Origin of the sequence: Streptococcus sp. M334 (genome assembly GCF_000187745.1) — a bacterium.
Classification (GTDB): Bacteria; Bacillota; Bacilli; order Lactobacillales; family Streptococcaceae; genus Streptococcus.
Window position 1 is genome coordinate 1 of record NZ_GL732492.1, and the last position, 57,671, is coordinate 57,671.

Consider the following 57,671-nt stretch of genomic DNA (forward strand, 5'->3'; position numbering starts at 1 on the left):
TATCGTTTCCAATACGTTATCCCCCGCTACCAGGCAGGTTACCTACGCGTTACTCACCCGTTCGCAACTCATCCAGAGAAGCAAGCTCCTCCTTCAGCGTTCTACTTGCATGTATTAGGCACGCCGCCAGCGTTCGTCCTGAGCCAGGATCAAACTCTCATTAAAAGTTTGAGTTCTCACTCATTTCTGTCACTGACAGATTTATTGTTTTTTCATTGTTCAGTACTACAACAGTTGTTGTAGTGCCCTGCACATTGGTTCGTCTTGTTCAGTTTTCAAAGGTCTTTGTCACTCGCTTCTCTCAAGCGACAACTATATTAGTATATCACAGTCGCTTTCGCTTGTCAACACTTTTTTGAAACTTTTTTAATTTTTTCAATCAGTATTTCATCTGCAACATACCATAGTCCGTACGGGATTCGAACCCGTGTTACCGCCGTGAAAAGGCGGTGTCTTAACCCCTTGACCAACGGACCTGAGTTGGTGTTTTCAACTCTTACTATTATACCGACTTTTTAAACTTTGTCAACTACTTTTTCTAATTTTTTTCATTTTTTTTACATGCGGTAACTTCTCAAAGTAACTTCCACCATAGCGGAACTTGATTTGAAACGCTTTCAGATGAGGGGATTTTGTGCGCTCTTTTTTCCGATTCATTTTAGTTACAAAAGCGATGAAATCAAGCAGTATTAAAACCAGTGGAACTTACCCTGACACGGAATTCTACTGGTTTTTATGATTTTTATCAGACTAACTTCCACTTGGATTAGCGGTGGAACTTAGTTTGGGAATTTACCTTTTTTCATTTTTTTACCAAGTAAAAAGAGCCAGAATTGTACTGACCCTTCTATTGCTCTTTAAACTTAGAAGCACGTTCTTCTCCCCACCAATAGGGCATTAGTTCTGCGATTTTCACTGTCTTTCTTCTATCGTAGTCCATCATGAATTCTGCATCCTTATTTTCAGCGTTCAACTCTAAGAGGAACTCTCTGCAAGCTCCACAGGGCATTCCTGAGCTTCCACCATAAGGTGGCTTGTCTCGAAAGGCTAATACTTTTTTAACCTTAGTTTGTCCTGAGAATTGATACATATTAAAGAGAGCTGCCCGTTCTGCACAGAGGTGGAAAACACCACAGGTTCCCTCCATACAGAAACCTGTAAATATTTGCCCATCTTCTGCTTCTACTGCGGCTACAACATGATTGGCATAAACAAAAGCGGATACTTCATGTGGATTGTATAGTTTCTGTGCTTCTTCGTACATCTTTTCCCAGATGTCCATTATTACATCCTTCTTATTTAGAGATTTCTTTTAAGCAGTTTTCGATATGCTGAATTGATTTTTCACGTCCAAGCAAGAAAATTGTATCTGGCAATTCTGGTCCATGCATTTCACCTGAAACTGCGATACGAATAGGCATGAAAAGATTTTTCCCTTTAATACCTGTTTCTTTTTGAACAGCTTTTATTTGCGGGAAGATATTTTCTGTTATAAATTCATCATCTATCATCGCTTCAAGTTTTGCTTTGAAGGCTTCAAGAACTGTTGGGACTGTTTCACCAGCCATGACTTCGCGCTCTGCTTCAGTCAATTCTGGGAAATCTGAGAAGAAGAGATCTGTCAATGGGATAATCTCATCTACTGATTTCATTTGTGGTTTATAGAGCTCAACTAATTTTTCAGCCTTGTCAGTCAATCGACCTGCTTCTTCTAGGAATGGTTTTGCCATTTCAAAGATAGTTTCTAGATCTGCATTCTTGATATAATCATTGCTCATCCAGTCTAGTTTTTTCTGGTCAAAGGCTGCTGGAGACTTGCTGAGGCGGTTTTCATCGAAAAGTTTAATCAATTCTTCACGAGAGAAAATCTCATCTTCGCCACCTGGGTTCCAACCAAGAAGAGCAATAAAGTTAAAGACTGCTTCTGGAAGGTAACCTTTCTTTCGGTAATCTTCGATAAATTGAAGCGTATTAGTATCACGTTTAGATAACTTCTTACCAGTCTCAGAGTTGATGATTAAGGTCATGTGACCGAACTCTGGAGCTTCCCAACCAAGTGCTTCATAAACCATGAGCTGTTTTGGTGTATTAGCAATGTGGTCGTCTCCACGGATTACGTGAGAAATTTGCATATCATGGTCATCGATGACAACGGCAAAGTTGTATGTTGGGTAACCGTCTTTCTTTTGTATAACCCAGTCACCACCGATATTGCCACCTTCGAATTCGATATCACCTTTGACTATATCATGCCACTTGTAGATACCTGACTCATTGACAGCCAAACGAACAGTGGGGATAATTCCTGCTGCTTCACGTTCTGCGATGTAAGCTACTTTTTCTTCTTCACTCATACCAAGGTATTCATTGATGTAGCGAGGCGTTTCACCAGCTGCTTCTTGGCGTTCGCGTTCAGCTGCCAACTCTTCTTCTGTAACATAAGATTTATAGGCTTTTCCTTCAGCTAGCAATTGGTCGATATATTTTTGATACAATTCCAAGCGTTCAGACTGGCGGTAATTTTTATGTGTTTCTGGACTTTCATCCCAATCCATTCCTAACCAACGAAGGTTTTCAAGCTGTGAACGCTCACCATCTTCGACATGTCGTTTACGGTCAGTATCTTCAATACGAATGATAAAAGTTCCACCGTGATGACGGGCGTAAAGGTAGTTAAACAATGCTGTACGGGCATTCCCGATGTGTAGTAGTCCTGTTGGACTTGGTGCGTAACGTACGCGGATATCTTTTGACATAGTTTCTCCTATAAAGTCTCTAGGCGTCTGCCTTTTTGCTCTCTATATTATATCACAAGTCTTGGCTGAGTCCAATTTCTATGGATAAAGAGAGTAAAAAGAGTGGACAAACCACTCTTTTCTTCTATTATAGACGTGCGTTAAGTTCTTTGCTCAATTCTTCAAATCCTGGTTTTCCAAGAAGGGCAAACATGTTACGTTTATAAGCTTCAACACCTGGTTGGTCAAATGGGTTGATGGCATTCAAGTAACCTGAAAGGGCGATAGCCAATTCGAAGAAGTAGATAGTGTATCCAAGAGTGAAAGCATCTTGCTCAGGAAGAGTCACGTACATGTTTGGTACATCACCATCTGTGTGGGCAAGAAGAACACCGTCAGTCGCTTTTTTATTTACAAAGTCAACGTCTTTTCCTTGAAGGTAACCAAGTCCGTCAAGGTCTTCTTCCAAGCTAGGGATAATCACGTTCTTACGAGGTTTGTCAACACGGACAACTGTTTCAAACATGATGCGAGTTCCTTCTTGGATAAATTGACCCAATGAGTGCAAGTCAGTTGAGAAGTTAGCTGAAGTTGGGTAGATACCTTTTTGGTCTTTTCCTTCTGATTCACCAGCCAATTGTTTCCACCATTCTGAGAAGTATTGAAGTGATGGCTCATAGTTTACCAAGATTTCAGTTGCATAGCCTTTACGGTAAAGGATGTTACGAACAGCTGCATATTGGTAAGCTTCGTTTTCAGAGATTTTATCTGAAGTGTAGTCTTTGCGGGCTGCGTTAGCACCTTCCATAAGGGCTTTGATGTCAGCTCCTGATGCTGCGATTGGAAGCAAACCAACAGCTGTCAATACTGAGAAGCGTCCACCGATATCATCTGGAACAACAAATGTTTCCCAACCGTTAGCGTCTGCTTCAACCTTAACAGCACCTTTTTGGCGGTCAGTCGTTGCATAGATACGTTTGTTTGCTTCTTCTTGTCCGTATTTCTTAACCAAGAGTTCTTTGAAGACACGGAAAGCGATAGCTGGTTCAGTTGTTGTACCTGATTTAGAAATCACGTTTACTGAGAAGTCTTTGTCTGCAACATACTCTACCAAGTCAGCAAGGTAAGTAGATGAGATTGAGTTTCCTGCGTAAAGGATTTGTGGAGCTTTGCGCTCTTCTTTTGTTTGCAAGTTTGCAAAGTGGTGATTCAAGAAGTCGATTGCTGCTTTAGCACCAAGGTAAGATCCTCCGATACCGATAACAACCAAAACATCGCTGTCTGACTTGATTTGCTCAGCAGCTTTCAAGATGCGGTCAAATTCTTCGCGGTCGTAGTTTTCAGGAAGGTCCAACCATCCCAAAAAGTCGCTACCAGCACCAGTTCCTTTACGGATCAATTCATCTGCTGCTGTTACTTGTGATTGCATGTATTCCACTTCATGTGGGGCAACAAATTTGTCTAAAACTTTTGAATAATCAAATTTAATATGTGACATGTTATTCCTCCAATATTTCTTCTTTTATATCATAACGCTTACCTTCGTTTTTTTCAAGTTTTTTTGTCGAATTTCTCCAATTTTTATCAGAATTCAAACGTTTGCGTAAAAATGCCGCATTCCAAAAATTTTGAAAAAATAAAAGAAAGAACGACTAGATGTTCCAGTCGTTACAGTTCATTCAATAAATACTCAAATAGTTCTAAATTGCCATCTTCTTCATTAACCAGAAACTCTGGATGCCACTGCAAACCGATAATGCGGTGCTCGTCGATAGACTCAATCGCTTCGATGGTCTGGTCTCTTGGATCAATAGCAGTTACACGGAAATTAGGTGCCAAATCTTTAATACTTTGACGATGGACGGAATTGACCTGGCTTTCTTTTCCAAACAGCTTGGCCACCACGCTTCCTTCTACTGTCTCAATAGAGTGAGATGTCCCGAAAGGTAGTCCTTGCCAGTGACCTTCGATTTCTTGATTGAGGGTTCCCCCAAAGGCAACATTGACAAGTTGGACACCACGGCAGATTGCCATAATTGGTTTGTTCTGACGGAGAGCTTCCTTCAAGAGTGCCAATTCAAATTCATCACGGACTAGATTGTAATCATCGCTCTCGATGGTCTTTTTCTCTCCATAAAACTGAGGATGGACATTTTGACCGCCTGTCAAAATAAGCTTGTCAATCATTTCCACATAATCGCGTACAACTGACTCATCACCAACAGGAATGACTAAAGGGAGACCACCGACTTGACGAATACTCTCTGCGAATCTACAAGATACAGATGAGTGAATGTTTTTGCCTTCTGCGTCTACTGGACATAGATTTGCAGCAACTCCTACAACCGTTCTAGGCATGATGTCTCTCCTTTCGAATGTTAATACTCTTCGAAAATCTCTTCAAACCACGTCAGCGTCGCCTTACCGTAGCTATGGTTACTGACTTCGTCAGTTCTATCCACAACCTCAAAGCAGTGCTTTGAGCAACCTGCGGCTAGTTTCCTAGTTCACTCTTTGATTTTCATTGAGTATAACGATAGTCCTATCATATCACTCAAAACGTCTTTCGTCTAATATGTTTTTTTTTAAGACTGTGATAAGTATTTTTTATGGACAAGAAAAAGCTGCCCAAGAGGACAACTTCTTTCTTATTCAAAAACAAATTGATTGTGATAGAGTTCTGAATAAAATCCACCTAGTTTCAGGAGTTCATGGTGATTACCACGTTCAATGACTTCTCCATCTTTAAGGACAATAATCTGATCTGCATTGAGGATGGTCTTCAAGCGATGGGCAATGACGAAACTGGTTCTACCTGCTACAACCGCCTCCATGGCATGCTGAATCTTGCTTTCTGTCACCGTATCTACGTTTGAAGTGGCTTCATCTAAAATGAGAACTTCTGGATCCGTCATCAGCGTTCGAGCGATGGAAATCAATTGTTTCTGCCCTGTTGAGAAGATGCTCTGATCATCATCGATAAGCGTATCGTATTTATCAGGTAAGCTTTCGATATAGTCATGAATATGGGTTGCTTTGGCTGCTGCCTCAACCATTTCCTGACTTGCATCTGGCACACCAAAACGGATATTGTCTCGAATGGTTCCGCTAAATAAGACCGAATCTTGCAAGACAATCCCCACCTTGCTTCTGAGACTATCTAAATCATAGTCACGAATGTCTTTTCCGTCAAAATAAATACCGCCAGCATCAACATCATAAAAGCGATTGATGAGATTCATAATAGTGGTTTTTCCTGAACCCGTCGGACCAACAACTGCTGTCATCTGGCCTTTCGGGGCAGAAATGCTGACATCTTTCAAAATAGGTTTATCAGGCAGATATGAGAAATCAATATGACGAATTTCAACACCTTCTTGCAAGTGAGTGAAGGTTGGAGCCTTTTCAGGTCGGATTTCCTCCTCCGCATCAAACATTTCCTGAATCCGTTCAGCCCCTGTAAAGGCTAACTGGAGGCTTCCCCAACTAGCTGCAACTTGGATAATAGGCTGGTAGTACTGCTGTGAAAATTGGGCAAACATAACAATCAAACCTAAAGCTGTACTTGTTTCAATAGTCTTATCATTTAGTAGAACAGCTGAACCCGCAAAGATGACGATGGCTGTGTTAACCAGACTCATCCCATTCATGACAGGGAAAAGAATTCCTGAGAACATTCTTCCTTTAAAGGTCGCCTTGCGCACGCGCTCATTTTGTTCAAGAAAGCCTACCATCATATCCTCTTGAATTCCTTGGACAATGACAGCTTTTTGACCTGAGATACTCTCATCCATATAGGCATTGAGTTTCCCTACTTCTTTTTGCTGGAGGTTGGTGTATTTACGTGCCATTTTCACGATAAAAATCAGCATGAGGAAGGCCACTGGTGTGCTGGCAATGGTGATGAGGGCCAGCGTCACATTTCTCGAAAACATGACAAAAATCAGAGCAATGTATAAAACAATATTGCTCATGACCTGAACCAGACTTTCATTAAAGGCTTGGAGGATATTATCCAAATCACTAGTAAAACGAGACAGGATATCCCCATCTTGTCGGCGGTCAAAGAAAGAAACCGTTAACCGAGCAAGCTTACCGAAGAGGCCTTTGCGCATCTCGTTGGTCGACTCTGCAATCACGCGCGTCATGAGACACATGTATATGACACTGGAGATAAAGAGAACCAAAACTAGCAGGCCAAGATTGACCATGATTCTCGATAGGCTTTGCCAAACAAGTTCTGGATTGCCATCTTGATAAGCTTGAACTAAATTAGCTAGCTGCGTCACCGCTTGTCCAGAAAAGACCGGAAAGAGAGCTTGGGCAAGAGTCGCCAGAACAATCATCAGGATGACGACTACAAATGATAGCTTATAGACTTTAAAATAATTCCAAAAAAATTGAACAGTCTTCATTTTACTCCTCCTTTCCTTTCTGTGTTTCATAGATTTCACGGTAAACAGCATTATCGGCAACCAAGTCTGCATGCGTACCTTGACCAATCAATCGCCCTTGATCTAGAACCAAGATTTTATCTGCATGAACAACCGAGCTAATCTTTTGCGCGATGATAATGGTTGTTGTCCCCTTCAAGTCCTTATTCAAGGCTTCCTGAACCAGACGCTCTGACTTGGCATCCAAGGCCGAGGTCGAATCGTCAAAAATCAGAATACGTGGATTGCTGACAATCCCACGCGCAATCGACATCCTTTGTTTTTGCCCACCTGAGAAATTAGTCCCCCGTTCCTCAACTGGACTTTCAAAGGTTTTCTCCATACGATGAATGAATTCACTAGCCTGAGCAATATTAGCTGCGCGTTCCATTTCAAATAGAGTAGCATCTCCTTTGCCCTGTCTCAGGTTATCTGCAATCGTTCCACTAAAGAGAATGGCACGTTGGAGAACGATAGAGACAGCTTTACGCAGGGTCCCTTCACTCACTTCTCGAATATCCTTGCCTCCGATTTTGATAGAGCCTTCCTGTGGGTCAAAGAGACGTGGAATCAATTGAGCCAAGGTTGATTTTCCTGCACCAGTCGCTCCAACGACACCAACCATTTGACCAGGCTCGATGGTAAAGCTCACGTCTTTCAGCATTGGTTCCTTGTCCATTGGATAGGTAAAGGTTACATTTTCAAAGCTAAGGCTTCCAACCAACTCTTCATCTGGGACATCTTTGAAGGTCATGGCTGGCTCTGCGTCCAGAATTTCTCGAATACGACGCATAGAAATCATGGCACGACTGACAGAATTTCCCAAAAATCCAACCATAACAATGGTAAAGATAATCTGGCTTAGGTAATTGACAAAGGAAGCAATGGAGCCAACAACTGACGGATCCGACTGAACCATCCCCGCAACTAGCCAAATAGAGAGGAAAACCGCCCCGTAGCCGACTAACATCATAAAGGGTTCCACTACTGAAAAGGCATAACCGATGTAAAGATTTTGACCGAGTAACTCGTCTGAAACCTCCGTAAACTTAGCAAATTGCTCTTTTTCTTGGACAAAGGACTTGACCACACGAACGCCACGCAAATTTTCCTTGGCAATGGCATTGATGCGTTCAAGAAGGGTTTGAAACTTGGCAAAACGAGGCCCCATCATCCCCATCATGACAGCAGTCAAACCAAAAATCAAGACTACCATGAGAACAATTACCCACCACAGAGAAGGTAAGATTTGAATCGCCAGGATAAAGGAACCGATGAACAAGAGGGGAAGTCTGAAAAGAATTTGGAAGGTCATCATGACCACGTTCTGAATCTGGTTGATATCATTTGTCATGCGAACGACTAGATTTCCCGCATTAAATTGTTCAATATTGGCATAAGAAAAGGTTTGGATTTTACGGAAGGCATCCTCTCGAAGGTCGGATGAAACCCCTTGAGCAATATAGGCTGCGAGGACAACATTGAGCCCACCAGCAACCAGACCGACCAGGGCCACACCAATCAACCAAGCCCCGATACTATAAATGGCTTCATATTTCCCAGCAAGGAGGGCGTCTAACACTTCCTGCAGGTAACGCGGTTGCAGAAGTGAACTAGCAACCATCAAGCCTGTCATCAGGAGCGAAGCCAGGGCCTGCCACTTGTAGGTTTTTATTTTCTGAATCAGCATACTTTCTCCTTAAAAAATAGACAAAAGGGAGCGACAATGTGTCAGCTCCTTCTCATTCTGTTTGTGTGATGTTATTCTAGCAAAAAAGTGGGGGATTGTCAAAGAAGTCTCCTTGATATAGCTAGAATGACAAGTAATTCATTCTTTATAATTTTTGTTTTAACTCCACCAAGACATTCATAGCCTGCATAGGTGTCATATTGTAAACATCCAGCTTAGCTAATTCTGCTAGGATAGGATGTTCTTCTGCCGTATCAAAGAGTGAAATCTGTTCAGTGACAGCACTTGTTTGCCTCATTGGAGCGGGACTTTCTGTACCCTGACTCTCTAACTGAGTCAAAATCTTATCCGCCCTTGCTAAAAGGTCTGCTGGCAAGCCAGCAATCTTGGCAACATGGATACCGTAGGATTTGTCAGCTGGTCCTGGTTCAATCTTGTGAAGGAAGGTGACCTGCCCATCCTGCTCCAAGGTTGCCACGTGGACATTGACCAAGTGTTCCAAGCTGGACTCCAGACTAGTCAATTCATGGTAGTGGGTCGCAAAAAGAGTCTTGGCTCCGATGTGCTCATGGATGTATTCGATGATAGATTGAGCAAGAGCCATCCCGTCATAAGTTGCCGTTCCACGACCTAACTCATCAAAGAGAATCAAGGAATTCTTTGTTGCATGTGAAATGGCATTATTGGCCTCCATCATCTCCACCATAAAGGTTGATTGACCTGAAACCAAATCATCTGCTGCTCCAATACGAGTAAAGATTGCATCAAAAATCGGCAAATGGGCACTTTCTGCTGGCACATAAGAACCCAGCTGGGCCATAACCGCCGTCATGGCTAACTGACGCATGTAGGTAGACTTCCCGCTCATGTTGGGTCCTGTAATCAGTTGAATACTGGTATCTTCTGCCATCTGAATCGTATTGGGAATATAGGTCTGAGCCCCCATAACCTTTTCAACGACAGCATGGCGCCCTTTTTGGATATCAATTCGCGAATCCTCTCCGAACTCTGGCCGAATCAAATGCTGGGTTTCAGCCACAACCGCCAGACTCTGTAAGACATCAACTGTCGCAATGCCTTGAGCTAGAGCCTGCAAACGCTGGATGTACTTGCTGACCTCTTCACGAATACGCATAAAAATTTCGTACTCTAGGTTAGCTGACTTTTCACGCGCCTCCAGCATATCTCCCTCGATACGAGCTAATTCTTCGGTTCCAAAACGTTCTGAGTTTTTCAGCGTTGCCTTGCGGAAAAAGTGAGCTGGAACATTTCCCAGTTGCGAATTGGTCACATGGAAATAGTAGCCATCCTTTTTATTGTAGTCAATCTTGAGCGTACTAATACCAGAGTTTTCTCGCTCCTTGGCCTCAATCTCAGCAATCCAACCAGTCCCTTCTCTGAGCACACGACGGTACTTGTCTAAAGTCTCATCAAATCCAGTCCGGATAATGCCACCTTCTGTAATCACATGGGGAGCTTCAGGAGCAATCGCTGCGCTAATCAAACTCTCTAACTCAGGGATTCCATCCAATTGTTCGATAAGATAGGCTAGAGCAGGTTGCTCCATTCCTTCTAAAATCGCACGAATCCGTGGCACACTGGACAAGGTGGTCACCAACTGCAAGAGATCCTTGGGATTGGTTTTGCCAAAAGAAACACGACTAGCCAAGCGCTCAATGTCATAGACACCTTTGAGACTATCCGTTAAATCACTGCGCTCAAAGAAGTGGTCAAGAAAGACCTGCACCACCTCTTGACGTTGGACGATTCGCTCCTTGTCAATCAAGGGACGATGAATCCAAGAACGCAAGAGACGCATACCCATAGCCGTTTTGGTTTCATCCAAAAGCCAGAAAAGACTGCCTTGCTTCTTGCCTGAACGGGCATTTTCAACCAAATCCAGACTAGCCTTGGTCGCATAATCCATCTGCAAGAAATCCTTGATTTCATAGCGGATAACAGGTTTGAGGTGGTTCAACTCCCGCATCTGAGTCCGATGAACATACTGGAGGAGCTTGCTAGATGCTGCTTGCTCCACAGTCGCCAATCGTGAATCCAGTAAATGAAGGTCTTCAAAGCTTTCTTTTTCATAAGAGAGTACCAGATTCATCTGGCGACTGAGGATTTGTTCTTCTTCCTCAGACAAGCCATAACCCAACACCACTTCTCGCGCCTTGAGATTACGGATTTCTCCACAAACCAGCGTGAAATCCAATAAACCTGTCACATAAAAGTCACCGGTCACCAGGTCCATATAAGCTAGACCAAATTGATTGCCATCACGATCTATGGCAACCAAGAAATTGTTTTGGCTGTCTGGCTTACTGCTATCGACCACTGTCCCTGGCGTAATAACCTGAACAACTTCTCGTTTCACAACCCCAACTGCTTGTTTAGGATCTTCCATCTGCTCTGCGATAGCCACCTTATACCCCTGCTCAATCAAAACATCAATGTACTGTTGGGCAGAATGATAGGGGACACCCGCCATAGGAATCGGATTGTCGGCATTCTTGTTGCGACTCGTTAAGGAAATTTCCAGAATCTGCGCAGCATTGACCGCATCCTCATAAAATAATTCATAAAAATCACCCATACGAAAGAGCAAAAAAGCATCTGGATATTGCTTTTTAATATCCACATACTGTTGCATGCCGGGTGATAGCTTTTCTGTCGCCATTTTCCGTCTCTCCTTGTCAAAAATAAGTCTTGAGAGCAACTCCCAAGACCTTACTTATCTTTCATCAAATCTAGCAAACGATCTTCCATGAGTTTGGCAACGTGCTGGTCTCGACAAATGACCAATAAGGTATTGGCACCAGCAACTGTTCCTAAAATCCATTCATCCTTGTTTGCATCTACAATATTTGCCAAAACAGAGGCTTCTCCCAATTTGGTATGAAGCACCAAGGTAAACTCTGCTCTTGCAACACCTTCTAAATGATGAGACAAAAATTCCACCAAATCAATCTTTTCTGTCTCATTTGCTAGTACATAATACACCATATCATTTTTCTTGACCTTGGTCAAGCCGATTTCGCGCAAATCACGAGACAGGGTTGTCTGCGTCACAAAGACATTATGCGCCTCCAACCGATCTTGAATTTCTTTTTGTGTACTTAATTTCTCCTCAGTAATCATTTTTTTTATTAACTGATGACGATCTCTTTTTCTCATAAAATCCTCTTATGTGAATATTTATAACTAATTTTATAACTATATTATACCAAAAAAATAGGAGATTTCAAAAATTTTTTCTTCTTTCTTTAAAATTGTGATAAAATAGTAGAAAAGTCCAAAAAGGAGCTCTTAATGAATACAAAAGAATTGATTGCTAGCGAATTGGCTAGCGTCATTGATAGCCTAGACCAAGAGGCTATTTTAAATTTACTGGAAACCCCTAAAAACTCAGAAATGGGAGACATCGCTTTCCCTGCTTTTTCTCTTGCAAAAGTCGAACGTAAAGCACCTCAAATGATTGCGGCTGAACTGGCTGAAAAGATTAACAGCCAAGCCTTTGAAAAGATTGTTGCAACGGGACCTTACGTTAACTTTTTCCTTGATAAATCTGCCATTTCTGCTCAAGTATTGCAAGCTGTCATCACTCAAAAAGAACACTATGCTGACCAAACTATTGGCAAACAAGAAAATGTTGTTATCGACATGTCTAGTCCCAATATCGCTAAACCATTTTCTATTGGTCACCTACGCTCAACTGTTATCGGAGATAGCTTGTCACATATTTTCCAAAAAATCGGTTATCAAACGGTCAAGGTCAATCATTTAGGAGACTGGGGTAAGCAGTTTGGGATGTTGATTGTTGCCTACAAAAAATGGGGCGACGAAGAAGCTGTAAAAGCTCATCCAATTGATGAACTTCTTAAACTATATGTCCGTATCAATGCTGAAGCTGAAAACGACCCTAGCTTGGATGAAGAAGCACGCGAATGGTTCCGCAAACTGGAAAATGGAGACGAGGAAGCTCTCGCTCTTTGGCAATGGTTCCGTGATGAAAGTTTGGTGGAATTTAACCGCCTTTACAATGAATTGCAAGTCGAATTTGACAGCTACAACGGAGAAGCATTCTATAACGATAAGATGGATGCAGTTGTAGACATTCTTTCTGAAAAAGGCCTTCTTGTTGAGTCAGAAGGTGCCCAAGTTGTGAATCTTGAGAAATATGGAATTGAACATCCAGCGCTTATCAAGAAATCTGATGGAGCAACTCTCTATATCACACGTGACTTGGCTGCAGCCCTTTACCGTAAAAACGAATACCAATTTGCTAAATCTATCTATGTCGTTGGTCAAGAGCAATCTGCCCACTTTAAACAACTCAAAGCTGTCTTGCAAGAAATGGGCTATGACTGGAGTGACGATATTACTCACGTTCCTTTTGGTTTGGTGACAAAAGAAGGGAAAAAACTCTCTACGCGTAAAGGGAATGTCATCTTGCTAGAGCCTACAGTTGCAGAGGCTGTTAGTCGTGCCCAAGCCCAAATCGAGGCTAAAAATCCTGAACTTGAAAACAAAGACCAAGTAGCACATGCTGTTGGGGTTGGAGCCATTAAATTCTATGACCTCAAGACCGACCGTACAAATGGGTATGACTTCGACCTAGAAGCTATGGTATCCTTCGAGGGTGAAACTGGACCTTATGTTCAATACGCCTACGCTCGTATCCAATCTATCTTGCGCAAAGCGGATTTCAAACCAGAAACAGCTGGCAACTATAGCTTGAATGATGCCGAAAGTTGGGAAATCATCAAACTCATCCAAGACTTCCCACGTATTATCAACCGTGCGGCGGATAACTTTGAACCTTCTATCATTGCTAAATTTGCAATTAGCCTGGCTCAAGCCTTTAACAAATACTATGCACATACACGTATCTTGGATGAAAGCCCAGAACGCGACAGCCGTCTAGCCCTCAGCTACGCAACCGCAGTCGTTCTCAAAGAAGCCCTTCGCTTGCTTGGAGTAGAAGCGCCAGAGAAGATGTAAATCGTTACAAGAGACTGGAACTAAAGTTCCTAGTCTCTTGACGGCAATCACTATATGGCGAATTGCCTAAACGCTTCACTGATTCACCTAACCAAATAATATCGATTTGGTTAGGCTCATGTCGTAATCTTCAAGTTACTTGATTGTAAAGCAGTCTAAGTAACTAACGCCCAATCCTATTCGGATTTTGGCTAGGCGCTTCACTAGTTTTAGGACATAAATATGATCGATTTATTCACTACTATTTTTTATCATTCAGGGAGATTTCCTATGAGCCAATATGCTTATATCCTCGTTGTGATTAGCTTGGTTTTCCTTTTTCTGCTCAATAAGTACGAGAAAGAACGGCTTCAAAGGCTCTACCAAGAACAACTTTTAAAGGATGAAACATTTAGAGCTGACATCAGAGAGAAAATTCAAACGACTGAAAATATCAATGATGTCATTGCTTACATCAATAAAACTTACCATCTGGGAATGTTGCTATCAAAAGACATTACAGATCAATTGAAATAAACCTAACTATTCTTTAAGGAATATCAAAACCGAGACTAAGAGTTTAATACTGAGTCTCGGTTTTTGTATATTTTTCAAGTAACAAAGCTACCACTCCCCAGCAATGCAAGTGCAAAATCCCCTAGAATGTGATAAAATAAAAAGAGAACTCTATCAAGGAGGAAAACATGGAAAAACAAACCGTCGCCGTCTTGGGGCCTGGTTCTTGGGGAACTGCCCTTTCACAAGTCTTAAATGACAATGGACACGAGGTACGTATTTGGGGAAATCTTCCCGAGCAAATCAATGAAATTAATACCTATCATACTAACAAGCACTACTTTAAAGATGTCGTTCTAGATGAAAATATCATTGCCTACACCGACTTAGCAGAGGCATTAAAAGATGTAGATGCGATTTTGTTTGTTGTCCCAACAAAAGTGACACGACTTGTTGCCCAACAAGTTGCAAAAACCTTGGACCATAAGGCTATCATCATGCACGCTTCAAAGGGATTAGAGCCTGATAGTCATAAACGATTATCAACCATCCTTGAAGAAGAGATTCCTGAACAGCTCCGCAGTGATATTGTCGTTGTTTCAGGCCCTAGTCATGCAGAAGAGACCATTGTGCGTGACCTGACTTTAATCACAGCTGCTTCTAAAGATTTACAAACAGCTCAATACGTTCAGGAGCTCTTTAGTAATCACTACTTCCGACTGTATACCAATACGGACGTTATTGGAGTCGAAACTGCCGGTGCTCTTAAAAATATTATTGCTGTCGGTGCTGGAGCTTTACATGGTTTAGGATTTGGTGACAATGCCAAGGCAGCCATCATCGCTCGAGGCTTGGCAGAAATTACCCGCCTAGGGGTAGCACTTGGTGCTAGTCCATTGACCTATAGTGGCTTATCTGGTGTGGGAGATTTGATTGTAACGGGAACCTCCATCCACTCTCGTAACTGGAGAGCCGGAGATGCTCTTGGTCGTGGAGAATCCCTAGCTGATATCGAAGCCAACATGGGCATGGTGATTGAAGGAATTTCAACGACCCGAGCAGCCTATGAGCTAGCACAAGAACTTGGAGTTTATATGCCAATTACACAGGCTATTTACCAAGTTATCTATCACGGAACTAATATTAAAGATGCCATTTATGACATCATGAACAATGAATTTAAAGCAGAAAATGAGTGGTCTTAACCCTCTAGAGAAAGGATTCTTATGACATCAAAAGTTAGAAAAGCAGTCATCCCTGCCGCTGGACTCGGGACTCGATTTTTACCGGCAACCAAGGCCCTTGCCAAAGAAATGTTGCCAATTGTAGACAAACCAACTATCCAGTTTATCGTAGAAGAAGCTCTTAAATCAGGTATTGAAGATATTCTGGTTGTCACTGGTAAATCAAAACGTTCTATTGAAGACCACTTTGACTCAAACTTCGAGCTTGAATATAACCTCAAAGAAAAAGGCAAAACAGATCTGTTAAAATTAGTAGATGAAGCAACTGGTATGCGCCTCCATTTCATTCGCCAAACTCACCCTCGCGGTCTTGGAGACGCTGTCCTACAAGCCAAAGCTTTTGTAGGGAATGAGCCCTTCGTTGTTATGCTGGGTGATGACCTTATGGACATCACAAATGAGAATGCCGTTCCTTTGACAAAACAACTGATGAATGATTACGAAAAGACACACGCATCAACTATTGCTGTCATGCCTGTACCACACGAAGACGTTTCATCATACGGGGTTATCGCTCCTCAGGGTGAAGGAAGTAATGGACTCTATAGCGTTGAAACTTTCGTAGAAAAACCAGCTCCCGAAGATGCACCAAGTGATTTGGCAATCATCGGTCGCTATCTTCTGACACCAGAAATTTTTGATATCCTCGAAAAGCAAGCTCCCGGTGCTGGAAATGAAATTCAGCTTACTGATGCTATTGATACGCTCAATAAAACTCAACGTGTTTTCGCCCGCGAATTTACAGGAGCTCGTTACGACGTTGGGGATAAGTTTGGCTTTATGAAAACATCTATTGACTATGCCCTCAAACACCCACAAGTCAAAGATGACTTGAAAGATTACATCATCCAACTAGGGAAAGAGTTATCTGAGGGGGAATAGAAGAATATTCTATATAAAAATAAGAACTAGGATAGTTAATTATCCCAGTTCTTTTTATTTTATATTGCTATTCTTTAGAACATCCATAATCTAAAAAAATCTGTATTTCTTACTTACTCTACTTATATTTTATGAAAGTACAACGATATTATTTGTTTTTTAACAAAAATGCGGGCACAATAAGTTTGTATAATAAAATAAAAGGCACCGAATCGGTGCGCACTTTTTCAAGTTGTGTACGGACAAAGCCTTATTTTAACTTGCTGTGTTGTTTCGAATAGTTCCAACACTTTTATTGTATACTTTTCTATTAAAAATTGCAAGAATAAATTGTTATAAAATAGAATAACACTTCATTTTATAAGATTAAAAACTTACATATTGAAAGCGTTTTACAATTTCTTGATTTTAATAGTCAAAAGATATATAATTTAGCTAAAGTTAATATATTAGAATTTACTAATAAGAACTTAAAGAGTATAACCCAAAGGAGAAACCTAAATGAGCAACAAATCTTACTCTATCGGACTTGATATCGGAACAAACAGCGTCGGATGGGCCGTCATTACGGATGACTATAAGGTGCCATCGAAAAAGATGAAAGTTCTAGGCAATACTGATAAACACTTTATCAAGAAAAATCTAATTGGAGCTTTATTATTTGATGAAGGAACTACTGCTGAAGATAGACGTCTCAAACGAACAGCACGCCGTCGCTATACTCGTCGAAAAAATCGTCTTCGCTATCTTCAAGAAATCTTTTCTCAGGAAATAAGCAAGGTGGATAGTAGTTTCTTTCATCGATTAGATGACTTCTTTTTAGTTCCTGAGGATAAAAGAGGAAGTAAATACCCTATTTTTGCTACCTTAGTAGAAGAAAAAGAATATCACAAGAAATTTCCAACTATCTATCATTTGAGAAAACACCTGGCGGACTCAAAAGAAAAAACTGACTTGCGCTTGATCTACCTAGCATTAGCGCATATGATTAAATACCGCGGACATTTTTTGTATGAAGAATCTTTCGATATTAAAAACAATGATATCCAAAAAATCTTTAGCGAGTTTATAAGCATTTACGACAACACCTTTGAAGGAAAATCCCTTAGTGGACAAAATGCACAAGTAGAAGCAATTTTTACTGATAAAATTAGTAAATCTACCAAGAGAGAACGCGTTCTAAAACTATTTCCTGATGAAAAATCCACTGGTCTCTTTTCAGAATTTCTCAAGTTAATTGTAGGAAATCAGGCTGATTTTAAAAAACATTTTGACTTGGAAGAAAAAGCCCCACTACAATTTTCTAAAGATACCTATGATGAGGATTTGGAAAACTTACTCGGACAAATTGGAGATGACTTTGCAGACCTTTTCCTAGTTGCTAAAAAACTCTATGACGCCATTCTTCTATCAGGTATCTTAACTGTTAAAGATCTTTCAACCAAGGCTCCACTATCAGCATCTATGATTGAGCGCTATGAAAACCACCAAAAAGACTTAGCCGCTCTAAAACAATTCATCCAAAACAATCTTCAAGAAAAATATGATGAAGTTTTCTCTGACCAATCTAAAGATGGGTATGCTGGGTATATAGATGGCAAAACCACTCAAGAAGCATTTTACAAATACATCAAAAATCTTCTTTCTAAATTCGAAGGAGCAGATTATTTCCTTGATAAAATTGAACGTGAAGATTTCTTGAAAAAACAACGCACCTTTGATAACGGTTCTATTCCTCATCAAATTCATCTTCAAGAAATGAATGCCATTATCCGTCGGCAAGGAGAACACTATCCATTTCTGCAAGAAAATAAAGAAAAGATTGAGAAAATCTTAACTTTCCGTATTCCTTACTACGTTGGCCCATTGGCTCGTGGCAATGGTGATTTTGCTTGGCTTACTCGAAACTCTGACCAAGCAATCCGACCTTGGAATTTTGAAGAAATTGTTGACCAAGCAAGCTCTGCAGAAGACTTCATCAATAAGATGACTAACTATGACTTGTATCTCCCAGAAGAAAAAGTTTTACCCAAGCATAGTCTATTGTATGAAACATTTGCTGTCTACAATGAATTAACAAAAGTAAAATTTATTGCAGAAGGTTTAACAAGGTATCAGTTTTTAGACAAAAAGCAAAAGAAAGATATTTTTGATACATTTTTTAAAGCCGAGAATAAAAGAAAAGTTACTGAAAAAGACATCATCCATTATCTACACAATGTTGATGGCTACGATGGAATCGAACTAAAAGGAATTGAAAAACAATTTAACGCTAGTCTTTCTACTTATCATGATTTACTCAAAATAATCAAAGATAAAGCGTTTATGGATGATTCTAAAAATGAAGAGATTCTTGAAAATATCATCCACACGCTCACTATCTTTGAAGATCGTGAGATGATTAAGCAACGTCTTGCTCAATATGACTCTCTCTTTGATGAAAAAGTCATCAAAGCACTAACTCGTCGACACTATACTGGTTGGGGAAAACTCTCTGCCAAGCTGATTAACGGTATCCGTGATAAAAAAAGCGGCAAAACGATTCTTGACTACTTGATTGATGACGGTGAGATTAATCGTAACTTTATGCAGTTAATCCATGATGACGGGCTTTCTTTCAAAGAAATTATCCAAAAAGCACAAGTGTTTGGGAAGACAAATGATGTGAAGCAAGTCGTCCAAGAACTTCCAGGAAGCCCTGCCATTAAAAAGGGAATTTTGCAAAGTATCAAGATCGTTGATGAACTTGTCAAGGTTATGGGCCATGCTCCCGAGTCCATTGTGATTGAAATGGCACGAGAAAATCAGACTACTGCCAGAGGAAAAAAGAATTCCCAACAGAGATATAAGCGCATTGAAGATTCATTAAAAAATTTAGCTTCTGGACTTGATTCAAACATACTAAAAGAAAATCCAACAGATAATATTCAACTCCAAAATGACCGTCTCTTTCTCTACTATCTCCAAAATGGGAGGGATATGTATACTGGGAAACCTCTTGAAATCAACCAACTAAGTAACTATGACATCGACCACATCATCCCACAGGCCTTTATCAAGGATGATTCTCTCGATAACCGTGTCTTGACTAGTTCAAAGGATAATCGTGGGAAATCCGATAATGTTCCTAGTCTTGAAGTAGTTGAAAAGATGAAAGCTTTTTGGCAACAGTTATTGGATTCTAAATTGATTTCAGAACGTAAATTTAATAATCTAACCAAAGCAGAGCGAGAGCGAGGCGGGCTAAATGAGCTTGATAAAGTTGGCTTTATCAAACGTCAGTTAGTTGAAACACGACAGATCACAAAACATGTTGCTCAGTTCTTGGATGCTCGGTTCAATAAAGAAGTGACTGAGAAGGATAAGAAGAACCGTAATGTCAAAATCATCACTTTGAAATCCAACCTAGTTTCCAACTTCCGTAAAGAATTTGGGTTATACAAGGTGCGGGAAATCAATGACTACCACCACGCGCATGATGCCTACTTAAATGCAGTGTTGGCTAAGGCTATTCTTAAGAAATATCCTAAACTAGAGCCCGAATTCGTCTATGGTGACTATCAAAAGTACGATCTTCAGAGATACATCTCCAAATCCAGAGAGCCTAAAGAAGTCGAAAAAGCAACTCAAAAGTATTTCTTCTACTCAAACCTGTTGAACTTCTTTAAAGAAGAGGTACATTACGCAGACGGAACCATTGTAAAACGAGAGAATATCGAATACTCTAAGGATACTGGAGAAATCGCTTGGAATAAGGAAAAAGATTTCGCAACAGTTAAAAAAGTTCTTTCACTTCCGCAGGTGAATATTGTGAAGAAGACAGAGGTGCAAACAGGCGGCTTCTCTAAAGAGTCCATTCTTCCTAAAGGAAATTCTGATAAGCTAATCCCTCGAAAAACAAAGGAGATTCTTTGGGACACTACTAAATATGGAGGATTTGATAGCCCTGTTATCGCCTACTCAATCTTGCTTATTGCCGATATCGAAAAAGGGAAAGCGAAAAAACTGAAGACCGTTAAGACTCTAGTTGGTATTACAATCATGGAAAAAGCCACCTTTGAGAAGAATCCAATTACTTTCCTTGAAAATAAAGGCTATCATAATGTCCGTAAAGAAAACATCCTCTGCCTACCTAAGTATAGTTTGTTTGAACTGGAAAGCGGTCGCAGACGGATGCTAGCAAGTGCGAAAGAACTTCAAAAAGGCAATGAAATAGTGCTTCCAGTATATTTAACAACCTTGCTCTACCATTCTAAAAACGTCCATAAACTAGACGAGCCAGAACATTTGGAATACATCCAGAAACACCGATATGAATTTAAAGATTTATTAAATCTTGTATCTGAGTTCTCTCAAAAATATGTCCTCGCAGATGCAAATCTAGAGAAAATCAAGAACTTATATGCAGACAATGAGCAAGCAGATATAGAAATTCTAGCAAATTCGTTTATCAATTTGTTGACTTTTACTGCTTTGGGTGCTCCTGCTGCCTTTAAATTTTTGGGCAAAGATGTTGATCGAAAACGATACACAACTGTATCCGAAATCCTTAACGCCACCCTCATCCACCAATCCATCACTGGTCTCTACGAGACTCGGATTGACTTAAGCAAACTGGGAGAAGACTGATGGGATGGAGAACCGTTATAGTCAATACACACTCTAAACTCTCCTACAAGAACAAGCACTTGATTTTTAAAGATGCCTCTCGGACAGAGTTGATTCACCTGTCCGAGGTGGACATCCTACTTTTGGAGACGACAGATATTGTTCTCTCTACCATGTTGATTAAACGCTTGGTAGATGAAAATATTCTAGTCATCTTTTGTGATGATAAACGCTTGCCAACGGCATACTTAATGCCCTATTATGGTCGACACGATTCCAGTTTACAACTCTCTCGTCAAATTGCTTGGAATGAAGATGTAAAGGCGGAAATCTGGACAACCATCATTGCACAAAAGATTCTCAATCAGGCTTTTTATCTGGGGAGTTGTGGTTTTCTGGAAAAGAGCCAGTCCGTCATCGATCTCTATCATGGGTTGGATTTCTTTGATCCTAGTAACCGTGAGGGACACGCAGCTCGTATTTATTTCAACACCTTGTTTGGAAATGATTTTAGTCGTGAGCAAGATAGTGATGTCAATGCTGCCTTGGACTATGGCTACACCTTAATTTTGAGTATGTTTGCGCGTGAGATTGTTTTGTCTGGTTGCATGACTCAGTTTGGCTTGAAACATACCAATCAGTTTAATCAATTCAACCTAGCTAGTGATATTATGGAGCCTTTCCGTCCGATTATTGACAGAATTGTCTATGAAAATCGAAACAGTTCTTTTGTCAAAATCAAACGAGAACTTTTTACTATTTTCTCAAATACCTTTCACTACAATGGTAAAGATATGTACCTGTCCAATATCATCAGTGACTATACTAAGAAAGTCATCCAAGCTCTCAATCAACCTGAGAAAGGAGTTCCTGAGTTTAGGATATGAGTTATCGATATATGCGTATGATTTTAATGTTTGATATGCCAGTTGATACCGTAGAGGAACGCAAGGCCTATCGGAGATTTCGGAAGTTCCTCATAGATGAGGGATTTATCATGCACCAATTCTCCATCTATAGCAAGCTCTTGCTCAATAACTCTGCTAATAACGCCATGATTGAGCGACTCAAGACTCATAACCCTAAAAAAGGGAATATTACTCTCTTAACCGTTACAGAAAAGCAGTTTTCTCGCATGATTTACTTAAATGGCGAGCGAAATACCAGCGTAGCAAACTCCGACGCACGCTTGGTCTTTCTGGGAGAGGAGCCTAGAGATGAAGATTAATTTCCCACTATTGGATGAACCATTAACTATTGAAAATGCAACTTTTTTAGTGTTGGAAGACCAGTTTACCTTTTCAACTATAGTCAAGCAATTCTACCAGTACACTGATGATGGAGAGTTGAAGTTGTTTGATAGAAATCTAAAAGCTCTGAAAGAATCCGAGTTACTAGTGATAACGGATGTCTTAGGATACAATCTCAACTCACCTGCCATGCTCAAGCTGATACATGCTGATTTAGAAAATCAACTCAATGACAAGCCCGAAGTCAAGTCCATGATTGAAAAGTTGGTTGCTACGATTACAGAATTGCTGGCATTTGAGTGTTTGGAAAACGAGTTAGACCTAGAGTATGATGAAATTACCATTCTAGAGTTAATAGATGCACTTGGTGTCAAAGTCGAAACCCTTAGTGATACACCTTTTGAAAAGATGCTAGAAATTGTCCAGATTTTTAAATATCTTTCTAAAAAGAAACTCCTTGTTTTCATCAATGCATCCGCCTATCTATCAAAGGATGAGTTAGTAAATTTGATAGAGTATGTCCAACTCAATCAACTGTCCGTCTTGTTTGTTGAGCCTCGGAAAATCTATGATTTTCCGCAGTATGTATTGGATCAAGACTATTTCTTGAACCCCGAAAATATGGTATAATAAAAGTAACAATTGGGACCTAGCGAACTGAAGTCTAGCTGGGACGAATGGCGCGATTACGAAATTTCGTGAGTAAAATTTTTCTACGAGGTTTTAGAGCTGTGTTGTTTCGAATGGTTCCAAAACGCAGGAAGCATATTTTAGAGGCATGCATGAGTTTTAGAGCTGTGTTGTTTCGAATGGTTCCAAAACGTAACACCTAATTACCAGATGAACATCACAGTTTTAGAGCTGTGTTGTTTCGAATGGTTCCAAAACGGGTAAAAGGGCAAGTAAACAGATTAAAGGGTTTTAGAGCTGTGTTGTTTCGAATGGTTCCAAATCACATTAAAAGCTACTCATTTTTTAAGTAGCTTTTTTCTTATTCAAGTTTATATATTAGTCGTCACAATCCCATTCCCTTGTAGAGAAGCAAGACTGCAAGTCCTACGAACAACACTGCCGCTACCAGTCTCTGACTAGCACTATACATCCGTCTTTCTCCTCGAACTGGAAAGATAATTGCTAGCAATGCTCCACCAACTGCACCACCGATATGGCCTGCTAGGCTGATGCCAGGAATCAGAACACTTCCAATAATGTTAACCACAAAAAGTGTCAAATAGGATTGCCCCAACTGCTGGATATAAGGATTACGCGTAGCATAGCGAAGAACAATAATCGCAGCAAATACCCCATAGAGAGAAGTCGAGGCTCCTGCTGCTAAGGATTTGGGACTAAATACAAAAACAAAGAGATTGCCCATCATTCCAGATAATAGATAGAGAAAGAAAAACTTCTTGGATCCGAAAATCTCCTCTACTTGCCTACCAAGATAATAGAGGGAAAGCATATTGACAATGAAATGTTCCCACCCAATATGAACAAAAATGGCAGAGAAGAGACGCCAAGTCTGCTCAGGAAAGAGCCGAATAGCAGGGCCATACATGGCTCCAAATCGAAATAGGGTGTCTGCCCTGTCAAAGTTTCCGCCTGTAGTGACCAGCATTAGTAGAAACACCAAGGCCGTCACTAAGAGGAAAAAACTCGTCACAGGGTAACGTCTATCAAAGATTTCCTTCATCAATCAGAACCTCCTGAACAGAAATATCATGATTTTCAGGGATAAAGTCCTGAACTTGACTAGAATAAACCGCACTCAATGTATGACCAGTAAAATGTTCCAGATAGCGGTCATAGTAACCTCCACCGTAGCCAATACGATATCCTTCCGTCGTAAAAACCAGCCCAGGAACATGAATCAAATCAATCTGAGAGGCATCTACTACTTCCAAATCTCCTTGTGGCTCCAGTAAACCAAAGGAAGTTTTCACCAATTGCTGCGGATCATAGACCACAAAGTCCATGCGACCTTTGGGATAGGTTTTAGGTATCAGAACCTTCTTGCCGTCCTTCAGCGCCTGCTCAATCAATCCCTGCGTTTGAAATTCGTGCGGAAAAGAGAGATAGGTTGCGATGATTTTAGCTTCTTGGTAAAAGGGGTGTTGTAACAATCGCTCGGTTAAAGCTTGGTCTATAGCCTGTTTTTGTTCTTGAGATAAAGCCTTCATTTCTTGCAAGACTTGCTTGCGTAATTCCGATTTCATAGACAAACCCTCTACTCTGTTGCCTTCTTTTTCAGGAAACTAGAGACCGCATCCACCCCAATATCTAAGGCTTCTTCCTTAGGACTCATCTGAGGGTGATGAAGAGCGTAGGGACTATCTATCCCTAGCCAAAACATAACGCCATCAACTTTTGAAAGGAGATAACCAAAGTCCTCGCCTGTCATAGCAGGTTCGATATCAATCAACTCAATTCCCTCTTTTTCTTCAAAGAAGTCCATCAGTTCACGCGCCAAGGCTGGATTATTCTCAACAGGTAGGTAGCCACCTTGTTTGAGTTCGACTTCAACTTCCATATCAAAGGCAGCTGCAACTCCTTCTGCAACTGTCTTGACCCTCTTTTGTACCAAGAGGCTCATGTCTTGAGTCAAGGCGCGAATAGTTCCATGTAAAAAGGCTGTGTCTGTGATGACATTGTTGGTTGTTCCAGCCTGAAAAACGCCAAAGGTCACCACTGCTCCCTCGATTGGGTTAACATTGCGGCTGACAACTGACTGCACCTGGGTCACAAAGTAACTAGCGGCCACCAAGGCGTCATTGGCTTCATGCGGAAAGGCTGCGTGCCCACCTTTACCTTTAAAACGAATCTTCACCTCACAAGTCCCTGCAAAGAGTGTATGAGTATTAGTCGCAATCTGACCGACTTTCAGATCTGGTCGAACATGGAGACCATAAAACTGGTCTGGTAACCAGTCCCCAAAAGCACCATCTTCATACATGAGCATGCCACCAGCTTCATTCTCCTCAGCGGGCTGAAATAAGAAAAGCAGATTATTCTTGGGTTGTTCCTCAAGGGCGCGCTCGAGGCAGCCCAAAGCAATAGTCATATGAAAATCATGGCCACAAGCATGCATACGACCTTGGTGCTGAGAAGCGAAAGGAAATCCTGTTTGTTCAACGATAGGCAGACCATCAATATCTGTCCGCCAACCAATGGTCTGCTCTGGCTGACTTCCCTGCAAATAGACCAAAATACCTGTCCGCCAAGTACGAACTTGAACAAAGTCCTTGCCCGCAGTCAATTTCTCAATCACATCCAGCAAATAAGCATGAGTCTTGAACTCCTCCAAGCCAATCTCTGGAATCTGGTGTAAATCTCGTCTAGTCTGAATCAAATCTAACATCTATCTGTCCTCCTATATAGCAGAAAGAGGCTGGAAAAAGAGTTCCGCCTCTATTTTTCTTTTAGAATTACAAGGTACGAAGCGCATCCTCTAGCGCTGTTTTTTGTTGGGTTTGGGCATCAATCTCTTTGATAATACGAGCCGGAACGCCTGCTACTACCACGTTTTCTGGGACATCTTGGGTAACAATAGCTCCTGCTGCAACAACTGAACCACTACCGATTTGGACTCCTTCGATAACTACTGCATTGGCACCGATGAGAACATTGTCTCCAACACGGACTGGTTCTGCGCTAGCTGGCTCAATCACACCTGCAAGAACCGCACCTGCACCAACGTGACTGTTTTTCCCAACGATGGCACGCCCACCAAGGATAGCACCCATATCAATCATAGTTCCTGCACCAATTTCAGCACCGATATTGATAACAGCTCCCATCATGATAACAGCATTGTCACCAATTTCAACCTGGTCACGGATAATCGCACCTGGCTCAATACGAGCGTTGATAGCACGTTTATCTAGCAAGGGAACTGCAGAATTACGAGCATCTTGCTCAACAACATAGTCTTGATTTTCTACCAAGCCATCGAGAAGAGGAGCTACGTCCTTCCAGTCTCCAAATAGGACATTCCCTAGTTTAACAACAGAGCTTGGTACAGCAGTTGCAAGTTGTCCCTCAAAGGTTACTTTCACACTGGTTTTCTTTTCAGCATTGGCGATAAATTGGATAATTTCTTGAGCATTCATTTTTGTAGCAGTCATAGGCGCCTCCTAGTTCATTTTAATGATACCTATTCTACCAAAAAAGGCCTCAAATTTGAAGCCTTTTTGTTTGTTTTTAGGGATGATTTTTAGGGATGTGAGATAAAAGGTGCTGTCGGTAAAAGTAAGTCCCTACCGATACAACCTAAAAACACTCTTCACAACTATCTCCCCGTGTTTTATTGACTATTCTAGTATAACAGACTTTTAGAATTAAGAAAAGACTTTTTATTTACTTTCTTTCGCTTCTTCTATCGATAGGAAAATCATAGGCAAAATAATCAGGGCCATAGCTAGAAGAAGGGACCAATCCACTACCAATCCTAAAAATAAAACACTCAAGAGAGCCGAAGAGAGAGGTTCACTGGCACTGATAACGGAAACCACCAAAGGAGAAACCAAGGACACAGCCTTCATGGAAATAAAAAAAGCAAAAGCCGTTCCAAAGAAAGCGATAATGAGACAAATCAAAATACTCCAAATATCAGGAGTAAAGGAAAGCTGATAAACCGGCGAGAGAACATTACTAAACAAACCTGCCAAAATCATCCCCCATCCAACCGTGGGAACAAAACCATAGCGCTTAGCAAAAGGCTGAGGTAGAATAACATTAAACATAACACCCATGGCACTCAGCAGACCTGTTATAAGAGCTAGCGGCGTCATGGATAACTGAGAGAGATCTCCCTTTGTCGCCATCAAGCAAACACCCAGCATGGCAACCAAAACATAGAAAATAGCGCTTTTTGACGCTCGTTTTTGATAAACCAAGCGATTGTAAAAGAGGATAAAGACTGGACTGATAAACTGTAAAATAGTTGCTGTCGCTGCATTTGAGTATTCTACGCAGAGATAGAAAAAATACTGAACTGAAAAAATCCCCAAAATAGCATAGGCCAAAAAGGGCAGGTAATTTTTCTTGTCTCGCCAGATATCTAACACTTGTGACTTTAATTGCATTGCAGACCAAATGAGTACAAGACTTCCTGCCAATGTCAAACGCATAGAGGTAATCCAACCCGAAGACACCTGGTAATGGGTAAAAAAATATTCTCCTAAAATTCCACAGATGCCCCAGATTAAGCCGGATAGGAGCGAATAAATGGTTCCTTTAACAATCTTTTTCTGATACTGATTCATACCTTTATTGTAACACGAAAGGACAAAAGAAAAAAGTGGCAATCAATACCACTTTCCTATCTTCTACTATTTGGTTGTGTAGATGATGAACTTGATGTACTGCTAGAGCTATCACTTGAACTGCTACTTGAACTAGTGCTTGAGCTGGAAGGAGTTGGTAGTGTGCTAACGATACTTGACCAAGCATTCTGATAATCTGACTCACTTCCTCCAATAGCAAAGTGATAGCTGGTCATAGGAGCTCCCGCCTTGTTAGCCCAATAGCTCGTTACAGTAGAACCTGAAAGATCCACCGTTTTTCCATTAACGGATACTTGCCCCGGCTTCTGTCCTGTAGATCTGAGGACCTGAGATTGAGTCACACTAGAATCAAGATTAAAGCGTTCATTGCCCCAAACACCAGGATCTGCCTCTTGGATAGCATTGACCAAGTGAGCCATATAATTGGCATTTCGATAATGCCCAGCTCCCTTAGCCATTGGGCGATTGTCATCATGACCTAGCCAACCACCTAGAGTCAATCTTGGTGTTGACAGCATGAGCCACATATTTTCATCTTCATTGGTTGTCCCAGTCTTACCAATCCAGTCTGCACGAGCTAAGTTTGAATTAATAGCAACCAAGTCTGTTTGGAAACTTGAAGTGATTCGAGATGAAATCACCTCACGAAGCAAACTCTGCATAATCGTTGCTGTTGCCTTCGAGTACACTTGAACTGGTTTGTCTTGGAATTCATAGATTACTCTACCATCAGATGATTCAATCTTAGAAATCACATGTTTCTGATGGTAGACACCATTGTTAGCTATGGTCTGATAACCGTTGGTATGCTGTGCAACTGTGACTTCAATACCACCGCCCATAGGCAGACTTTCGATACCATACTCTGGAATCTCATAACCCATTTTCTCCATGTAACCCTTGACATCCACACCCTTCTCACGAAGCATGCGATAAGTCCAATAGGCTGGGATATTCCACGAATAATTCAAGGCTTCTCCCAAAGTCATCATGCCTGTACCTGGACTGTTCACATACATGATAGGATTGCCATTAGAGAATTTTGTCGGATAATTGGACAAGATACTAGCACTTCCCATCAAACCTTGGTCAATGGCAATACCGTAGGCCAGCAAAGGTTTGGTTGTAGAGGCAGGAGAACGCTTGGTATCAAAGGCGTGATTGTTTTGGTTTATCTGGTAATTACGACCACCAACAAATCCTAGAACAGCCCCCGTTTTATTGTCCATCAAAACATTCCCTACTTCAGGCTGCCCAGTCGCATCATCTACCAAACGACCGTAGTTAGCAACTGCATTTTGCATGGCGTTATGGATTTTTTTATTGATCGTTGTAGTAATTTTATAGCCGCCAGTACTTAGTTCCTGCTCAGCTCGCTCATGATAAGCCTTTTGAATCGCTTCCTTTTTCAACTCCTGACTAGAGACATTGTCCTGTTGAACTAAATAATCATACATCCGATCTGTCGCTTCAGACATAGCCGTAAAGTAAAGGTAATCTCTTGAAACAGCATTGACAGTTCCCGATGGCAAGAAGTCTTGTTTGAGATTATAATCCTTGTACTGGTCGTATTCTTCCTGAGTCAGAGCACCCGTACGGTACATGTTGTAAAGAACGTCCTTGGCTCGTTTCAAACCAAGTTCTAAGTCCGCATCACTCTTTAACTCTCCAGTATTTTCATAAGGGGAATAAGTAATCGGACTCTGTGGCAAACCTGCTAGGAAAGCGGCTTGGGGAATGCTCAACTTGTTGGCATCGATACCGAAAATCCCTTCAGCAGCTTGCTGGGCACCTGCAATATTCTGTCCTTTATGATTTCGACCAAAGGGAGCAACATTGAGATAGGTGGTCAAGATTTCATCCTTGCTCATGCTACGTTCCAAGGCAAGGGCATCGACAATTTCTGTAGCCTTACGAGCCAAAGTCGGAGCATCTCCGACTACTTGTTGCTTGATTAATTGTTGGGTCAAGGTCGAACCCCCGCTAGATGAGCCCAAACCTGCAAAGGTTCCCAAAGTAGCCCGAATCACAGCTTTTGGCACAACACCTTTATGTTCAAGAAAATGTTCGTCCTCAGTTGCAACGATAGCCTTTTTGAGATTGTCCGATATTTCCTCAGATGAGACAGAAGTTCTCAATAAGTCACTCTCGATAGAAGCAATAACACTCCCATCTGCATAAACAATTTCTGAGATGGAAGAAATATTTTTAACCTGCTTGACCAAATCCTCCGCTGGCGGAACCTTAGCTTTATCAAACAAAGCAACCCCATAACCAAGAGCTACACCAGCACCAAAAAGCCCACCGATAAAACCTAGAATAAAGAGAGTATTCAAAATTCCCTTGATAGCAGCTAAAACGCTCCCTAAGATAGGCAGAATTTTCCCACCTGTTCCATCCGACTTCTTCTCTTCTGAGACTTTCTCTGATTTTCTATGATTTATTTTTAATTTTACTAGCTGGAAAAATTCCAGCATTTTTTGTTTTAATTCATTTAATTGATTTTGCATGGATTTCCTCACTCTATCTATTATACCATAAAAGGTAAACTTTCAATAAAATAGCCACTTTCTTCCCTATTCTACTAGGCTATTGCCCAAGTTTGTGATACAATAGGTAGAAACAATAATTTTAAAAAGGAGAAAAGACACATGCACATTTTTGATGAGCTAAAAGAGCGTGGTTTGATTTTTCAAACGACTGATGAAGAAGCTTTGCGTAAAGCCCTAGAAGAAGGTCAAGTTTCTTATTATACTGGCTACGATCCAACTGCTGACAGCCTTCACCTAGGCCACCTTGTCGCAATCTTGACAAGTCGTCGCTTGCAACTAGCAGGTCACAAACCTTATGCGCTCGTTGGCGGTGCTACAGGTCTCATCGGAGATCCGTCCTTCAAAGATGCTGAACGTAGTCTCCAAACAAAAGACACAGTAGATGGCTGGGTCAAGTCTATCCAAGGACAACTTTCTCGTTTTCTTGACTTTGAAAATGGCGAAAACAAGGCTGTCATGGTCAACAACTACGACTGGTTTGGCAGCATCAGCTTCATTGACTTCCTCCGTGATATCGGAAAATACTTCACTGTCAACTACATGATGAGTAAGGAGTCTGTGAAAAAACGGATCGAAACTGGGATTTCCTACACTGAGTTTGCTTACCAAATCATGCAAGGGTACGACTTCTTCGTCCTTAACCAAGACCACAATGTCACTCTTCAAATCGGTGGTTCTGATCAGTGGGGAAATATGACAGCTGGTACCGAATTGCTTCGTCGTAAAGCTGACAAAACTGGTCACGTTATCACTGTTCCATTGATCACAGATGCAACTGGTAAGAAATTTGGTAAATCAGAAGGAAACGCAGTCTGGCTCAATCCTGAAAAGACTTCTCCATACGAAATGTACCAATTTTGGATGAACGTTATGGACGCTGACGCTGTTCGCTTCTTGAAGATCTTTACTTTCTTGTCACTTGATGAGATTGAAGACATCCGTAAACAATTTGAAGTGGCTCCACATGAACGCTTGGCTCAAAAAATTCTCGCTCGTGAAGTCGTAACACTTGTTCACGGCGAAGAAGCCTACAAAGAAGCCCTCAACATCACTGAGCAGCTCTTTGCAGGAAACATCAAAAACCTTTCTGTTAAAGAACTTAAACAAGGACTTCGTGGTGTGCCAAACTACCAAGTACAAGAAGACGAAAATCACAATATCGTGGAACTGCTCGTTTCGTCTGGTGTGGTTAACTCAAAACGCCAAGCCCGTGAAGATGTCCAAAACGGAGCTATCTACGTCAACGGCGACCGCATCCAAGACCTTGACTATGTCTTGAGTGACGCAGATAAGTTAGAGAACGAACTGACTGTTATCCGTCGTGGAAAGAAAAAATATTTTGTATTGACTTACTAAATTGTTCAACATTTACCTATAAAAAAAGGAGTTAACCTCGAGAAAGGTAACTCCTTTTTGTTGTTGATAACCACATCTATCTAGACTTAATAGACAGGCTACGCAGGACTATGCGTAAGGTTGTTAGATTATGTAAGATAGAGAGATTTGAAGGACTGAGCCAATTAAACAAGCCAAAGCCAATCAAACTACTATTTACGACAACGGTATCTTGAATATTCTTCTTGATGAGTGTTTGCAAAGATGATGATAGCCAATCCAACTCTTGGAAGAAATCCAAGCGATTATCTAACAATAAGATATCACTCATCTGCTTAGAAATATCTGCACTCTCATTCATCACCACACCGATATCTGATAGAGTTAGAGCCGCTGAGTCATTCAACCCATCCCCAACCATCAAAATAGTGTGACCTGCTTTCTGCAGTTCCTCTACTAACTCAAATTTCCCATCAGGTTTCAAGTCTGTATAGACCTGATCAAAGGGCAAATCTTTGACTAATTCCTCTGTCCTAACCAAGGTGTCCCCTGTTGCCAGAATCAATTTTTTCCCTTGTGCCTTAAGTTTCTCCAAGGCTGCTTTTGCTTCTTTTCTCAAAGGAGTATGAATGCAGAACATTCCAATTAATTCATTCTGGTAGGCTAAGAATAAGAGATTGTAGTGACTCTTGTACTCTTCAATTAAAGCATTTTGTTCTGAACTGATATGAATTTGCTCATCCTGCATCAAGACATAATTCCCAATAAGAACTGGTTGGCCATCAATATGAGATTTGATCCCCTTGCTTGCGATATATTGGAGTTTCCCATGCATTTCCTCATGTTCAATCCCCTCTATCTCAGCTTGCTTGACGATGGCATTAGCAATAGGATGATAAATGTGTTCCTCAAGACAGGCACTGATTCTGAGAATATCTTCCTCACTATAGTCCCCAAAAGGTAACACCTTTTCAACTATAGGATAACTAGTTGTGATTGTTCCCGTCTTATCAAACAAGAAAGTATCAACTTCCAGATATTTCTCCAGAACATCCCCATCCTTAATCACCATTTCACGATTCAACCCCTCCTTGATAGCTGTCAAATAAGCTACAGGAGTAGAGATTTTCAAAGCGCAGGAGAAATCGACCAATAAGAAAGAAATAGCCTTAGAAAAAGAACCTGTTAATAGGTAAGTCAGACCAGCCCCCAAGAAATTATATTTGACGACCTTGTCCGCCATCTTGATGAAATAGCGTTGTTTCGTTTTCTTGTTTTCTTCAGATTTCTTCATCAACTCAATCAGCTGTAAAATCCGGCTGTTCATCTGATTATCGGTTACACGAATGCGTAACTCTCCAGTTTCTAATACTGTATTTGCACAAACCAAATCAGACTCTCTTTTTTCAACTGGAAAACTCTCTCCCGTCAAGGAACTTTCGTTGACCATACCTAAACCTGAAACCACTTGTCCATCAAACAGAATTTCATGTCCTTGAGATAAGACCAAGACATCTCCTATTTGAACATCGGAACTCTTGATACTAACGACCGTATCCCCCTGTACTAGAAATACATCGCTCTCTTTTGCAAGAAGACTCTGTTCTAAATCTGTTGCCGTTTTTTTCAAGGACCACTGATCTAAATGATTCCCCAAATCAAGCATAAACATGATATTGCTAGCTGTCTTGGATTGGTTCATAAACAAGGACAATAAAATCGCCGAACAGTCCAAGACTTCCATCGTTAGTTCCTTACGCGCTAGTGTTTGATAGGCTTCTCTGATATAACCCAAAGCCTGATAACAAGTCCATATATAGCGAATAGGATACGGCACAAAACTACGAAAAAGTACACGCTTAACCGCTGCACCTGAAACAATAGAATAGGCACTCTCTTCTCTACGAATGGGAAGAGTCATCAACTCAGAAACTTTCCCTTTATCAATTCTTTTTAAAAAGGCTTCTGCATTATCTAATACAGAAAAGCCTTCTTTTATGCGTAGAGTAAAGTGCTGTTGATCCATGTAAAACTGGATAGACTCAATCCCCTTTTCATCTCTCGCCAAGGAACGAAGATAGTCTTGAATATCCAAGGTGAGTGAAAAAGAAGATGATAGTCGGATATGTTGATATCCTCTATGTAGCACTTTAAAAGACATGTTATTCCCCTATAAGGCTATCTAATTGCTCTTCTTTTTTCTCTTGCTCGTACAAATATTTGGCATCTTGCAAGACATCGTCTCCATGTTGTTTCACAACAGAAACAGATACATCTAGTCCGTCTTTCAACTTGTAAGCCTTAGCCAAAGCTTTAGAATAACCTTTTTTAGCTTCCTTACTTGCCAAGATTTTCAAACCAAGGGTACCAAATGCAACACCACCTAAAAAGAGTGATGATTTTTTCGCAACTTTTGCGACGGTCAATACTTCTTTTAACATACTTATTTCCTCCTAGCTATTATTATATATTAATTTGTATATAAAAGCAATTTAATTTTGGTACTCTGAAAAGTAATTATACTACTATTTAATTCTATTACAAATCATCCTAAAGTTGCTTTCATTTGCCTCTTTTGATACACTTAAACTATGAATACAAATCTCAAACCCAAACTTCAGCGTTTTGCTTCTGCTACTGCCTTTGCCTGTCCTATCTGTCAAGAAAATCTGACTCTGGTAGAGAGCAGTCTCAAATGCAACAATCGCCATTCTTTTGACTTGGCGAAATTTGGCTATGTCAATCTGGCACCTCAAATCAAGCAATCTGCCAACTACGACAAGGAAAACTTTCAAAACCGCCAACAAATCCTAGAATCTGGATTTTATCAGGCTATTTTAGAAGATATTTCGGACTTACTAGCAACTAATCCGTCCGCAAAAACTGTCTTGGATATTGGTTGTGGTGAAGGATTCTATTCTCGCAAGCTCCAAGAAAGTCATCCTGACAAAACCTTCTATGCCTTTGATATTTCCAAAGATTCCGTCCAAATCGCTGCCAAGAGCGAACCCAACTGGGCAGTCAATTGGTTCGTTGGTGACTTGGCACGTCTCCCTATAAAAGACGCTAGCATGGATATCCTGCTTGATATCTTCTCACCTGCCAACTATGGAGAATTCAAACGAGTCTTGAAAGAAAACGGTCTCCTCATCAAGGTCATTCCCACTGAAAATCACCTCAAAGAGATCCGCCAAAAGGTAGAAAAGCAGCTGACAAACAAGGACTATTCTAACCAAGATATCAAAGACCATTTCCAAAACAACTTCACTATCTTATCCAGTAAAACTGCCTCTCTGACAAAACCTATCACAGCAGAGCAACTCCAAGCCCTACTCAGCATGACCCCCTTACTCTTTCATGTTGACCAAAGCAAGATTGACTGGAGCGACTTGACAGAGATTACCATTGAGGCAGAGATTCTGGTTGGGAAATTACTATAATTGACACAAAAAAACCGCATTTCAAGAAGATCTGCGGTTTTAAATTTCAATTTTTAAACTATCTATCCCAAAAGTCTAAAACATTTAAAGCTTTCAGCTTCTCCATTTATTTTCGATTCGAAATAAAAAACTTATCAATAAATAGCAAGTGAAATAAGGCGAGTGTAATTCCCGATAAGCACCCATGATAAGAGATTTCTTGATGGGTAAGGGGGTAAAGATTACTATTACCCGCCAAGAGGCATGTTAAAATAACAAATAGAATCCAAAATAAATCCGTCCATTTATATTTTGAAAAATATTTTTTCCACATAAGAACACCTTCTTTCATATAATTATATTATAACACTTTATGTAAGCGAATACAAGGGATATGAGGTAATCAACTAAGAAGAAGCATGAGACAGAAAAATAGTAAAAACCAGCATTTCAAGCGCTGGTTTACTGTTTTAAACTAGGTTTCTTACAAAGCTTACTAACACTAATCTTTAAAAAAAGTTAGTTTTTGAAGTTGATTAATTGTTAATTTTCCAAACTGTACTCTTTTTTTATTTTTCAACCCCCAATAACTAAGGGCAAGTAATGCTACAACCCAAGCAAAAGTGATCCCCAAACTGTCAAAATTCAACTTGAAATCTGGTTTATTAAAGAAATCTACATAAACTCCTAAGAAGGTTGTATCCATAAATTTCTTAATCTCTGAGCTAACTTGAGAAAACATCGGCAAGAATGAGAGACCAATCATTGGAATCAAACCATAAACCTGAGCCTGCGTTTGTGTCTCTGAAATAGCTCCAACCACTAGATTTAAGAGGATTGTACATAATGCTACCAGAGAAGCTACTACAAGGTATACAGGATAATCTTTTGCGAAATCCACTTCAACCATAATAGGGAAGGAAATAACTGAAGCCAAGGCAAAGATTACAGGATAAAACAACACTGAAACAAGATATTCTCCACGGCGAACTCCGCTTAAAATAAGTGTTTTAAAAATTCTTTTTTCTTTTTCCTCTGCAATAGAGTTTGAAATCATTGACCCAGAAGAAAATGAGAATGCCATTGTTAAAGAGCTATACAATAGTACTTTCCCTTGAGTGCCATCTGTATTCATAAAATTTTGGAAGAGTAGAACCAGAAAGAATGGGAATACTACCTGTACCAAAGTGTTTTTATTTGTTAACAATACTTGTGTCCTCAACCAGATAAGGGCTAAAATTCTCTTAAACATCTAATTTTTCTCCTGTCAATTTAATAAAAATGTCTTCTAAAGTTGGTTCACATGAGTGAATCGTCATCATTTTTTTATAATCTTCTTGCTGCAAGTCTTCAAAGCGCACTACCTTTTTAGTAGAATCACTATAAGTTACTGCAACTTTTTTTCCGTGTTGTATTTTTGGATAATTTCGCTTGGGCTTCCTTGTTCAATAAGATCACCTTTATTCAAAAGAGCTAGGTTATCACATAATAAAGTCGCCTCATTCATATCATGAGTAGTTAAGAAAATGGTTGTTCCTCTTTCCTTTAACTCCTGTAGTAATTTGTGAATCTTCTTTGAGGTGGTGGGATCTAACCCACTTGTAGGTTCATCTAAAAATAGAACTTTAGGATAATTGATTAAAGCACGAGCTAAAAGCATTCGTTGACGCATTCCTGTAGAAAGTTTCTCAGCTGGAGTGTCTTTACTATCATACAGACCAACTTGTTTTAGAATTTCTTCAATTCGAGATTTTGAAACTCCGTATAGTCTTGCAAACAGTAACAAGTTATTGTACAAACTTAATTTTTCGTAATAACCACTTGTGTCACCTACCAAACCTAACTCTTCAAAATCTGACGGAAGTAATTTTTGAGAATCTTTCCCTAATAATTCTGTCTTTCCGCTGTTAGCCTGTAGCTGTCCTGTCAGAATATTGATCATTGTTGTTTTTCCTGAGCCAGATGGACCTAGGAATCCAAAAATTTCTCCTTCGTTTATTGAAAAACTAATTTGATTTAAAGCAATATTATCTCCAAATCGCTTTGTAACTCTTTCTACCTTAATCATTTTATTACCTCTTTCTAGTTTATTTTCTGAACCACATCCACCACAACATTGGTACTGGTATAAAAAACATAGTTTCTCCTTTCTATTCTGTTATATCAATTACTTTTACTTTATTTTTTAGTTGAGGCGAAATTTTAACTTCTTTGACCTCATTTGGTAGTAACAAAAGTAATTTAAATAGTTTGTCATCTACTGTCACCTTACATAACTTTCGTCTATCTAGACAATTTCTTATTATTAAGTAATTTGACTTTATTGTTTTTTCATCAAAATGATACTCTATCTTCTCCATCATTATCTACCCGTCCATACATTAACAAAAGCTGCTAAAGCTACTGCAACAAAAATCATTCTTAAATCTCCGTTCCTTATGTTTTACATAAACTAGTATAAAACTAATGGCAAATAAAAAACAGGACATCTCTGTCTAGTGACATTTATGTCCTGTTTTTTTATTTATAGCTCAGGGAACTCTTCTTTTCTCTCCTCTATCACTCGATTTTTGAAATTCATATCATTAAAAAATTCTGCCCCATTGATAGCTTTTTCATAGTATTGTAGGGCTTTTTCTTTATCTTCTTCCCCGTATAGGTAATATTTGGCTTCTAAGTAGTCTACAGTTGGTTTTAAGTTTGAATCTTGAATCTCCATCATAATTTCTCTTAGAAAACTAAAAATGACAGAGATATCTTCGTAATATTCGTTCCTCAATTGATACAACAGTATTGCAATTAATACTCTTTGTAGTAGATGCATGTAAGTGTTATCTGAACAATCAATTATGGTCACAATATTATTTCTTACTTTTTTAAAAACGTCATCATTTCGTTTAAAACTAATAGCATTTGATAAAAAATATAAATATAAGATCAATAAATCATTTACAGAATACTCCGTTTGTAGCAAAGTTTGATTGAAATATTCCTCAATCAAGCCCTCTCCAAATTCGGCATTTTCAGAAACATACACATCATCAATGGCTTGTAAAACCTCAACTGATACTTGTTCATCCTCAGGGAGTTGATCATAAAAATGTTCCTGAATATCTTCAAAGATAGCCTCCCGCTGGCGGACTTTTTCTTCATCTCCATGAATAGATTGACGAATCAATTTCGTTTTTAGTTTTAAATACTCCTTAGGAACAATTAACAATCCCTCGTCAATTAACTGAGATATTGGAACTCCTAATATTTTGGCTATATAGTCTAGTTTAGCTAAGCTGGGCAAATTATTTCCAGTTTCAATTCGACCCAACTGACGAACAGTAAGTTCTTTTTCATCTCCACAAAAGGCTTCCCTACTCAAGCCTTTTTCAGTCCGTAAGGTACGAATTCGTTTCCCGATTTCTAAATTACTCATAATAAGCCTCTTCAAATTCTAATTTGATATTCAAATAACTGCTTGTATACGTTTCCATTTTAACACACTTTCTTACAATTTTCAGAAAAAATAATTATAAGGAATAGTTTTAAGCCACCACTCTATATAGATAATCCTTTCGATGTAGTATCAAAGATCTATTTCTACAAAAGTAATCAAAAAAAGCGAATTTCAATCGAAACTCGCTTTTTTACAAAATGTATTAGTATAAATCTTTTATCTTAGTTCAAGTGCCAGATATCTTCGTTATACTGAGCGATTGTACGGTCAGATGAGAAGAATCCTGCTTTAGCAATGTTGACGATGACTTTATCCAACCATGCGTCACGGTTTTCGTAGTCAGCCAACATTTGCTCTTTCACTTTGATGTAGTCTTCCAAGTCAAGAAGAGTCATGAACCAGTCTTTGTTGATCAATTCATTGTAAAGACGTTCCAAGCGCTCTTTGTTTCCAGCTGCAAGAACTGCATCGCTAACGATGAAGTCAACCAATGGTTTGATAGCTTCACGAGCGTAGAATTCGCTTGATTTGTAAGCTGCTTTTGCGTAAAGGTCGATAACAGTTTCTGAATCTTCACCAAAGATGTAGATGTTTTCGTCGCCAACCAACTCAGCGATTTCCACGTTAGCACCGTCCATAGTACCAAGAGTCAAAGCTCCGTTCAACATGAATTTCATGTTACCAGTACCTGAAGCTTCTTTAGAAGCAAGTGAGATTTGTTCTGAAATATCACATGCTGGGATAAGGAAGCTTGCTGCAGTAACGTTGTAGTTCTCAACCATAACTACTTGCAAGTGTGGAGCTACTGCTGGATCGTTAGCAATAACTTCTGACATGCAAAGGATCAAGTGGATGATGTCTTGAGCGATTGTGTAGGCTGGAGCTGCTTTACCACCAAAGAAGATTGTGATTGGGCGAGCAGGGATGTTTCCAGCTTTGATGTCAAGATATTTGTGGATCACGTACAAAGCGTTCATTTGTTGGCGTTTGTACTCGTGAAGACGTTTGATTTGGATATCAAAGATAGAGTTTGGATTGATTTCCACACCTTGGTGTTCTTTCAAGTGACGTGCCAATTTACGTTTGTTGTGAGCTTTGATGCTTTCCAATTTTTCTTTGACAGCTGCTTTGTCTTCATAAGACAAGAGTTTTTCAAGCTCATCTGCTTCATGGTGCCAACCTTCTCCAATAATCTCATCCAAGTAGTGAGACAATCTTGGGTTGGCATGCATGAGCCAACGACGGAATGTGATACCGTTTGTTTTGTTGTTGAATTTTTCTGGGTAAAGATCGTAGAAGGCTTTCAACTCAGAGTTCTTCAAGATTTCAGTGTGAAGTGCTGCAACTCCGTTAACGCTGTATCCGTAGTGGATATCCATGTGAGCCATGTGAACACGTCCGCTCTCGTCGATAATTTGAACAGCTGGATCTTTGTATTCTGCTTTCACACGACGGTCCAATTCTTCGATGATTGGTACCAAGTGAGGAACCACTTCTTGCAAGAATTCAAGAGGCCATTTTTCAAGGGCTTCAGCAAGGATTGTGTGGTTAGTGTAGGCAGTCATGCTACGAACGATTGAGATTGCTTCATCAAGTTCGATACCACGTGCAGTCAAAAGACGGATCAATTCAGGGATAACCATTGATGGGTGAGTATCGTTGATTTGTACAACAGCATAGTCAGCAAGGTCATGCAAGTTGCTTCCTTTTTCGATTGCTTCGTCGATGATCAATTGCGCACCGTTTGAAACCATGAAGTATTGTTGGAAGATACGGAGCAATTCACCTTGACGGTCACTATCATCTGGGTAAAGGAAAAGAGTCAAGTTGCGAGCGATGTCTGTTTTATCAAAGTTGATACCATCTTTAATGATTGAAGAATCAACTGAATCCAAGTCAAACAAACGCAAGCGGTTTTTAGTTGCTGTCTCATAACCAGTAACATCAATATCATAAAGAGTTGATGTCAAAGTAAAGTCTGCAAATGGTACTTGGTAGCTACGGCTTGAGCGAACCAACCAGTTTTGCTCTGTCAACCATGCATTTGGAATTGTTTCTTGTTGGTTGTTTTTAAGAACTTGTTGGAAAAGACCAAAGTGGTAGTTTAGACCAACACCGTCACCGTTCAAACCAAGAGTCGCAATTGAGTCGATAAAGCAGGCAGCCAAACGTCCCAAACCACCATTACCAAGAGATGGTTCCAATTCAACTTCTTCAACTTCAATCAAGTCTTTACCTGCAGCTGCAAGTTCTTTTTTAACATCGTCGTAAAGACCAAGGTTGATCAAGTTGTTTGACAAAAGTTTACCAATCAAGAACTCCGCTGAGATGTAGTAAACTTTCTTTTTACCAGTATTAACTGGTTTTTTGCTGCTTGCAAGCTTGCTGTAGTTAAGAAGAGCAAGGTAAAGCTCTTCATTGCTACATTCTGCAATGGTCTTATTGTAACGATTTTGTACAAATTCTTGTAGTGATAACATGTTTAGTTGTCTCCTGATTATTATCTTATTTCTTTAATTCTACCAAATTTTCATTGATTCGGCGATAGATTGTTGTCAAGTCAAGCAAGCCTTTCTCGACAGCTGGTGTCAATTGATCTTCAGTCATACGCCAAGACCAGTTTCCACCAAGGGTAGATGGGAAGTTCATACGAGCTGCCTCATCCAATTCTAGCAAATCTTGCATAGTTGCAATTGCCATGAAGCTAACTGATGAAAAGACTGTACGAAGCATAGCGTGTGGCACTGTTTCGTATTCTTTACGGTTCGTGTAGCGAGCCATGTACTCACGAGTCGCATCATCGATCTCGTTACGGTACCAACCAAGAACCGTATTGTTATCGTGAGTTCCTGTGTACATAACTGAGTTAGCAGGTGCCAAGTGTGGGCTATCGATGCTTTCGTCTTCTGGGTTGAAGGCAAATTGAAGAATCTTCATTCCTGGGAAGCCAGTACGTTCACGCAATTCGATAACTTCATCTGTCATGAAACCAAGGTCTTCGGCGATAATGTTTAGCTCACCAAGTTCTTCCTTAACGGCTGCAAAGAGCTTGTAGCCAGGACCTTTGACCCACTCACCAGGTGCTGCTGTATCAGAACCAGCAGGGATTTCCCAGTAAGATTCGAAACCACGGAAGTGGTCGATACGAACGATGTCGTAGATTTTGAAGCTTTCACGCAAGCGTTCAATCCACCATTTGTAGCCGTCCTTGTCCATTGCTTCCCAGTCATAGATTGGGTTACCCCAAAGCTGACCAGTTGCAGAAAACTCATCTGGTGGGCATCCTGCGATGCAAGTCGCCTTACCGTTGACATCTGTCTTGAAGAGATGTGGATTTGCCCACATATCGCTTGAATCTTCCGCTACGTAGATTGGCATGTCCCCAACGATTTCGATGTGGTTGTCGTTAGCGTAAGCTTTCAATTTCAACCATTGTTGGAAGAAGAAGTATTGAGTCACACGGTGGTAAACCAACTTATCTGCCAATTGCTCACGGTAGCTTTCAAGTGCTGAAGCTTTACGAGCACGAGCATCAGCATCTGGCCATTCAGTCCAAGCAAGATTGTCAAAATGCTCTTTAATAGCCATATACTCAGCAAAGAGCTCAAGCCATGATTGGTTGTCTTGAGCAAATTTCTCAAAATCTTTAACATCTCCTACTTCCAAGAAACGTTTTACCGCTTTTTCTAAAAGAGGACGACGTGCATAGTAGATTTTCGCATAGTCAACTTCAGATGCATCACTACCAAAGTCAACTCCTTCAAGGTCACTTGCTTGCAACAAGCCTTGCTCCACCAAGATATCTAAATCGATAAAATGAGTGTTCCCTGCGAAGGCTGAGAAAGATTGGTAAGGAGAATCTCCATAACTAGTTGTTCCTAATGGAAGGATTTGCCAGTAACGTTGTTTTGTACGAACCAAGAAATCAACGAAGTCGTAAGCACTTTTACCAAATGATCCGATTCCGTATGCTCCTGGAAGAGAAGAAATGTGCATCAACACACCACTTTGACGTTTTTTCATAATAAGCACCTCATGTGTTTATAGTTAGATATTACATTTTTACGAACGCAAACGTTTGCGCTAATATCAGTATATCGCATTTTCTTGATAAATGCAAGCGGTTTTAAATAACTTTTTTGATTATTTTTTAAAAAGTTTTTCTTCTTACCCGTATATATATTCTTTCAGAAAGTTAACAAAATAAGAATAAGGGTTTCACTTATCTTATGAACTGGAAATAAAGTAACAAATCTCTTTAGTTTCCAGTTGTAAATTAGGCAATCGTTTTCTCGACTTTTTTAAAAATTTAAAATAAAAGCAATTTTTGGATTTTCTTCTATTATAAACAAATAAAACGCTTACCATTTCCGTGAATTTTTTTAAAGTTTTTACAAAAAATACTTGCAACCGTTTTCTGTTTGTGCTATACTAGTCCCATAAAGGAAAACGTTTGCGTTTCCTCATTATAAAATCTGTTATTCTTTAGGAGGAATACACTATGTCATCTAAATTCATGAAAAGCGCTGCGGTGCTTGGAACTGTTACACTTGCTAGCTTGCTTTTGGTAGCTTGTGGAAGCAAACCTGCTGAAAAAGCTGCTGATGCTGGTTCATCTGCAGGGAAAGAAATCACTCTTTACGTTGAAGACCAATACAAAGCTTTCGCTGAAACAGTTGCTAAAGCTTACGAAAAAGAGTCAGGAACAAAAGTTAACATCAAATCTGGTGACCAACTTGGTGGCCTTGACAAACTTTCTCTTGATAACCAATCAGGTCAAGCTGCTGACGTTATGATGGCTCCATACGACCGTGTAGGTAGCCTTGGTACTGACGGACAACTTTCAGAAGTGAAATTGAGCGACGGCGCTAAAACAGATGATAAAACTAAATCTCTTGTAACAGCTGCTGACGGTAAAGTTTACGGTGCTCCTGCCGTTATCGAGTCACTTGTTATGTACTACAACAAAGACTTGGTAAAAGAAGCTCCAAAAACTTTTGCTGACTTAGAAAACCTTGCTAAAGATAGCAAATACGCATTCGCTGGAGAAGATGGAAAAACTTCTGCTTTCCTAGCTGACTGGACAAACTTCTACTATGCATACGGACTTCTTGCTGGTAACGGTGCTTACGTATTCGGACAAAACGGTAAAGATGCTAAAGACATCGGTCTTGCAAACGACGGTGCTATCGCGGGTATCAACTACGCTAAATCTTGGTATGAAAAATGGCCTAAAGGTATGCAAGATGGTACAGCTGCTGGAAACTTAATCCAAACTCAGTTCCAAGAAGGTAAAACAGCTGCTATCATTGATGGACCTTGGAAAGCTCAAGCCTTCAAAGATGCTAAAGTAAACTACGGTGTTGCGACTATTCCAACTCTTCCAAATGGAAAAGATTACGCAGCATTCGGTGGTGGTAAAGCTTGGATTATCCCATCAAGCACTAAGAACCTTGAAGGCGCACAAAAATTTGTAGACTTCCTTGTTTCAACTGAACAACAAAAAGCTTTCTACGATGCAACTAACGAAATCCCAGCTAACACTGAAGCTCGTTCATACGCTGAAGGTAAAAACGATGAGTTGACAACAGCTGTTATCAAACAGTTCAAGAACGCTCAACCAATGCCAAACATCTCTCAAATGTCTGCAGTTTGGGAACCAGCTGCTAACATGCTCTTTGACTCTGTAAGTGGTAAGAAAGACGCTAAAACAGCTGCTAACGATGCTGTAACATTGATCAAAGAAACAATCAAACAAAAATTTGGTGAATAAAAAATTTGTTCAAGGGGGGTGGAATTCAAATCCCCCTTTGAATTTATCAATAGAAAACATATATAGTTTAGGTTTTATCTAAAAACCAGTATCCTATGAAAGGAGTTATTATGGAAAAGCAACAACCTAGTAAAGCAGCCCTGCTGTCTATCATTCCTGGGTTAGGACAGATTTACAATAAACAAAAAGCCAAAGGTTTTATCTTCCTTGGTGTAACCATCGTATTCGTCCTTTACTTCCTAGCACTTGCAGCCCCTGAATTAAGCAATCTCATCACTCTTGGTGATAAACCAGGTCGTGATAATTCCCTATTTATGCTGATTCGTGGTGCCTTCCATTTAATCTTTGTAGTCGTTTATGTACTCTTTTATTTCTCAAATATAAAAGATGCACATACAATTGCAAAACGTATTAACAATGGAATTCCAGTACCACTTACGCTAAAAGATATGATCAAAGGAATCTATGAAAATGGCTTCCCTTACCTCTTGATCATTCCATCTTATGTTGCCATGACATTTGCGATTATCTTCCCAGTTATCGTAACCTTGATGATTGCCTTTACCAACTACGACTTCCAACACTTGCCACCAAACAAGTTGTTGGACTGGGTTGGTTTGACGAACTTTACGAACATCTGGAGTTTGAGTACCTTCCGTTCTGCCTTCGGTGCCGTTCTTTCTTGGACTATCATATGGGCTTTGGCAGCTTCTACTTTACAAATCGTAATTGGTATCTTTACAGCTATCATTGCTAACCAACCATTTATCAAAGGAAAACGTATCTTTGGTGTTATTTTCCTTCTTCCTTGGGCTGTTCCAGCCTTCATCACTATCTTGACATTCTCAAATATGTTTAACGATAGTGTCGGAGCCATCAACACTCAAGTATTGCCAATCTTGGCTAAATTCCTTCCTTTCCTTGATGGGGCTCTTATTCCTTGGAAAACAGACCCAACTTGGACTAAGATAGCCTTGATTATGATGCAAGGTTGGCTTGGATTCCCATACATCTACGTTTTGACTTTGGGTATCTTGCAATCTATTCCTAACGACCTTTACGAAGCAGCTTATATTGACGGTGCCAATGCTTGGCAAAAATTCCGCAACATCACTTTCCCAATGATCTTGGCCGTTGCGGCACCTACTTTGATTAGCCAATACACCTTCAACTTTAACAACTTCTCTATCATGTACCTCTTTAATGCTGGAGGACCTGGTAGTGTCGGTGGTGGAGCTGGTTCAACCGATATCTTGATCTCATGGATCTACCGTTTGACAACAGGTACATCTCCTCAATACTCAATGGCGGCAGCTGTTACCTTGATTATCTCTATCATTGTCATCTCAATCTCTATGATCGCATTCAAGAAACTACACGCATTTGATATGGAGGACGTCTAAGATGAATAACTCAATTAAACTCAAACGTAGACTGACTCAAACCCTTACTTACCTCTACTTGGTGGGCCTTTCAATCGTGATTATCTATCCACTGTTGATTACCATTATGTCAGCCTTCAAGACTGGTAACGTAGTAGCCTTTAAACTAGATAGCAACGTCGACTTTAGTTTTGCTAACTTCCAAGGTCTCTTCTCTGAAACCTTATACGGTACATGGTACCTCAACACTTTGATTATCGCCTTGATTACCATGGCTGTCCAAACAAGTATCATCGTACTTGCTGGTTATGCTTACAGCCGTTACAACTTCTTGGCTCGTAAACAAAGTTTGGTCTTCTTCTTGATTATCCAAATGGTGCCAACCATGGCCGCTTTGACAGCCTTCTTCGTTATGGCACTTATGTTGAACGCCCTTAACCACAGCTGGTTCCTCATCTTCCTTTATGTTGGTGGAGGTATCCCGATGAATGCTTGGCTCATGAAAGGTTACTTCGATACAGTGCCAATGTCTCTAGACGAATCTGCAAAACTAGACGGTGCAGGACACTTCCGCCGCTTCTGGCAAATTGTTCTTCCACTTGTTCGCCCAATGATCGCTGTACAAGCTCTCTGGGCCTTCATGGGACCTTTCGGGGACTACATCCTCTCTAGTTTCTTGCTTCGTGAGAAAGAATACTTTACTGTTGCCGTTGGTCTCCAAACCTTCGTTAACAATGCGAAAAACATGAAGATTGCCTACTTCTCAGCAGGTGCTATCCTCATCGCTCTTCCAATCTGTATTCTCTTCTTCTTCCTACAAAAAAACTTTGTTTCAGGACTTACAAGTGGTGGCGACAAGGGATAATCTATCCCCGCCACCCTTTTTCATTTTGGAGCTTGTAACTATAAAACTATCCTTGTAGCAAGCAATTTCCCTCCTAGACTTGAAATAAAGCACATTTCTCTATATAATAATACTCATATAGAAAACACCTTTTAGAAAGATACAAATGCTTCCATATCCATTTTCATATTTTTCAAGTATTTGGGGATTTCGTAAGCCCCTGTCCAAACGTTTCGGGCTCAACTGGTTTCAGCTTCTCTTTACCAGTATCTTCCTTATCAGCTTGTCTATGGTACCTATTGCCATCCAAAACAGCTCACAGGATACTTATCCGCTAGAAACCTTTATCGATAATGTCTATGAACCATTGACAGGTGATGTTGTTCAGGATCTCTCTGAGCATGCTAGAATTGTTGATGGCACATTAACTTATACAGGAGCAGCTAATCAAGCACCTTCTCTTGTGATTGGTCCAAGTCAAAGCAAGGAGTTACCTAAAGACTTGCAACTGCATTTCGATACGAATGAGCTAGTCATCAGCAAGGAGAGTAAAGAGCTGACCCGCATCTCTTACCGAGCCATTCAGACTGAGAGTTTCAAAAGCAAGGACAGCTTGACCCAAGCCATTTCTAAAGACTGGTACCAGCAGAATCGTGTCTATATCAGTCTCTTCCTAGTTCTCGGTGCCAGCTTCCTCTTTGGTTTGAATTTCTTCATTGTCTCTCTAGGAGCTAGTCTTCTCCTTTATATCACTAAGAAATCACGCCTCTTTTCATTTAGAACCTTTAAAGAGTGCTATCATTTTATCTTGAACTGTTTAGGATTACCAACTCTGATTACGCTTATTTTGGGATTATTTGGCCAAAATATGACAACTCTCATCACTGTACAAAACATTCTTTTTGTTCTATATCTGGTCACTATCTTTTATAAAACGCATTTCCGTGATCCAGATTACCATAAATAGGAGATTTTTATGCCCGTTACGATTAAAGATGTGGCCAAGGCTGCTGGTGTTTCACCTTCAACCGTAACCCGTGTTATTCAAAATAAATCAACCATTAGCGACGAAACGAAAAAACGTGTTCGCAAGGCTATGAAGGAGCTTAATTACCACCCCAACCTCAACGCTCGTAGCTTGGTAAGTAGTTATACCCAAGTTATCGGCTTGGTCCTTCCTGACGACTCAGATGCCTTCTATCAAAATCCTTTCTTCCCATCTGTCCTCCGTGGTATTGCCCAGGTCGCTTCTGAAAACCACTATGCTATTCAGATTGCAACAGGTAAAGACGCCAAAGAGCGACTCAAAGCTATTTCTCAGATGGTTTACGGCAAACGTGTGGATGGTTTGATCTTCCTTTATGCCGAAGAGGAGGATCCTTTGGTCAAGCTAGTCGCAGACGAACAGTTCCCCTTCCTCATTCTAGGAAAATCCATTTCACCCTTTATCCCTCTTGTCGATAATGACAATGTCCAAGCTGGTTTTGATGCGACCGAATATTTCATCAAAAAAGGATGTAAACGAATTGCCTTTATCGGAGGTGCTAAGAAACTCTTCGTTACACAAGACCGTCTAACTGGTTACGAATCCGCACTCAAGCAATACCAACTGCCTATTGATGGAAATTTAACCTATTTTGCAACGGAGTTCCTAGAAGAAAAAGGGTATCAATTTAGTAAACTCCTCTTTCAGCATGACCCGCAGATTGATGCTATCATCACAACCGATAGCCTCCTAGCTGAAGGGGTCTGTGACTATATCGCTAAGCACCAACTGGATGTCCCTGTTCTCAGCTTCGACTCGGTCAATCCCAAACTCAACTTGGCGGCCTATGTTGATATTAATAGCCTAGAACTTGGTCGTGTTTCTCTTGAAACTATCCTCCAGATTATCAACGATGCTAAAAGCAATAAGCAAATTTGTTACCGTCAGTTGATTGCCCACAAAATTATTGAAAAATAAAAACCAGCTCGAGCTGGTTTTTTTGGTCATTAATTATCTGTTTCAACGAACCGTCCCAAAATATGAACATTCTCCGATACAGAGACAAAGGCGCTTGGATCCACCTGTTTCATAATCTGTTTAAATTCATTAAACTCTGCGCGTGTAATGACAGTGATTAAAACTGCCTTCCTTTCGTGATTATAGGTTCCTTCTGCATCGTGGATCATGGTTGCTCCGCGGTGCAATTTTTTATGGATTTTTTCAATTACCTTCTCTGGATGATTGGTCACAATCATGGCCTGCATCCGTTTTTGCTTGGTAAAGACCGCATCTGTTACACGGCTAGAGACAAAGATGGTAATCATAGAGTAGAGGGCGTATTTCCAACCAAAGGTCAAACCGGCTATCAGCATGATGGTCCCATTTACCAAGAAAGAAATACTACCGACATTCTTACCTGTTTTCTTGCGAATGGTCAGGCTGACGATATCCGTCCCGCCACTGGAGATATTGTTTCGAAGAGCAAAACCAATCCCCAAGCCCATGACAACACCCCCAAAAAGAGCATTGATAATAGGATCCTCCGTCAAGGTCGCCACAGGGACAAACTGGATAAAGAAGGAACTCATGGATACCGTGATAAAGGTAAAGACGGTGAACTTATGGCCAATCTGATACCAAGCCAAGACCATCAAAGGAAAATTAATGGCGTAGAAGGTCAGGGAAATCGGAATGTGAAAACCAAACCAGTGATTACTCAAGGCAGAGATAATCTGTGCCAGACCTGTTGCACCACTCGAATACACATGCCCTGGTTGGAAAAAGAAATTGACCGCTACTGCTGATAAAAATCCATAAACCAGAGAGGCCGAAATCTTCTCATCATATTTTTCGCGAGAGATGCTTTGTAAGACACGTAAAATTTTTATCTGATGAGCAAAGCGGCGCAGATAATAGCGCCACCGCTTAATTCGTTTTGCTTGTTTCATCTTCTTCTACTTGTAAGCTGAGTTCCTCTAGTTGTTTAAGAGCTACTGTTGAAGGAGCTTGTGTCATTGGGTCAGTTGCCTTGTTGTTCTTAGGAAAGGCAATAACTTCACGGATATTTTCTTCTCCAGCAAGCAACATAACAAAACGGTCAAGTCCGATAGCCAAGCCACCGTGTGGTGGGAAACCATAATCCATGGCTTCAAGAAGAAAGCCAAACTGATCATTTGCTTCTTTGGCTGAGAAACCAAGAGCCTTGAACATGCGTTCTTGAAGGTCTTTTTGATTGATACGAAGGCTACCGCCACCAAGTTCATAACCGTTCAAGACAATATCGTAAGCAATGGCACGAACCTTAGCCAAATCACCTTCTAATTCGTGAGCAGTCTCTTCTTGTGGAAGGGTAAACGGATGGTGGGCGCTCATGTAGCGGCCTTCTTCTTCAGACCATTCAAACATTGGCCAATCAACCACCCAAAGGAAGTTGAATTTATCATTGTCAATCAAACCAAGCTCTTTGGCAATACGTCCACGAAGGGCACCAAGAGTTGCATTGGCCACTTCAAGCGTATCCGCCACAAAGAGAACCAAGTCCTTATCTTCAAGAGCAAGTGCTGTTGTCAATTCTGCTTGAATGCTAGTCAAGAACTTAGCAACTGGTCCGTTTAATTCTCCATCAACAACCTTGACCCAAGCAAGACCTTTGGCACCGTACTGCTTGGCTACTTCGGTCATCTTGTCGATGTCTTTACGTGAATAGTTGTCCGCAGCGCCTTTGACTACAATTGCTTTTACAGCAGGTGCTTCTGAAAAGACTTTAAAGTCTACACCTTTGACCACTGCTGTCAAATCCTGAAGCAACATGTCAAAACGCGTATCAGGTTTATCAGAACCGTAAAGAGCCATAGCGTCATCGTATTTCATACGAGGGAATGGAAGCGCCACTTCGATGCCTTTAGTTTCCTTCATCACGCGCGCAATCAAGCCTTCTGTGATATCTTGGATTTCTTGCTCAGTAAGGAAAGACGTTTCCAAGTCGACCTGAGTGAACTCAGGCTGGCGGTCACCACGCAAGTCCTCATCACGGAAACATTTAACGATTTGGTAGTAACGGTCAAAACCAGCATTCATCAATAACTGCTTAGTGATTTGCGGACTTTGAGGAAGCGCGTAAAAATGCCCTTTATTGACACGAGATGGCACCAAATAGTCACGCGCTCCTTCAGGAGTTGACTTAGAAAGGAATGGTGTCTCCACGTCTATAAATTCCAACTCATCCAAGTAATTTCGGATAGAGTGGGTTACCTTAGCACGAAGTTTGAGATTTTCCAACATTTCTGGACGACGAAGGTCAAGGTAACGGTAACGCAAACGCGTATCGTCATTGGCCTCAATGCCATCCTTAATCTCAAATGGGGTTGTCTTAGCTGTATTCAACACTGTCAGAGCTGTCACGTTTAACTCAACTGCACCAGTTGGCAACTTATCATTGGCTTGCTCACGCGCAGCGACCTGTCCAGTCACCTCGATAACAAATTCGCTACGAAGGCTTTCAGCTGTTGCCATGACCTCTGCAGAGACTTTTTCAGGATTGATAACCAACTGCATAATTCCTTCACGGTCACGAAGGTCGATAAAGATCAAACCACCAAGGTCACGACGACGGCCTACCCATCCTTTCAAGGTCATTTCTTGTCCGATGTGTTCCTCACGAACACGACCAGCATACATACTACGTTTCATGTTTTCTCTCCTCTTTTATTCTGTTACTATTTTACCATAAAAGCGCAGGCTCTTCATGAAAATCATCAGAAAAGTTTGCCAGTCTTTAAAAATTAACGCCCATACAAAAATCCGATGAACTTCATCGGACTCTTTTATTTTGAATTTTTGCCTGCTTTACGCTTTTCAGCGATTTCGGCTGCCTTTCGAGGCAGGACGATTTCCGTTGTGTAGGCTGTCCCAAAACGCCAGATACCGGCAATAGGGGCAAAGACCACTGCGAGATGGCTATAGAAGAAATCACCTTTGAAGGCATAAGCTAATCCCCCAATGATGAAAAATAGAACAACTGCTTGAATCACTGCTAATAAAATTACTCGTTTCATGTGACCTCCTGACTCTATTATAGCATGAGAATCATCAAAAAGCCGACTAAATTATTCAAAGCGTGGAGAGAAATACTGTAGACCAGACCTTTTCTGCTAATATAAGCCAAGCCCAAACTAAAACCAAGGCTAAAATAGACAAAAAATTGTTGCACATCACCTGGGAAATGAATCAAGGTAAACAGAACACTGGATACCAGAAGAAAAATCAGAGTTTGTTTACTATTGTCCTGCTTAGGAAAGAGATAGCGTGCCAACATCCCTCTAAAGATAAGTTCTTCCGTCAAAGGAGCAAAAATAACCACAGCAAAGAATGAGAAAAGTGGTTGAGACAAGGTCAAGTCTGTCGCTGTTTGCTGATTTACCGAAGGATCATTTGGCAAGAAAAACTGGACAACCAGAGATAAGAACCAAACCAAGGCAGGAAGCCAAATAAATCGGTTGAAGCCACTCTTCTCAATACGAACAGGAGCTTTCTGATACCATTTGTAAATACCGTACACATAAACTCCAGCAAATGCTACATAGAGCAAGGTCACAGCATAGGGTGAAGCGCCTAAGGCAAGCGAAGTAGTCGCGAGCCCCTGAATGAAGCCATAGATGAATAAAAAGGATAGAATGGCTAGAAGAAACCAGCCGAGGTTTTTAAGTAGTTTCATATAAATCTCCTATCTTGCTTTATAGCTGTTTTTCAATACAAAGAGGTTTGCTATTCCTAACACAAGTACCCATGCAAGTAACATACCAATATTAGAGAAAGATATTTCCCCACCTTTTTTATTTAAAAGATTTACAATTGGACCAATAAAAGAGTAATCCAACACTTTCTGAACCGTATCATTTTGAAGAGCAATTATAGGTAAAAAAGAGACAATTAACATAGGGAAGATACTATAAACTTGCGCTTTAGATTGAGTATCTGACACAGCACCGATTAGAAGGTTGAGAAAAATAATACTAATAGTTGCTAGGAGCAAATAGATAACGTAGGCAAATAAATAACCAGATACATCTACTTTAAGATAGATGGGAAGTACAATCATAGCAAGTAACATTATCAGAATAGGGAGAACAAGCATACTGAAAGTATATTCTGTTGCTGTCACACCACTTAGAATGAGTGATTTAAGATTTCGTTTTTCCTTATCTTCTGCCATCATAATCGATACCATATAACCACTTCCCATGCTCAAGACCATCGTCAAGCTAGCAGATAGTAAAAATAGGCTCAATTGTCCATTCTTATTTAAAAATTCATTATATAAAACAGCAATACCAAAAGGCATCAATAAAGTCGCCAATAAAGTTGAATTGCTAATAAGAACTTGCACTCTTAACCATAGTAGGGCATTTAATTTTCTAAACATCTAACTTTTCTCCTGTCAATCTGATAAAGATTTCTTCTAGGGTTGGCTCACAAGAGTGAACCACCATCAAATCTGTCGTGTCTAAATGTGGTAATTCTTCAAATGGAACTATTTGTTCTCGTCCATCATTATAAACCACACGTACTTTCTTATCCACATGGTACTTCTGGATGATATCTTGCGGACTTCCATACTCTATTAAGTTTCCCTTATTCAAAAGAGATAAGCGATCACAAAGCAGAGTTGCTTCATTCATATCATGCGTGGTCAGAAAGATAGTTGTCCCCGCCTGCTTTAATTCTTGAAGTAGGGTATGAATCATCTTGGATGTTGTAGGGTCTAAGCCACTGGTTGGCTCATCTAGAAAGAGAATCTTAGGAGCATTCAGAAGGGCACGAGCTAAGAACATTCGTTGTTTCATTCCAGTAGATAACTTTTCTGCGATAACATCTTTAGCATCTGCCAATCCAACCTGTTGGAGCACCTGATTTACTCTATCTGACTTGAGACCATATAACTTAGCGTAAATGAGCAGATTTTTGTAAAGACTCATCTTTTCATAAAAACCACTGCCATCACTAACTATACCGATTTGTTCCAAATCATTTGAGGTTAAATCTTGAGAATTCTTACCTAACAAAACTGTTTTACCTTGATCTGCAGCCAACTGACCTGTCAAGACATTGATCATGGTTGTTTTACCTGAGCCAGAAGGACCAAGAAAACCAAAGATTTCTCCCTCCTTAATCTCAAAAGAAATCTGGTAAAGAGCTTTTTTGCTCCCAAAACTTTTGCTTACATTTTCAACACGAATCATAGAAACTCCTTTATTTGAAATAGCGTTTTACCATAGGTAACTGCATCACATTAATATAAATATGGATGGCTCCTACAAGCAAGAAAGCTAGTAACTGAATCTCTCCTGTCAAGAAAGAAATGATAATAAGAAAAACATATAAGGCTGGTAAGACATACTGATTTAATTGGAATAAAATCCGAAAACTTTGTTCCAAATTAGCCTGACGCTCCCCTTCATCATAAGAATTAATATAGTTCAAGACATCCTTGGGTGTAGAGAAAAGAGCCAAATCAAACTGACGAACAATTGCAATTGTTTTAGAAAGATATTTTTGACTCTGCAAGAACAGCACTAATTCCAAAAAGGAAAGGGAAAATGTTATACGACTTACATCGAGTACAATTACTTCACTACCTGAGATGACAAGAGCCAATAAAATCGCTACACTTGTAATATTAGAAGTAATGGTTCCAAACTCAAGATTACGATACATTTGCACATAATAGGTTTCATTCAGATCATCATCCATTTCCTCTTGATACAAGGAGTGAAATTTTCTGCTTTTCTTTAAGAAATTGAACGTCAAAAGAATACCAACAAAACCTAATAGTAAACCAATAGCTGATAGCCATGGTATCAAGACTTTTACATCTAACATAATTCCGTGGGATTCGGCACCAGCCTTCAACATATCTACAAATATGTACAAGAAAGCTCCCGAGACAACAGGAATTAAAAATAACAAGACACGTTTATTTTTCTTTTTCATATTCATCCTCCTTATTCACTTGCTAAATTGTTTGCTTTCTTTTCAATCCAGTCAACGACTGGGATAAGAGCAAAGTAGGCCCAAATAAATTGGTCGCTGTAATAGAGATCAAACCATCCTAGATTTGTTCCAATTAGTAGACACAGGCTGACTAATAGAACTATGGCAACTACATAATAGATCACTTTATACTTGTTCATCATTTTTCTCCTTTTTCTTCAACCGATTGAAAATGGACACGAGGGCTAAATTAAGCCAAAACAAATACTTACTTTCAACAAAATAGAACCACCCCAGTAATGTTCCAATCATAGCGAAAGCATTCACAATAAGGGCAAGAACACTCATGTAATAAATCACTTTAAACTTGTTCATCACTCGTCCTCCTCCAAGCGAAATACCGATTCGACTGTTTCATTGAAAATCTGAGATATTTTCAAGGCAATCACAACGGACGGGGTGTATTCATCCCGTTCTAATAGGCTGATAGTCTGTCTGGAAACCCCAGCTAGCTTGGCTAGGTCGGTTTGATTGAGACCATCGCGAGCCCGAAGCTCTTTTAGACGATTTTTTAGTTGCATGTTACACACCTACTTTCCGTTAAATTAAACGGTTTGGATATCCTCAATGCGTTGTAGTTTGAATTTTTCTTTTCCTTTTTTATCAACACGACGTAGCTTGACCCATTCCTCATCTACATCTACAACTTCCCAGTTATCTGTTCCAAAAACTTGTCCAACGATTGTCGGTGTTTTCCCAATCAATTCTTTTAAAATTCTTGACATTTCTTTATTTCCTTTCTGTTTTTGCTCAATTCTTTTGATTTTATTCTCTAGTTTCTTGACCTTTTGGGAATGGTAGATATAATACATAATCACAAGAGGTACAAATCCTAATGCCCACATAATCGTTCCTTGCTCCTTTTCTCTTAACTTGCTTACATTGTAACACATCTTTTTCTTTTTGACAATCATATTTGTCAAAAAGTTTATGATTTTTGTCATTTTGCAAAAGAAAACGGTCAGGAGTAGGTTCCTGACCGTTTTATCTGTTATTAAAAGCCTAGTTTTTCAAAGATTTCTGAGAAGTTTTGGCTGATTGTCTCAAGTGACACTTGCACTTCTTCTCGGGTTTGGTTGTTCTTGACCGTTACTTGTCCGCTTTCGACTTCACTCTCTCCTAGGGTGATGAGGGTCTTAGCCGCAAAGACATCGGCTGACTTGAACTGAGCTTTGAGCTTACGGTTGAGGTAATCACGCTCTGCTTTGAATCCTTGTTGGCGAAGAGCCTGTACCAATTCCAAGGCCTTGACATTTGCCCCTTCGCCCAAGACTGCGATATAAACATCTAGAGAGTTTTCGATAGGGAGAGCCACACCTTGCTTTTCAAGAATGAGAAGCAGGCGCTCTACACCAAGTCCAAAACCAAATCCAGCAGTTTCAGGGCCACCAAAGTAGGCAACCAAACCATCGTAACGACCACCTGCGCAGACTGTCAAGTCATTGCCCTCGATTTCTGTGATGAACTCAAAAATGGTGTGGTTGTAGTAGTCCAGACCACGCACCATATTGGTATCGATGATATAGTCTACTCCAAGATTTTCCAACATCTGACGTACAGCATCAAAATGAGCTTGGCTTTCTTCATCAAGGAAGTCCAAGATAGACGGTGCATTCTCTACTGCCACCTTGTCTTCTTTTTCCTTAGAGTCCAAAACACGGAGAGGATTTTCCTCCAAACGACGTTGGCTATCCTTGGACAAGGTCTCCTTGAGCGGTGTCAAATAGTCAATCAAGGCTTGACGGTAGGCCGCACGACTCTCAGGATTTCCAAGAGTGTTAAGGTGCAATTTGACACCTTGGATGCCAATTTCTTTCAGGAAGTGGGCTGCCATAGCGATTGTTTCCACATCGGTAGCTGGATTGCTAGAGCCAAAACACTCAACACCAATCTGGTGGAACTGGCGCAAACGTCCTGCCTGTGGACGCTCATAGCGGAACATAGGGCCCATGTAGTAGAACTTACTTGGCTTTTGCACTTCTGGAGCAAAGAGTTTATTTTCCACATAGGAACGGACAACGGGCGCAGTTCCTTCTGGACGGAGGGTGATATGACGGTCACCCTTGTCATAGAAATCGTACATTTCCTTGGTTACGATATCCGTTGTATCTCCGACAGAGCGACTGATGACCTCGTAATGCTCAAAAATAGGCGTGCGCACTTCTGCGTAGTTATAGCGCTTGAAAATTTCACGGGCAAAGCCCTCAACGTACTGCCATTTGGCAGACTCAGCAGGTAAAATATCCTGCGTTCCTTTTGGTTTTTGTAATTTCATAGGGAATCCTCTTTAAACTTAATAGTCTTATTTTACCATAAATAGAGGGATTAAAACAGTCAGAAAAAAATTAGGATTTATACTCAATGAAAATCAAAGAGCAAACTAGGAAACTAGCCGCAGGCTGTACTTGAGTATGGCAAGGCGACGTTGACGTGGTTTGAATTTGATTTTCGAAGAGTATTAGATATCATTTTTGAGATTAAGACCTGTCAAAAGAATAGCTATCAAGGAGAGACCAATAAATAGCATCCAAGTCAACTGTATATTCCATACAGCTACAAGTGAAAAACAGGCTGTTCCCACAGGTATGGATAAGGTGAACAATAAACCTAAAAAATTACTGGTACGAGCTAGAACCTCTGGAACTAGATTTTTCAGGAGCATGGCACTAATCTTTGGTTGAACTTTACCAGACACATACAGAGTTGAACAGAGAAATAGTAAACCAAGTACGACTTGATTGAATAAATTAGCTAGACCAACTAGACTGAGTCCTACGGTCACCCACATCATCAATCTAGGCAAGGACTGCTTCCCAAAATAATCATTGCCCGTAAGGCTACTGATGATGATTGCTAACAAAGCACAGAATTGACTGATAAATAATGCCTCTGTGTAAGAAAAGTCCAAAAGAGAATGGCTCAAAAAGAAGATGTTATAGATGCTTCCTAAAGCGCCACCCAAGGCATTGATAAGTAAGACAGCAAAGATCATGAATCCAAAGTTTTTCTGTCCACCTTTAAGAAAAACAAGACGTAAATTTCGATAAATCGTTAGGAACTGCTCTTTGATAGAAAGCTTCTCATTTTTTACGTTTTCACCATCAGCAGCTGACATTGACAGGCTCAATTTGCTTTTTCCTAAAAAGAGGATCACGGCTGATACTAGAAAAAACAGGCATTGATTCCCGCAACGAGAGAAAAATTATTGACCGATAGCCCTAAGAGCCAGACTCCGAAAGCTTGACCACCAATGGCTG

At 40.3% G+C, this 57,671-nt stretch carries 48 protein-coding genes, 1 tRNA gene, 1 rRNA gene and 2 pseudogenes (1 of these 52 running past the window's edge); 15 read left to right on the forward strand and 37 right to left on the reverse strand.

From position 1 onward, the window contains the following. The 10 genes from HMPREF0851_RS0104330 to argR form a co-directional block, all read right to left on the reverse strand. Positions 1-165: ribosomal RNA gene (locus HMPREF0851_RS0104330) — 16S ribosomal RNA — on the reverse strand; the annotation flags it as partial. Positions 166-404: 239 nt separating this feature from the next. Continuing rightward, positions 405-476: transfer RNA gene (locus tag HMPREF0851_RS13565), tRNA-Glu, on the reverse strand. Positions 477-847: 371 nt separating this feature from the next. Continuing rightward, a complete protein-coding gene (locus HMPREF0851_RS13570; RefSeq protein WP_000355899.1) occupies positions 848-1,282 on the reverse strand; it encodes a cytidine deaminase family protein in 435 nt (144 codons plus the stop codon). 13 nt (positions 1,283-1,295) lie between these two features. Further along, complete coding sequence (gene gltX / locus HMPREF0851_RS13575) at positions 1,296-2,756, reverse strand: glutamate--tRNA ligase (protein ID WP_000031073.1); 1,461 nt, start codon at positions 2,754-2,756, stop codon at positions 1,296-1,298. Between the two features lie 127 nt (positions 2,757-2,883). Next, complete coding sequence (locus HMPREF0851_RS13580) at positions 2,884-4,233, reverse strand: glucose-6-phosphate isomerase (protein WP_000018268.1); 1,350 nt, start codon at positions 4,231-4,233, stop codon at positions 2,884-2,886. Positions 4,234-4,403: 170 nt separating this feature from the next. After that, complete coding sequence (locus HMPREF0851_RS13590; RefSeq protein WP_001138351.1) at positions 4,404-5,093, reverse strand: gamma-glutamyl-gamma-aminobutyrate hydrolase family protein; 690 nt, start codon at positions 5,091-5,093, stop codon at positions 4,404-4,406. A 290-nt stretch (positions 5,094-5,383) separates the two neighbouring features. Then, entirely contained in the window at positions 5,384-7,150 is a 1,767-nt protein-coding gene (patB, locus tag HMPREF0851_RS13600) for a multidrug efflux ABC transporter subunit PatB (protein WP_000859886.1), read from the reverse strand. Position 7,151: 1 nt separating this feature from the next. Next, positions 7,152-8,858, reverse strand: a complete 1,707-nt coding sequence (patA, locus tag HMPREF0851_RS13605; RefSeq protein WP_000908119.1) for a multidrug efflux ABC transporter subunit PatA — start codon at positions 8,856-8,858, stop codon at positions 7,152-7,154. Positions 8,859-9,003: 145 nt separating this feature from the next. Next, the gene (gene mutS / locus HMPREF0851_RS13610; protein ID WP_000179936.1) at positions 9,004-11,538 is read right to left on the reverse strand and encodes a DNA mismatch repair protein MutS; all 2,535 of its coding nucleotides are present in this window, start codon (positions 11,536-11,538) and stop codon (positions 9,004-9,006) included. Between the two features lie 50 nt (positions 11,539-11,588). Then, positions 11,589-12,035, reverse strand: a complete 447-nt coding sequence (gene argR / locus HMPREF0851_RS13615) for an arginine repressor (protein ID WP_001231476.1) — start codon at positions 12,033-12,035, stop codon at positions 11,589-11,591. 135 nt (positions 12,036-12,170) lie between these two features. Here argR and argS point away from each other — a divergent pair, with 135 nt between their 5' ends. From argS to csn2, 8 genes are all read left to right on the forward strand, one after another. Continuing rightward, complete coding sequence (gene argS / locus HMPREF0851_RS13620) at positions 12,171-13,862, forward strand: arginine--tRNA ligase (protein ID WP_001092722.1); 1,692 nt, start codon at positions 12,171-12,173, stop codon at positions 13,860-13,862. 270 nt (positions 13,863-14,132) lie between these two features. Continuing rightward, positions 14,133-14,378: a hypothetical protein gene (locus tag HMPREF0851_RS13625; RefSeq protein WP_000084862.1), complete on the forward strand. Its 246-nt coding sequence runs from the start codon at positions 14,133-14,135 to the stop codon at positions 14,376-14,378. Between the two features lie 167 nt (positions 14,379-14,545). Then, positions 14,546-15,562, forward strand: a complete 1,017-nt coding sequence (locus HMPREF0851_RS13630) for an NAD(P)H-dependent glycerol-3-phosphate dehydrogenase (protein WP_000415115.1) — start codon at positions 14,546-14,548, stop codon at positions 15,560-15,562. 21 nt (positions 15,563-15,583) lie between these two features. Next, positions 15,584-16,483 (forward strand): UTP--glucose-1-phosphate uridylyltransferase GalU, encoded by a 900-nt coding sequence (gene galU / locus HMPREF0851_RS13635; protein ID WP_000202221.1) that lies wholly within the window; start codon positions 15,584-15,586, stop codon positions 16,481-16,483. Positions 16,484-16,984: 501 nt separating this feature from the next. Further along, the gene (gene cas9, locus HMPREF0851_RS13640; RefSeq protein WP_000066813.1) at positions 16,985-21,112 is read left to right on the forward strand and encodes a type II CRISPR RNA-guided endonuclease Cas9; all 4,128 of its coding nucleotides are present in this window, start codon (positions 16,985-16,987) and stop codon (positions 21,110-21,112) included. Then, a complete protein-coding gene (gene cas1 / locus HMPREF0851_RS13645) occupies positions 21,112-21,978 on the forward strand; it encodes a type II CRISPR-associated endonuclease Cas1 (protein ID WP_000539858.1) in 867 nt (288 codons plus the stop codon). The genes cas9 and cas1 overlap by 1 nt, the downstream gene beginning before the upstream one ends. Continuing rightward, a complete protein-coding gene (cas2, locus tag HMPREF0851_RS13650) occupies positions 21,975-22,319 on the forward strand; it encodes a CRISPR-associated endonuclease Cas2 (protein ID WP_000122199.1) in 345 nt (114 codons plus the stop codon). Before cas1 ends, cas2 begins: the two co-directional genes overlap by 4 nt. Next, complete coding sequence (csn2, locus tag HMPREF0851_RS13655; protein WP_000700138.1) at positions 22,309-22,971, forward strand: type II-A CRISPR-associated protein Csn2; 663 nt, start codon at positions 22,309-22,311, stop codon at positions 22,969-22,971. Before cas2 ends, csn2 begins: the two co-directional genes overlap by 11 nt. A 385-nt stretch (positions 22,972-23,356) precedes the next feature. On the opposite strand, the gene HMPREF0851_RS13660 is transcribed toward csn2, so the two are convergent. The 6 genes from HMPREF0851_RS13660 to pbp1b all read right to left on the reverse strand — a co-directional run bounded on the left by HMPREF0851_RS13660 (position 23,357) and on the right by pbp1b (position 30,136). After that, positions 23,357-24,034: a rhomboid family intramembrane serine protease gene (locus tag HMPREF0851_RS13660; protein WP_000658501.1), complete on the reverse strand. Its 678-nt coding sequence runs from the start codon at positions 24,032-24,034 to the stop codon at positions 23,357-23,359. Continuing rightward, a complete protein-coding gene (locus HMPREF0851_RS13665) occupies positions 24,018-24,557 on the reverse strand; it encodes a 5-formyltetrahydrofolate cyclo-ligase (RefSeq protein WP_000834338.1) in 540 nt (179 codons plus the stop codon). The genes HMPREF0851_RS13660 and HMPREF0851_RS13665 overlap by 17 nt, the downstream gene beginning before the upstream one ends. Positions 24,558-24,568: 11 nt before the next feature. Continuing rightward, on the reverse strand, positions 24,569-25,699 hold the full coding sequence (locus tag HMPREF0851_RS13670; protein WP_000885077.1) for an N-acetyldiaminopimelate deacetylase: 1,131 nt from the start codon (positions 25,697-25,699) through the stop codon (positions 24,569-24,571). A 67-nt stretch (positions 25,700-25,766) separates the two neighbouring features. Beyond that, positions 25,767-26,465, reverse strand: a complete 699-nt coding sequence (gene dapD / locus HMPREF0851_RS13675; RefSeq protein WP_000127460.1) for a 2,3,4,5-tetrahydropyridine-2,6-dicarboxylate N-acetyltransferase — start codon at positions 26,463-26,465, stop codon at positions 25,767-25,769. A gap of 228 nt (positions 26,466-26,693) precedes the next feature. After that, positions 26,694-27,605, reverse strand: a complete 912-nt coding sequence (locus HMPREF0851_RS13680) for a DMT family transporter (protein ID WP_009014425.1) — start codon at positions 27,603-27,605, stop codon at positions 26,694-26,696. Positions 27,606-27,661: 56 nt separating this feature from the next. Continuing rightward, positions 27,662-30,136, reverse strand: coding sequence for a penicillin-binding protein PBP1B (gene pbp1b / locus HMPREF0851_RS13685; RefSeq protein WP_001180940.1), 2,475 nt, complete (start codon positions 30,134-30,136; stop codon positions 27,662-27,664). A 141-nt stretch (positions 30,137-30,277) separates the two neighbouring features. Between pbp1b and tyrS the strand changes: the two genes are divergently transcribed. Continuing rightward, complete coding sequence (gene tyrS, locus HMPREF0851_RS13690) at positions 30,278-31,534, forward strand: tyrosine--tRNA ligase (RefSeq protein ID WP_000546892.1); 1,257 nt, start codon at positions 30,278-30,280, stop codon at positions 31,532-31,534. Between the two features lie 76 nt (positions 31,535-31,610). Here the strand turns inward: tyrS and HMPREF0851_RS13695 are convergent, their stop codons facing one another. Together HMPREF0851_RS13695 and HMPREF0851_RS13700 are read right to left on the reverse strand one after the other, a co-directional pair. Then, a complete protein-coding gene (locus HMPREF0851_RS13695; protein ID WP_000008805.1) occupies positions 31,611-33,674 on the reverse strand; it encodes a heavy metal translocating P-type ATPase in 2,064 nt (687 codons plus the stop codon). Between the two features lies 1 nt (position 33,675). Then, entirely contained in the window at positions 33,676-33,954 is a 279-nt protein-coding gene (locus HMPREF0851_RS13700; protein WP_000910911.1) for a DUF6110 family protein, read from the reverse strand. Positions 33,955-34,104: 150 nt separating this feature from the next. On the opposite strand from HMPREF0851_RS13700, the gene HMPREF0851_RS13705 reads away from it, so the two are divergent. Continuing rightward, complete coding sequence (locus tag HMPREF0851_RS13705) at positions 34,105-34,953, forward strand: putative RNA methyltransferase (protein WP_001095526.1); 849 nt, start codon at positions 34,105-34,107, stop codon at positions 34,951-34,953. Positions 34,954-35,059: 106 nt separating this feature from the next. On the opposite strand, the gene HMPREF0851_RS16540 is transcribed toward HMPREF0851_RS13705, so the two are convergent. The 6 genes and pseudogenes from HMPREF0851_RS16540 to malQ form a co-directional block, all read right to left on the reverse strand. Then, complete coding sequence (locus HMPREF0851_RS16540; RefSeq protein WP_000265676.1) at positions 35,060-35,266, reverse strand: hypothetical protein; 207 nt, start codon at positions 35,264-35,266, stop codon at positions 35,060-35,062. A 168-nt stretch (positions 35,267-35,434) separates the two neighbouring features. Next, positions 35,435-36,184, reverse strand: coding sequence for an ABC transporter permease (locus tag HMPREF0851_RS13715; RefSeq protein WP_000476358.1), 750 nt, complete (start codon positions 36,182-36,184; stop codon positions 35,435-35,437). Then, positions 36,177-37,000 (reverse strand): annotated as a pseudogene (locus HMPREF0851_RS13720) (ABC transporter ATP-binding protein). The gene HMPREF0851_RS13715 and the pseudogene HMPREF0851_RS13720 overlap by 8 nt, the downstream one beginning before the upstream one ends. A gap of 456 nt (positions 37,001-37,456) precedes the next feature. After that, positions 37,457-38,359, reverse strand: a complete 903-nt coding sequence (locus tag HMPREF0851_RS13730) for a helix-turn-helix domain-containing protein (RefSeq protein ID WP_000067107.1) — start codon at positions 38,357-38,359, stop codon at positions 37,457-37,459. 242 nt (positions 38,360-38,601) lie between these two features. Further along, complete coding sequence (gene glgP, locus HMPREF0851_RS13735; RefSeq protein ID WP_000950132.1) at positions 38,602-40,860, reverse strand: glycogen/starch/alpha-glucan family phosphorylase; 2,259 nt, start codon at positions 40,858-40,860, stop codon at positions 38,602-38,604. 25 nt (positions 40,861-40,885) lie between these two features. After that, entirely contained in the window at positions 40,886-42,403 is a 1,518-nt protein-coding gene (gene malQ / locus HMPREF0851_RS13740) for a 4-alpha-glucanotransferase (protein WP_000747275.1), read from the reverse strand. A gap of 478 nt (positions 42,404-42,881) precedes the next feature. Between malQ and HMPREF0851_RS13745 the strand changes: the two genes are divergently transcribed. From HMPREF0851_RS13745 to HMPREF0851_RS13765, 5 genes are all read left to right on the forward strand, one after another. Further along, positions 42,882-44,153, forward strand: coding sequence for an extracellular solute-binding protein (locus HMPREF0851_RS13745; RefSeq protein ID WP_000095471.1), 1,272 nt, complete (start codon positions 42,882-42,884; stop codon positions 44,151-44,153). A 110-nt stretch (positions 44,154-44,263) separates the two neighbouring features. Next, a complete protein-coding gene (locus HMPREF0851_RS13750; protein ID WP_000414958.1) occupies positions 44,264-45,556 on the forward strand; it encodes a carbohydrate ABC transporter permease in 1,293 nt (430 codons plus the stop codon). 1 nt (position 45,557) lies between these two features. Then, positions 45,558-46,400: a sugar ABC transporter permease gene (locus HMPREF0851_RS13755; RefSeq protein WP_001065658.1), complete on the forward strand. Its 843-nt coding sequence runs from the start codon at positions 45,558-45,560 to the stop codon at positions 46,398-46,400. Positions 46,401-46,545: 145 nt separating this feature from the next. Further along, positions 46,546-47,346 carry a DUF1189 domain-containing protein gene (locus HMPREF0851_RS13760; RefSeq protein WP_000938238.1) on the forward strand — a complete coding sequence of 267 codons (801 nt, stop codon included), beginning with the start codon at positions 46,546-46,548 and terminating at the stop codon, positions 47,344-47,346. Between the two features lie 9 nt (positions 47,347-47,355). Then, positions 47,356-48,342 carry a LacI family DNA-binding transcriptional regulator gene (locus HMPREF0851_RS13765; RefSeq protein ID WP_001145415.1) on the forward strand — a complete coding sequence of 329 codons (987 nt, stop codon included), beginning with the start codon at positions 47,356-47,358 and terminating at the stop codon, positions 48,340-48,342. Between the two features lie 29 nt (positions 48,343-48,371). Here the strand turns inward: HMPREF0851_RS13765 and HMPREF0851_RS13770 are convergent, their stop codons facing one another. The 13 genes and pseudogenes from HMPREF0851_RS13770 to HMPREF0851_RS16545 all read right to left on the reverse strand — a co-directional run. Further along, positions 48,372-49,313 (reverse strand): YitT family protein, encoded by a 942-nt coding sequence (locus HMPREF0851_RS13770; RefSeq protein ID WP_000806280.1) that lies wholly within the window; start codon positions 49,311-49,313, stop codon positions 48,372-48,374. Further along, on the reverse strand, positions 49,291-51,054 hold the full coding sequence (aspS, locus tag HMPREF0851_RS13775) for an aspartate--tRNA ligase (RefSeq protein ID WP_000830913.1): 1,764 nt from the start codon (positions 51,052-51,054) through the stop codon (positions 49,291-49,293). Before aspS ends, HMPREF0851_RS13770 begins: the two co-directional genes overlap by 23 nt. A 134-nt stretch (positions 51,055-51,188) precedes the next feature. Next, on the reverse strand, positions 51,189-51,419 hold the full coding sequence (locus tag HMPREF0851_RS13780; RefSeq protein WP_000832193.1) for a membrane protein: 231 nt from the start codon (positions 51,417-51,419) through the stop codon (positions 51,189-51,191). 17 nt (positions 51,420-51,436) lie between these two features. After that, positions 51,437-52,078: a CPBP family intramembrane glutamic endopeptidase gene (locus HMPREF0851_RS13785; RefSeq protein WP_000771200.1), complete on the reverse strand. Its 642-nt coding sequence runs from the start codon at positions 52,076-52,078 to the stop codon at positions 51,437-51,439. 9 nt (positions 52,079-52,087) lie between these two features. After that, a complete protein-coding gene (locus tag HMPREF0851_RS13790; protein ID WP_000488857.1) occupies positions 52,088-52,786 on the reverse strand; it encodes an ABC transporter permease in 699 nt (232 codons plus the stop codon). Beyond that, the gene (locus HMPREF0851_RS13795; protein ID WP_000621682.1) at positions 52,779-53,603 is read right to left on the reverse strand and encodes an ABC transporter ATP-binding protein; all 825 of its coding nucleotides are present in this window, start codon (positions 53,601-53,603) and stop codon (positions 52,779-52,781) included. Before HMPREF0851_RS13795 ends, HMPREF0851_RS13790 begins: the two co-directional genes overlap by 8 nt. A gap of 10 nt (positions 53,604-53,613) precedes the next feature. Next, positions 53,614-54,354 (reverse strand): DUF3169 family protein, encoded by a 741-nt coding sequence (locus HMPREF0851_RS13800; RefSeq protein ID WP_000728783.1) that lies wholly within the window; start codon positions 54,352-54,354, stop codon positions 53,614-53,616. An 11-nt stretch (positions 54,355-54,365) separates the two neighbouring features. Then, the gene (locus HMPREF0851_RS13805; RefSeq protein WP_001046138.1) at positions 54,366-54,554 is read right to left on the reverse strand and encodes a hypothetical protein; all 189 of its coding nucleotides are present in this window, start codon (positions 54,552-54,554) and stop codon (positions 54,366-54,368) included. Continuing rightward, entirely contained in the window at positions 54,541-54,729 is a 189-nt protein-coding gene (locus HMPREF0851_RS13810; RefSeq protein ID WP_001031934.1) for a hypothetical protein, read from the reverse strand. Before HMPREF0851_RS13810 ends, HMPREF0851_RS13805 begins: the two co-directional genes overlap by 14 nt. Then, a complete protein-coding gene (locus tag HMPREF0851_RS13815) occupies positions 54,729-54,935 on the reverse strand; it encodes a helix-turn-helix transcriptional regulator (protein WP_001176230.1) in 207 nt (68 codons plus the stop codon). The genes HMPREF0851_RS13810 and HMPREF0851_RS13815 overlap by 1 nt, the downstream gene beginning before the upstream one ends. Before the next feature lie 24 nt (positions 54,936-54,959). Beyond that, on the reverse strand, positions 54,960-55,409 hold the full coding sequence (locus HMPREF0851_RS13820) for a hypothetical protein (RefSeq protein WP_029693082.1): 450 nt from the start codon (positions 55,407-55,409) through the stop codon (positions 54,960-54,962). Further along, entirely contained in the window at positions 55,409-56,689 is a 1,281-nt protein-coding gene (gene hisS / locus HMPREF0851_RS13825; RefSeq protein WP_000775858.1) for a histidine--tRNA ligase, read from the reverse strand. Before hisS ends, HMPREF0851_RS13820 begins: the two co-directional genes overlap by 1 nt. A 183-nt stretch (positions 56,690-56,872) precedes the next feature. Continuing rightward, a pseudogene (locus HMPREF0851_RS16545) lies at positions 56,873-57,671 on the reverse strand (transporter) (it continues 448 nt past the right edge of the window).

What these genes read in the sequence shown, in the direction of transcription:
- HMPREF0851_RS13765 (WP_001145415.1), top strand. Translation starts at nt 47,356, where the DNA reads ATGCCCGTTACGATTAAAGATGTGGCCAAGGCTGCTGGTGTTTCACCT.
- HMPREF0851_RS13800 (WP_000728783.1), bottom strand. Translation starts at nt 54,354, where the DNA reads ATGAAAAAGAAAAATAAACGTGTCTTGTTATTTTTAATTCCTGTTGTC.
- HMPREF0851_RS13670 (WP_000885077.1), bottom strand. Translation starts at nt 25,699, where the DNA reads ATGTTAGATTTGATTCAGACTAGACGAGATTTACACCAGATTCCAGAG.
- mutS (WP_000179936.1), bottom strand. Translation starts at nt 11,538, where the DNA reads ATGGCGACAGAAAAGCTATCACCCGGCATGCAACAGTATGTGGATATT.
- malQ (WP_000747275.1), bottom strand. Translation starts at nt 42,403, where the DNA reads ATGAAAAAACGTCAAAGTGGTGTGTTGATGCACATTTCTTCTCTTCCA.
- HMPREF0851_RS13760 (WP_000938238.1), top strand. Translation starts at nt 46,546, where the DNA reads ATGCTTCCATATCCATTTTCATATTTTTCAAGTATTTGGGGATTTCGT.
- HMPREF0851_RS13680 (WP_009014425.1), bottom strand. Translation starts at nt 27,605, where the DNA reads ATGAATCAGTATCAGAAAAAGATTGTTAAAGGAACCATTTATTCGCTC.
- patB (WP_000859886.1), bottom strand. Translation starts at nt 7,150, where the DNA reads ATGAAGACTGTTCAATTTTTTTGGAATTATTTTAAAGTCTATAAGCTA.
- HMPREF0851_RS13785 (WP_000771200.1), bottom strand. Translation starts at nt 52,078, where the DNA reads ATGAAACTACTTAAAAACCTCGGCTGGTTTCTTCTAGCCATTCTATCC.
- HMPREF0851_RS13815 (WP_001176230.1), bottom strand. Translation starts at nt 54,935, where the DNA reads ATGCAACTAAAAAATCGTCTAAAAGAGCTTCGGGCTCGCGATGGTCTC.
- patA (WP_000908119.1), bottom strand. Translation starts at nt 8,858, where the DNA reads ATGCTGATTCAGAAAATAAAAACCTACAAGTGGCAGGCCCTGGCTTCG.
- cas1 (WP_000539858.1), top strand. Translation starts at nt 21,112, where the DNA reads ATGGGATGGAGAACCGTTATAGTCAATACACACTCTAAACTCTCCTAC.
- glgP (WP_000950132.1), bottom strand. Translation starts at nt 40,860, where the DNA reads ATGTTATCACTACAAGAATTTGTACAAAATCGTTACAATAAGACCATT.
- HMPREF0851_RS13750 (WP_000414958.1), top strand. Translation starts at nt 44,264, where the DNA reads ATGGAAAAGCAACAACCTAGTAAAGCAGCCCTGCTGTCTATCATTCCT.
- HMPREF0851_RS13755 (WP_001065658.1), top strand. Translation starts at nt 45,558, where the DNA reads ATGAATAACTCAATTAAACTCAAACGTAGACTGACTCAAACCCTTACT.
- HMPREF0851_RS13805 (WP_001046138.1), bottom strand. Translation starts at nt 54,554, where the DNA reads ATGAACAAGTATAAAGTGATCTATTATGTAGTTGCCATAGTTCTATTA.
- HMPREF0851_RS13715 (WP_000476358.1), bottom strand. Translation starts at nt 36,184, where the DNA reads ATGTTTAAGAGAATTTTAGCCCTTATCTGGTTGAGGACACAAGTATTG.
- HMPREF0851_RS13770 (WP_000806280.1), bottom strand. Translation starts at nt 49,313, where the DNA reads ATGAAACAAGCAAAACGAATTAAGCGGTGGCGCTATTATCTGCGCCGC.
- HMPREF0851_RS13625 (WP_000084862.1), top strand. Translation starts at nt 14,133, where the DNA reads ATGAGCCAATATGCTTATATCCTCGTTGTGATTAGCTTGGTTTTCCTT.
- HMPREF0851_RS16540 (WP_000265676.1), bottom strand. Translation starts at nt 35,266, where the DNA reads ATGTGGAAAAAATATTTTTCAAAATATAAATGGACGGATTTATTTTGG.
- HMPREF0851_RS13700 (WP_000910911.1), bottom strand. Translation starts at nt 33,954, where the DNA reads ATGTTAAAAGAAGTATTGACCGTCGCAAAAGTTGCGAAAAAATCATCA.
- argS (WP_001092722.1), top strand. Translation starts at nt 12,171, where the DNA reads ATGAATACAAAAGAATTGATTGCTAGCGAATTGGCTAGCGTCATTGAT.
- HMPREF0851_RS13580 (WP_000018268.1), bottom strand. Translation starts at nt 4,233, where the DNA reads ATGTCACATATTAAATTTGATTATTCAAAAGTTTTAGACAAATTTGTT.
- gltX (WP_000031073.1), bottom strand. Translation starts at nt 2,756, where the DNA reads ATGTCAAAAGATATCCGCGTACGTTACGCACCAAGTCCAACAGGACTA.
- HMPREF0851_RS13705 (WP_001095526.1), top strand. Translation starts at nt 34,105, where the DNA reads ATGAATACAAATCTCAAACCCAAACTTCAGCGTTTTGCTTCTGCTACT.
- HMPREF0851_RS13570 (WP_000355899.1), bottom strand. Translation starts at nt 1,282, where the DNA reads ATGGACATCTGGGAAAAGATGTACGAAGAAGCACAGAAACTATACAAT.
- aspS (WP_000830913.1), bottom strand. Translation starts at nt 51,054, where the DNA reads ATGAAACGTAGTATGTATGCTGGTCGTGTTCGTGAGGAACACATCGGA.
- galU (WP_000202221.1), top strand. Translation starts at nt 15,584, where the DNA reads ATGACATCAAAAGTTAGAAAAGCAGTCATCCCTGCCGCTGGACTCGGG.
- cas9 (WP_000066813.1), top strand. Translation starts at nt 16,985, where the DNA reads ATGAGCAACAAATCTTACTCTATCGGACTTGATATCGGAACAAACAGC.
- HMPREF0851_RS13790 (WP_000488857.1), bottom strand. Translation starts at nt 52,786, where the DNA reads ATGTTTAGAAAATTAAATGCCCTACTATGGTTAAGAGTGCAAGTTCTT.
- cas2 (WP_000122199.1), top strand. Translation starts at nt 21,975, where the DNA reads ATGAGTTATCGATATATGCGTATGATTTTAATGTTTGATATGCCAGTT.
- HMPREF0851_RS13795 (WP_000621682.1), bottom strand. Translation starts at nt 53,603, where the DNA reads ATGATTCGTGTTGAAAATGTAAGCAAAAGTTTTGGGAGCAAAAAAGCT.
- HMPREF0851_RS13660 (WP_000658501.1), bottom strand. Translation starts at nt 24,034, where the DNA reads ATGAAGGAAATCTTTGATAGACGTTACCCTGTGACGAGTTTTTTCCTC.
- pbp1b (WP_001180940.1), bottom strand. Translation starts at nt 30,136, where the DNA reads ATGCAAAATCAATTAAATGAATTAAAACAAAAAATGCTGGAATTTTTC.
- HMPREF0851_RS13590 (WP_001138351.1), bottom strand. Translation starts at nt 5,093, where the DNA reads ATGCCTAGAACGGTTGTAGGAGTTGCTGCAAATCTATGTCCAGTAGAC.
- HMPREF0851_RS13630 (WP_000415115.1), top strand. Translation starts at nt 14,546, where the DNA reads ATGGAAAAACAAACCGTCGCCGTCTTGGGGCCTGGTTCTTGGGGAACT.
- HMPREF0851_RS13730 (WP_000067107.1), bottom strand. Translation starts at nt 38,359, where the DNA reads ATGAGTAATTTAGAAATCGGGAAACGAATTCGTACCTTACGGACTGAA.
- csn2 (WP_000700138.1), top strand. Translation starts at nt 22,309, where the DNA reads ATGAAGATTAATTTCCCACTATTGGATGAACCATTAACTATTGAAAAT.
- HMPREF0851_RS13780 (WP_000832193.1), bottom strand. Translation starts at nt 51,419, where the DNA reads ATGAAACGAGTAATTTTATTAGCAGTGATTCAAGCAGTTGTTCTATTT.
- dapD (WP_000127460.1), bottom strand. Translation starts at nt 26,465, where the DNA reads ATGACTGCTACAAAAATGAATGCTCAAGAAATTATCCAATTTATCGCC.
- HMPREF0851_RS13665 (WP_000834338.1), bottom strand. Translation starts at nt 24,557, where the DNA reads ATGAAATCGGAATTACGCAAGCAAGTCTTGCAAGAAATGAAGGCTTTA.
- argR (WP_001231476.1), bottom strand. Translation starts at nt 12,035, where the DNA reads ATGAGAAAAAGAGATCGTCATCAGTTAATAAAAAAAATGATTACTGAG.
- hisS (WP_000775858.1), bottom strand. Translation starts at nt 56,689, where the DNA reads ATGAAATTACAAAAACCAAAAGGAACGCAGGATATTTTACCTGCTGAG.
- HMPREF0851_RS13810 (WP_001031934.1), bottom strand. Translation starts at nt 54,729, where the DNA reads ATGAACAAGTTTAAAGTGATTTATTACATGAGTGTTCTTGCCCTTATT.
- tyrS (WP_000546892.1), top strand. Translation starts at nt 30,278, where the DNA reads ATGCACATTTTTGATGAGCTAAAAGAGCGTGGTTTGATTTTTCAAACG.
- HMPREF0851_RS13745 (WP_000095471.1), top strand. Translation starts at nt 42,882, where the DNA reads ATGTCATCTAAATTCATGAAAAGCGCTGCGGTGCTTGGAACTGTTACA.
- HMPREF0851_RS13695 (WP_000008805.1), bottom strand. Translation starts at nt 33,674, where the DNA reads ATGTCTTTTAAAGTGCTACATAGAGGATATCAACATATCCGACTATCA.